This is a genomic window from Bradyrhizobium sp. LA6.8 (genome assembly GCF_040547935.1).
In the GTDB taxonomy this organism is placed as follows: Bacteria; Pseudomonadota; Alphaproteobacteria; order Rhizobiales; family Xanthobacteraceae; genus Bradyrhizobium; species Bradyrhizobium barranii.
In genome coordinates, this window is the sequence record NZ_JBEPQQ010000008.1 from 168,274 (window position 1) to 222,731 (window position 54,458).

A 54,458-nucleotide genomic window follows, 5' to 3' on the forward strand; every position below is an offset into this window, starting at 1 on the left:
ATTTCGCGTCCCGCCGGCTCTGTCAAGCGCGCGACCGCCGCATCGCCGCAGCCACGATCGCAGCCAAAGCCAGCGCCGCGGCAGCGGCGAACCAGATCGCGGCGAGGTTGATCCGGGCATAGCCGAGCGCCCCGCCCGCCGACCCCGCAACGAGCGCCGCCCACAACAGCAGGTTCGGCGCCCAATTCCAGCGCGGTCCGCCGGTGAGGCTCACCGCGAGGAACTGGCCGACCTTGACCAGCGCGCCCGTGACATAGGTGAGGCCGAGGCCCGCGCCACCATCGATCTGGAACACAGCGTTCTCCAGGCCCATCGCGAGCACGATGGCCGCGACCGCGAGGTTCGACAGCCCGTAGGCATGGCAAAGTCCGGCACCCGCAAGCAGCCCGGTTTCAATGAGAAGCAGCCAGGGCTGCCGCTCGGCCCCGCCGCCGAGCACGACGAGGCTGCCGGCCGCGGCACCGGCCACGAACAGCGCGATCAGGCCGAGGGCGCTGGCGGCCTGCCACCACTGCGCTTCCGCAAGGCTGACGCCGAGACGCGTGGAGTTGCCGCTCATGAACGAGACGAACAGGCCGCCGAGATGCAGGAAGCCGATGCCGTCGACATAGCCCGCCAGCAGGCTGAGCGCGCAGGCCAGCGCAATATTGCGACGCGAATCCAGCATTCCCTGCACCACCGCCGTGACGCGGCAGTGTCGATCAAATCGGCCGGCTTGAGAAGTGCGCTGCCGTCAGGTCGCGACCGCGTCATCGGCCACGGGCTGCGCCGCGCCGCCCTTGATGTCGGCGACGGCACGCGCGATCGTCGCGCGATAGCGCGCACGCGGCGGCGTCACGCCGTGGGTGAGCAGCGCGCGGCGAACCGCGGGCGACGCCCCCGTGATGAACAGCCGGATGCCGTGGCGGTGCGCCTTGACGGCGACGCGACCGAGCACGTTGGCGGCCGTCGAATCCAGGAACGGCACCGCGGCGAAATCGACCACAAGACCCTTGCGCTGGTCGGCGATGCCGTCGAGCACGTTTCCGATTGCCGAGGCGGCACCGAAGAAGAACGCGCCGGTGATGCGGTAGACCAGCACGTCGCGATCGATGGCGAGCGCGGGATCGTAAGGCACGCGCTCGCCATTGCCGTCATCGGGACGATCGGCGGCCACCAGCGGGGAGCGCTCCTCGATGCCCGTCATCTCCGCCATGCGGTGGATGAACAGCACCGCGCCGAGCGCGAAGCCGACCAGGATGCCTTCGGTCAGGTCGCGGAAGATGGTGAGCAGGAAGGTCGCGAGCAGCACGACGGCATCGCCCCAGGATGAGCGCAAGAGCGTCGCGAATTCGTGCTTCTCCGCCATGGTCCAGGCGACGACGACGAGCACGGCGGCCAGCGCGGCCAGCGGGATGTAGCTCGCGAGCGGCGCTGCGATCAGCATGAACAGCAGCAGGAAGACCGAATGCAGCATGCCCGCGAGCGGCCCGCGTCCGCCGGCGCGGATGTTGGTGGCGGTGCGCGCGATCAGGCCGGTGACGCAGATGCCGCCGAACAGCGCCGAGCCGATGTTGGCCGCGCCTTGCGCCACCAGCTCGCAATTGGAGCGGTGGCGGCGTCCGGTCATGCCGTCGGCCACAACCGCCGACAGCAGCGATTCGATCGCGGCCAGCAGCGCGAACGAGATCGCATCCGGCAGCACGGCCGTCGCCTTCGCAAACGAGAACGCAGGCAGCGCCGGCGACGGCAATTCGCGCGGAATGCCGCCGAACCGGCTGCCGATGGTTTCGACCGGCAGCGACAGCACGGCAGTCGCGACCGCGGCGAGCACGACCGCGATCAGGATGCCGGGCCAGGAAGGCCGCCAGCGCCGCAGGCCGGCGATGACGGCAATGCTGACGATCGCGACCGCGACGGCGGAGGGATTGATGGTGTGCAGGCCTGCGGCGAGCGCAACGAGTTTCGGCACGAATTCGCTGGGCTCTTTCCCGGCCAGCGTGATCCCGCCGAGATCGCGGAGCTGGCTGGCGAAGATGATCACGGCGATGCCCGCGGTGAAGCCGACCGTGACGGGATAGGGAATGAACTTGATGTAGGTGCCGATCCGCAACAGGCCCGCGGCGATCAGGACCATGCCAGCCATCAGGGTGGCGAGGATAACGCCGTCGACGCCGTGCCGCTCCGCCGTGACCGCGACCAGCACGATGAAGGCGCCGGCGGGCCCGCCGATCTGGAAGCGACTGCCGCCGAGCAGCGACACGATGAATCCGCCGACGACAGCGGTGTAGAGCCCGCGGTCCGGCGTCACGCCAGAGGCGATTGCGATCGCCATCGACAGCGGCAGCGCGACGATGGCAACCGTGAGGCCGGCGAACACATCGGCGCGGAGATCCGCGAGGCCGTAGCCTTCGCGCCAGACGGTGACGAGCTTGGGGAGATAGAGTTCGGCAAAGGTCGGTCGACGCAGCTGATGCAGCTTGCCTGCGTGTTCGCCTGTGATGCTCATGTCCGCAGAGTGCTCCGCTGCCCACAATGCTCTGGTGCATCGTGCAGCGCGCGTGCGACGATGCGCTAGCTCATCCAGAGCACGATCAACGCGATCATGCTCCCACGCGGCGCGGCGGCCCCGGCTCCTTCAGGCGAACGCCCCGCCCGCCGCTGTCGCTGCGGGCCTGCTCGCCGATCAGCTCGACGCCGGCCCGGTCGAACGCCTCGACCACCTTGATCAAGGTCTCGACCACGCCGCGCACATTGCCGGTGCTGGCCTCCATCCGCTGGATGGTCGGCAGCGAAACGCCGGCGAGCTCGGCCAGGGCTTTCTGGTCAATGCCAAGCAGCGCGCGGGCTGCCCGCATCTGGAACGACGTGATCACCGTGGCCTCACGTATCAGAGTTTATAAGTGATATCTGGAGCATGTACAATGATGTAAAATACATCATTGTAGGGCGGGCGCAAGGGGTGCCCGTCTGCCTCTTCCGCCATTGCGAGGAGCTCTTGCGACGAAGCAATCCAGACCGCCTCCGCAGAGCCAGTCTGGATTGCTTCGCTGCGCTCGCAATGACGGAGGTTGGGCGCGGGTTCGGCCAACCGAAACACCGTGGGCGCGGAAACAGCCCCTCACCTCAGCCTCTCCCCGTAAAGAACGGGGAGAGGGAGTGAGAGAGCCGTGCTTCCCTTACATCACGCCGCGTGCTGATGCGCGGCGATGATCTGGTCGGCGGCGCGGCCGGTCACCTCGGCCATGTGGTCGAACTGACGGGTGAAGCTGCCGGCTCCAGCCGTGGCCGAACGCAGCTCGACGATGAGTTCGCCGATCTCCGCTTCCGGCATCATGGCGCGGACGCAGTCCCATCCGCTCCAGCCGTCACGGGTGTCGAAGCCGAGGATCTGGCCGCGCCGCGCCGACAGGATCGCGTTGATCTTGGCGGTGGCGTCGGTCGGGCAGACGATCTCGACCACGTGGATCGGCTCCAGCAGCACCGACTGGCATTGCGGCAGGCCTTCGTTGAGTCCGACCCGCGCCGCCGTGCGGAAGGCGAGGTCGGACGAGTCGACGCTGTGATAGGAGCCGTCGGTCAGCGTCACTTGCAGATCGGTGACGGGGAAACCGAGCGGGCCGCGCGTCAGTCCGTCGACAACGCCCTCTTCCACCGCTCCGATATAGTTGCGCGGCACCGCGCCGCCCACGACCTTTTCGGCGAACTTGAACCCCTCGCCGCGCGGCAGCGGCTTGATGTCGAGCACGACATCGCCGAACTGCCCGTGGCCACCGGACTGCTTCTTGTGGCGGCCGCGCTGAACGATCGGCTTGCGGATGGTCTCCTGGTAGCCGATCGCGGGTGGATGCGAGGTGATCTTGACGCCGAAGCGGTCGCGCAGCCGCTCGCTCGCCACGCGCAGATGCATTTCGCCCTGGCCCCACAGCACGGTGTCGTGGGTCTGGGCGTTCATCACGACGCCGAGCGAAGGATCCTCCTCGTGCAGCCGGGCAAGGGCCTGGCCGAGCTTGACGTCGTCCTTGCGATCGGTAGCGGCGACCGAGATCGCGAGCACCGGCGGCGTCGGCTCCGGGGCGAACAGCGCAGCCGGCGGGGACTTGCCGCTCGAGACCGTGTCGCCGGTCTTGATCGGGTCGACCTTGGCGAGCGCAACCGTGTCGCCGGCTTCGGCCGCGGCACGCTTGGTATCGTAGGCGCCGTTGACGGCGAGGATGCCGGAGATGCGACCGCTCCCGCCGGAGGCGGATTGCAGCGTGGCTCCGTCGTCGAGATGGCCGGCGAGCAATCGCGTCAGCGACAGCTTTCCGCCGTGCTGCGAATGCAGCGTCTTGAAGACGTAGCCGAGCGCCTCCTTGCTGGCCGGCACACCGAGACGCTTTGCAGTCTCCTCGATGCCGGGCGCCTCGTGGCGCAGGGCCTTCATCAGGCGCAGCACGCCGTTTTCGCGCGCGGCGGCACCCAGCAGCACGGGGCAGATCTGCCCCTCGCGCAATTCGCGGGCGAGATCGTCGAACACCGCATCGCGCGGGGGCTGGATGTCCTCGAGCAGTTGCTCCATCAGCGCGTCGTCGTGATCGGCGAGCTTCTCCAGCATCGAGAAGCGGGCCTCCTTCTCACGATCGAGATCTCCGCCTTCGAGCGCGACCACCTCGGAGGCCTTGTGCTCGCGGTAGACGAACGCACGTTCCAGCGCGAGATCGACGAAGCCCTCGATCAGCTCACCCTTCCAGATCGGGATCTGGCGCAGCACCAGCGGTACGCGCGAGGCGGGCTGGAGTGTCGCCAGCGTCTCGCGGATGCGCTTGTTGGCGCGGTCGATCTTGTTGAGGAACAGGAAACGCGGGATCTTCAGCTCCTCCAGCTCGCGCAGGATGATCTGAAGCTGCGGCAGCTTCTTCTCGTCGGCCTCGCAGACCACGACCGCGGCGTCGACAGCGGGAAGCGCTGCACGCATGTCGTGGGCGAACTCAACGGAACCAGGACAATCGAGGAAGGTGTAGCTGTCGCCCATGAAACTCGTGGTGGCGGCAGTCAGGCCGACGGTCATCTTGTGATGACGGGCCTCCGGGGAGGCGTCGCCGACGGATGTTCCGGCGTCGACGCTGCCGACGCGGGGGATTGCGCCCGTTCGCGCCAGTATTGCTTCGAGAAGTGTGGTTTTACCGCTTTGGAATGGGCCCACCAGTGCGATGCACCGTGGACCTCGGGGACTTCTGACGTCTTGTCCCATTCGCCGCCTCCTTGGTGTGGAGCTCGGCCCATGATTGGGTCGGCAAACGCCGATGCTCTGCCCGTCCCCGAGATTTGGCAAGCATCAAAAATCGCTGCGGTGCGTCGTTGCCGAGATCGCGTCGGACTGACGCGATCTGCACACGCGAAATTGTCAACGACCCGGACGGAGTTCCAGGCTCTCGAGGCCAGCGGCGACGTTGAGGCCGACCTGGCCCTGCACGCTGAGCGGCTGGAGCGCGATCGAATTGTTGGAGCCGCCGATCAGCGCGTTGCCACCGATACCGACGCCGACCGAGGCGCTGCCCTGCGCGCCGGCATAATTGCCCGAGAGATCGCCGGGGCCGAGCCGGTCGACCGGCGCGAACACGCCCCAGGCCAGCGTGGTCTCCTGGGTGATGCCGATGTCGAGGCCCACTTTACGAATGGTCGCGACGTAGCGATCTTCCGGCAAACCGTCGGCACGCAGGACGCAACCGAGATTGGTCACCGAGCCCACGATGAAGCCAACGCTGGCGCCGCCGCGGCATTCGAGCACGCCAACCCGGACCATCCGCTGCTGCTGAGCGCCGCTGTTTGCGACGGAGGCAACGAGGCTGGCCGCGGCGAGCCCGGCGAGGATGAACGAACGGCGCATGAATATCTCCGGCGATGAATGTGATGCGAGCAGAGAGAGCACCCCACCCGTGTTGCGCGATGGTCTATGCCACAACAGCCGTGGTGGTGCCAGATCACGCGTGACGATAAGCGTGCAAACAATAAAAAGGCCCGCCGGAGGCGGGCCTTTTCGATAGGTATTTGCGACGGGCTCAGCGGAGATTACCGCAGAAGCGCTGGATGCGCTTGCAGGCGTCTTCGAGGTCCGAGGTCTTGGTCGCGTAGGAGATGCGGAACGCCGGGCCGAGGCCGAAGGCCGAACCCTGCACCACGGCGACGCCTTCGGTCTCGAGCAACTCGGTCACGAAGGTCTCGTCATTGTCGATCACCTTGCCCGACGGCGCGGTCTTGCCAATGGTGCCGGCGCAGGAGGGATAGACGTAGAACGCACCTTCGGGACGCGGGCACTCGATGCCCTTGGCCTGGTTGAGCATGGAGACCACGAGGTCGCGGCGCTCCTTGAACACCTTGTTGTTGGCGGGGATGAAGTCCTGCGGACCGTTCAGCGCTTCGACCGCGGCCCATTGTGCGATTGACGACGGATTCGAGGTCGACTGCGACTGGATCGTCGACATCGCCTTGATGAGCTGCGCCGGACCGCCGGCGTAACCGATGCGCCAGCCGGTCATGCAATAGGCCTTCGACACGCCGTTCACGGTGAGCGTGCGGTCGTAGAGCTTCGGCTCGACCTGCGCGACCGTGGTGAACTGGAAGTCGTCATAGACGAGGTGCTCGTACATGTCGTCGGTCATCACCCACACATGCGGATGCCTGACCAGCACGTCGGTGAGCGCCTTCAGCTCGGTCCTGGTGTAGGCCGCGCCGGTCGGGTTCGACGGCGAGCACAGGATCACCCATTTGGTCTTCGGCGTGATCGCGCGCTCGAGCGCCTCGGCCTGGAGCTTGAAGCCGGTCGCGGCGGTGCAGACCACCGGCACCGGCTCGCCGCCGGCGAGCGCCACCATCTCGGGATAGCTGACCCAGTACGGCGCGGGAATGATCACCTCGTCGCCGGGATTGATGGTCGCCATCAGCGCGTTGTACAGCACCTGCTTGCCGCCGGTGCCGACGATGATCTGGTTCGGCTTGTAGGCCACGCCGTTCTCGCGCTGAAACTTGCCGATGATGGCTTCCTTCAGCTCGGGAATGCCGTCGACGGCGGTGTACTTGGTCTTGCCGGCTTCGATGGCATGGATCGCAGCCAGCTTGATGTTGGCGGGCGTGTCGAAGTCGGGCTCGCCGGCACCGAGGCCGATGACGTTGCGGCCCGCCGCTTTCAGCGCACGTGCTTTATCCGTGACCGCGATGGTCGCGGACGGCTTCACACGGTCGAGCGCAGCGGCAAGGAAGGACATCGTCATCTCCTGACAAGCGTCGTGAACCCTTTGGCCTCACGACTCCGATTGTGGGAATGAGCCACCCTAAAACGTGTGCCGCTGCGCTGCAAGAAACTTCGGTCCGATCTCGAAAAAGTTTACGGATCTGGAGCGTTTCAAGGGGCGATTTCCCGCAATTTTCCGTAACTTTGCCGCCGGAATCCCTCATATCCGGCAAGGCCTGTCCTCGGAGCAATTTTGCGCGTTGCGCGCCGCCATGAAGCTGACGGCAGTCTGACGCTCGACAGGACGCTCGAGACAACCTTTGAGCGATTTGCTTTGAAAGACTTTGGCCGTCAGCGGCCGAGGCGATCACGATCGTTCAACCGTCCCGCACGAACGTGCGGCCGCGCGCTAACGCAAGCGTGATCCGATTTGCAGCGTCGCACGAAAATGATCTTTCGCGGCATTGCGGTGCGGTAGGGTTTTCGAGTTTTTCTATGGCGCGGGTCTTGCGGCGGATTCGCAACGGCATCATTGTTTAGCCGCGGTGCGGGGCAACGAACACCGCGCCTTCCCGACCTCGGAACGAACTCCAGAATGTACAAGCTCTATTCGATGCAACGCTCCGGCAACAGCTACAAGGTCCGCCTTGCGCTGGCCCTGTTGAGCGTGCCTTACGAAGCGGTCGAGGTGGACATTCTGCGCGGCGAGAGTCGCACGCCGGACTTTCTGACCAAGAACCCGTCGGGACAGGTGCCGCTGCTCGAGGTCGGCGACGACCGCTATCTCGCCGAGTCCAACGCCATCCTCTGGTACGTCGCGGTCGGCACGCCGCTTGCGCCCGAGAACCGCATCGACCGCGCCGAGGCGCTGCAATGGATGTTCTTCGAGCAGCACGCGCTCGAGCCGAACATCGGCGCCGCCTATTTCTGGCTGTCGCTGGTCAAGGGCGGCCGCGATCTCCAGACCCACTCCCTGGAAGACTGGATGGAGCGCGGCTATGGCGCGCTCCAGGTGATGGAGAACCACCTCAAGACCAACGCCTATTTCGCCGCCCGCCAGCTCACGGTCGCCGACATCGCGCTCTACGGCTACACTCACCTCGCCGAACGCTGCGACTACGACCTCTCGACCTTCCCGGCGATCCGGGACTGGCTGAAGCGCGTGGAAGCTGCACCCGGCTTCGTGGCGATGGACTGGCGGCCGGCCGACGTCGACGACCCCGCCAGCATCGCGGCGGGCGCCTGACGGCGCGCCGGCTCCGGGAATAGCGGGCATAAGGGCAGCCCATGCCGCATTCTCGCCATTTTCGACGCTATGGCCGCCCCAATATTGCCGGTTGAAACGGGGAAATTGTTCGAGTCGCGGGTGATTCGCTCGCACGTTGAAGGATTTAGACCATGATTCGGGCGTCCGGCACGGCAGGCTTTCGCGGCCCAACCGTTACCGTTTCGTCTTCCCGGCTGACCAACGCGGTCGTGGCCTCGCTCGCCGTCGCCGCGCTCTCGCTGTGCCTGATCGTCACCCTGACTCTGCTGTCGACCAAGGCGACCATGGCGATGGGCCTGCCGGTCTGATCCCCGTTTCATCCCGGACCCGCCTTCAAGGTGCCACGCGGCCCGCGCCGACCGGCATCGCGACAGGACACCGATGAAATCGCCTGTGGTAGTCGTTGCAATCACCCTGACTGCGGCCATCCTGGTCGCGGCATCGCTGTTGATTTTCACCGGCGTGCGCAAGAGCTCGGGGACGTCGACGCTGAATGCGCCGGCGCAGCAGCAGCGCCTCAGGCACGCGCATTTGGCCTAAAATCATCCGAAAGCTTTGCCCTTGCCGGCAACTGCCCCTTAAGCGCACCGCATGAAATCGCATCGCATGGGCGCAACGATCAGCCAGTGTTGCGGCCTTACCTCGTTCGGGAGGAGCGAGACTGGCCCATGCGGTTCGGATGGCGTGCGATCTCCGGTCCGGCGCTGACAGCGGCAATTGCGCTGCTGGCGATCCTGCTCGATCGCTATATCCACGTTCCCTCGCCTGCCCCCCTGTTCGTCTGCATCGTGGCGCTCGCCGGCTCGCTGTCGGGTCTCGCTTCCGCCATGACCAGCGCTGCCGTCGCGGTGATCGGCGCGGCGTTATTCTTTCTGGCCCATCGAGCCCTGCCGGGCTATGCGACGGCGGATCTGGTCCGGCTCGGCCTCCTCGCCGTGACGACTGCCGGCACCGCCGCAATCACCGGCCTGATGCGCGAGCGGCTGCTCGGCACATTCGCCGCCGAGCGCCAGAGCCACGCCACCGCCGCGCGGCTGTCGGCCGCGCTCGACCAGGTCGATATCGGCATCGTGCTGCTCGACGCCGAAACGCGTGCCGAATTCATCAACCGCGCATTTCGCGACTATTTTGCGCTGCCGGACGAAGTGGCCGACGGCAAGCCGCCCTTCATTGCGCTGATGTATCACGGCCGCGACACCGGCGCGTTCGAGCTGCCCGAGGACGAGCTCGGCACCTTCATCGCGCAGCGGATGGAAATGGTGCGGATCGGCGACGCCACGCCGATCAACATCGCCCTGCGCAATGGCGAGGTGCTGCGCTTCGTCTGCGCCGTCCTGCCCGATGGCGGGCGCATGCTGGGCTACACGCCCGTGACCGAACTCGTGCGCCACACCGACCCGCCCGCGCGCGCCGAGTACTACCGCTCGCTGCGCGACCCCGCGGGCCGCAGGCTGATGCGGTACTTGCGCGTCGCGGAGTGATGCGACGGCGCGATTGATCGGCAGTGCGATCATCACGTATGAAGGACGCTTCATCGCCTTGCGTCCTCCGAGATCGCGGAAACTCACATGTCGCTCACCATTCGCTCCGTCACGAGACAGGACTACGATCAATGGCTGCCGTTGTGGGATGGCTATAACGCTTTCTACGGCCGCTCCGGCCCGACCGCGCTGGCGCCCGAAATCACGCGCATGACGTGGCAGCGCTTCTTCGATGCCTATGAGCCGGTGCATGGGCTGGTCGCCGAGAGCGACGGCAAGCTGCTCGGCATGACGAACTATCTGTTTCACCGCAGCACCACGGCGATCGAACCGTCCTGCTATCTGCAGGACCTGTTCACGCTGGAGGCCTCGCGCGGCAAGGGCGTCGCCTCGGCGCTGATCTACGGCGTCTACGAGCGCGCAAAGCTCGCGGGGTCCCCGCGGGTCTACTGGCAGACGCACGAGACCAACGTCACGGCGCAGAGCCTGTACGACAAGGTCGCCGAGCGCTCCGGCTTCATCGTCTATCGCAAGATCTTCTGATCGCGGCAGCCGCGGAGTCCCTGTGGATAACTCTGCCTGTCACCCGCGCGTAACATAGCGGGACTACGTTGCACCTGCGTCTGATCAGGCCCCCCGTCACCGATCAAGCGCCCCAAAGCGGTCCCCGTCAGTCGCCGCGTCTGACAGGGGCCGCATTTTTTTGGCTTCAGTTCCCGGCAGCATGGCAGCAACGCAAGGCGACGCCTTGCCGCTAGCGGGCAGCGCAGCCACAATGGCCCGCTTTCTCCTGACAGGACCTCCCATGGAAATTCGTAATCTCGGCGCCTCCGGCCTGCGCGTGTCCGCGGTCGGGCTCGGCTGCAACAATTTCGGCCAGCGCATCGACCTCGAGGCCTCGCGCAAGGTGATCCACCGCGCGCTCGATCTCGGCATCACGCTGTTCGACACCGCCGACATCTATTCGGCCATGGGCGGCTCGGAAAACGTGCTCGGCGCCGTGCTGGGCGATCGCCGCAAGGACATCGTGCTGGCGACGAAATACTCGAAGCCGATGGCGGAGGACGGAACCAAGCAGGGCGCCTCGCGCCGCTACATCATGGCGGCTGTGGAAGCGAGCCTGAAGCGGCTGAAGACCGATTACATCGACCTCTACCAGCAGCACGATTACGACCCGCTGACACCGATCGAGGAGAGTCTTCGCGCGCTCGACGATCTCGTCCGCCAGGGCAAGGTCCGCTACATCGGCAATTCGAACTTTCCGGCGTGGCGGATTGCGGAAACGGAGTATGTCGCGCGCGCGATGAATGTCAGCCGCTTCGTCTCATGCCAGGACGAATATTCCCTGGTCGTGCGCGACATCGAGAAGGACCTGCTGCCGGCAGCAACGGAATACAAGCTCGGCCTGTTGCCGTTCTTCCCGCTCGCGAGCGGACTTCTGACCGGCAAATACAAAAAGGGTGAGTCCGCACCCGGCGACACCCGCTTTGGCCAAACTCCGCGGCTGCGCGACCGCTACGTCACCCCGCGCAACGAGGCGATCGTCGAGAAGCTGCAGGCCTTTGCGCAAGCGCGCGGTCACTCGATGCTCGAGCTCGCCTTCTCCTGGCTCGCCGGCCGCCCGCAGGTCTCGAGCGTCATCGCAGGCGCCACCCGCGTCGAGCAGATCGAGCAGAACGTCAAGGCGATCGCCTGGAAGCTCAGCGCCGATGAGATGGCGGAGATCGACAAGATCACCCAGGGCTGATGTTTAAAGCGCGGCGCGTTACTTCGCGCCGCGTCCCACCGTCTGCATTACCTCAAAGCCTTCGAACTGGGGATGGCCGAGATAAAGCGGCTTGTTGTCGCCAGCGCGCTGATGCGCCGCGCGAAACGCCTCCGACTTGGTCCACGCCTCGAACGCGGCATGGTTCGCCCAGATCGTGTGCGAGGCATAGAGCGTGTGGTCCTCGAGCTCGGGGCCGCGCAGCAGATGGAATTCGACGAAGCCCGGCACCCCGTCGAGAAACGTGTCGCGCGTCAGCCAGACCTGTTCGAAAGCGGTTTCAGAGCCCTTGGTGACGCGGAAGCGGTTCATGGCGATGTACATGCGAGTGATCTCCTGATGCTCGGCTCATCATGTCGTCATTCCGGGACGCACCGCAAGGCGCGGGCCCGGAATGACGGCTAAGCAACCAATCCCTTCATCGGCCGCGCTCCCGCGCTGTCCGGGAACACCGTCTCCGCCAGCACGCGATCCGAAAGACCAAATTGTCCTTGCAGCACGCCCTTGATCACGGAGCGCAAATCCGTGGTCGGCTTGAGGTCGCGGCCTTCGTAGAGATTCGCGAGCTTGAGGCCGGGCCAGTCGGAGATGACGCGGCCGCCTTTCACCGCGCCGCCAGCGAGCAGCGCGATCGTTCCCGTGCCGTGATCGGTGCCGTCGGTGCCGTTGATGCGCGCCGTGCGGCCGAACTCGGTGGCGACGACGATTGCGGTGTCGCGCCAGCGCTCGCCGAGGCCGCTTTCGAACTCGGCAAGCGCGCCATCGAGGCCGCCGAGCAGGAAGGCCAGACGCCCGACCGGACCGCCTTCATTGGCGTGCGTATCCCAGCCGTCGAAGGCGAGCGCGGCGATGCGCGGGCCGTCATCGGCCGCCATCAGTTTTGCGGCGCCGCGCGCGACCTGGCGCATCTGCGCGACCTGGTTGCCACCCTTTGGCTTCATGTCGTCGCCGCTCGCGACCTTGTCGAGTTGAAGACCTTGCGACAGCACTGATGCCAGCGCGGGATCGCGGTGGCGATAGAGATCGACCAGCCGCATCGCGGTGTCGTCGTCGGCCTGCGGCAGCGCCACCGGCGCCCAGCCGACGGTTGGCGCATTGCCGCGCAATACCAGCGGCGTGGTCGGACCGACCGCGAGCCCGCTCGACACACGCTCGCCGCGCGGCAGCGCTTCGAGCGCGCGATTGAGCCAGCCGGATTGCACGCGGCCGGGGCCGGCATAGCCGCTTTCGAGCACGTCCTGGCCATCGAAATGCGAGCGGTCGCGATAGGGCGTCGCAACGGCATGGATCACCGCGGCATGCATGTCGCGATACATGCGCGCGAATTCCGGCATCGCCGGATGAAGCGCGAAGAAAGTATCGAGCATGATCGCGGGATGCGCGCCGTCGGCGGCAAGCGCGATCGAGCCGTGCAGGCCGGAATAATCGGGATCACCGAGCGGCGCGACGGTCGAGAGCCCGTCGAGCGCGCCGCGCAGGATCACCACGATCAGGCGCGGATCGCGCCCGCCGGCCGCGCGCGCGAATTTCGGCAAATAAGCCCATGCCGCGAAGGACGTGCCGCCGAGCAGGAGGCCGCGGCGCGAGGTGAGGAGCCGGTTCTCGACGCAGTCGATCATCATCATCTCCTCTGCATTTCCGGCGACATCAGCAGCAGTGCCAGCGCCTGCTGCCGCGACTCCGCGCGCTCGATGGTTTTGCGCGTCTCGACGGAGGCCGCATCCGCAGCCGCGAACTCCAGCAGGTCGAGCGGATCGATGTTGTTGCCGAGCCGCGCGCCCATTTGCGCCGCGATGTCGAGCCGGAGCTTGATGCCTTCGGGCGCGGCCCAGGCCGCGCTGGTATCCGGAAAACCGTTCGGCCCGGCGGGCGACCACAGCGGCTGACCGAGCAGATTGAGATTGTTGAGATAGCCGCCGGGATCTTCCGGCACGCGCGCGAGCAGCCGGCCGCTCGCGACCACGAAGTCGTAGGGCGAGCGCATCTTGGTCAACGGCGCCTTCCACGCTTCGTCGGAATCGACGAGCGCCGCGGCAAGCGCCTTGAGATCACCGTCGGTCTTGACGAAGATGTCGCGCAATCGCGCCACGAGCGCCGGCGGCGGATCGTCGGCAACGAAATGACGGACGAATTTGGTGGCGATGAAATTGGCGGTCGAGGGATGCCGCGCGATGTCGGCGAGCGCGGCCTCGCCCTGCGCAAGGCCGGTCGGCTCGTAGGTCTTACCGAGCAGCGTCTGCGGACCGGGCTGGTGCGCGTTGACGTTGAACACGAAGGAGCCGGGCGTTCCCAGCTGCCCCTGCCGTCCCGCAAAGGTCCAGCCGGTGATGATGCGCGCGAGCGAGGTGACGTCGTCCTGCGTGTAGCCGCCACCGACGCCGAGCGTATGCAGCTCCATGATCTCGCGAGCGAGATTTTCGTTCAGCCCGCGCTTGCGGTTTTGCCCAGCGCGCGAGTCCGGCCCGAGCGATTGCTGGTTGTCGAGGAAGAACAGCATCGCCGGATGCTGCTCGACCGCCCTGAGCATGTCGGCGAAGCGCCCCAGCACATGCGGCCGGATCGCCTCGCGCTCGAACGCGCCGGCCCAGATCCGCGCCAGCTCGCCCTTGCTCGCGGAGATGCAGAAATGGTTGGACCAGAACACCACCAGCCGCTCGGTGAAGCCGCACTCGACCAGCGTCGCGCGCTGCAGGCGCGCCAGCGCCTCGGCGCGAAAGGTTTTCTGGATCACGTTGAGCGGCTGCGGCGCGGGCTTGACGGCAGGGGGCGCGGCAGCGTTGGGCTGCATCGTATCCGGCTTCGCCGAACTATCTGGCGGTTTCGCGTCAGTCATCTGCCCGGCGATCTCGGTCGCGGCCGCATTGAGCGAGAGATTGCGGCGCAGCCCCAGCTTCTGATCGCCCGGTGCCTGCTGCGACCCTTCAGCGGGCGCAGCGGCCTTCGCGGCCTCGCGCGCCTGCTTGACCTGGTCCTGATAGGCGAACACGGCCTGCCCGAGTTGCGGCGTCGATTGCAGCCCCGGCGCTTCCAGCAGCACGCCGTTGGGGCGCGCGAGTTCCGCCTTCACGAAGCCACGCGGATCGGACGCCGCGTTGATGAGATCGCCGGACGCCCCGCCGCGCGCTCCGAAACCGAAACGGTTGAGCGCGACGAGGGCAGCTTGCGAATCGCGGGCCATCGATGTGTCCTTCGCGCGTTGCCAACCGCTTTCCGAGTCTGAGCGCAGCGCCTATTATACCGTAGCGGGAGATGAACCCGGCATGAAAATGACGGCGAAGCCTTTGGGCAAATCATGACAAATGCGAAAGAATTTCCCTCCGATTTTCCCTTGCCGGAACCGCGCCGCCTCGCCTGCTCCCGTTGCGGCACCGAGTTCGGCTGCGATCTCTCGGGAAGCTGCTGGTGCGCGGAGGAAACGGCGCGGCTGCCGATGCCAGTCAAAGGCGAGGATTGTTTGTGCCGGGAATGTCTGAGGAAGGCGGCGGCGGTGCGTAGCCCGGATGGAGCGCAAGCGTAATCCGGGAATCCTTCCGCAGGCGCAAATCCCGGATTTCGCTTCCGCTCCATCCGGGCTACGAAGCTTAGACGGGATGTCCCGGCGATTTTCGCGCCATGCCGTCGAACGCGTCGAGCAGTTTTTCGCGCCACGCATAGACGGGATCATCCACTTCCAGCAGCCTGAACGGGCTCACCACACGCGCCCATTGAAAACCGCCGAACACGATATAGTCGGCATAGTTCGGCGCGCTGCCGCCGAGATAGGCCTGCGTCTTGAACGTCTGCCGCATCACTTCGAGCGACTTGCGGAACGCGACGACGCCGGTCTCGCGGCTCGCCTGGACCTCTTCCAGGGGCTTGCCGAACCGCGCCTCACGCGACTGGCGGAAATAGGCGGCGTCGACCTCGCCGAGGTTTTTCGGGATGTCGGCGACGATCAGCAGAGAGAGGCCGCCGACGATCGCGATATCGCCCCAGGCGTTGAGCAAGCGCGCCATGGCGCGGCCGCCGTCGCCGCCGAACAGGGACGGCTGGTCTGGAAAATTGTCTTCGAGATAATTCGCGATCGCCCAGGAATCGATCACGGGCTTGTCATGATGCAGCAGCACCGGGACCCTCTCCGAGCCGTGCGGCGATATCGCGCTCTTCTCGGTGAAGCGCCAGGGCAGCGATTCCGCCGACAGGCCCTTGTGCGCCAGCGCCATCCGCGTGCGCCAGCAATACGGGCTGAACGGGCGCGAAGCGTCGGTGCCGACGAGTTCGAAGAGTTTGAGCGACATGGCTGGTGTTCCGTCATTGCGAGCGCAGCGAAGCAATCCAGACTGCCGCCGCGGAGACATTCTGGATTGCTTCGCTTGCGCTCGCAATGACGATGTGGAGGCGGAGGTGTGTGTCACCGCCCGTTCGTGCGCAGCAACCTCTCGCCGTCCGTCGTCACCGCGATGATCAGCCCCACGCCTGCAATCGTTTCGCGGGTGACGTAGCCGCGCTCGGCGGCGTCTTCCCAGATGGTGAGGCGCGGGCACGAGGTCTTCCAGGTCGCGATCACCTCGGCATAGGCGCGCGGCTCGCGCGCGATCCATTCGACGAAGTCCAGCACCAGCGGGTCGGCCGTCTCGCTCATTGCAAACCTCCCTTGTCGAAGGCCGCCAGCACCGGGGTACGAAGCAGGAGCCAGCCGCCATAGGCGATGTAGTAGCAGGCGATGGTGGTGATCAGCTTGTTCGACCAGGTCACGAATTGCTGGTCGGTCATGGCTTCGAGGATGCGCCGCGCCAGCGTGGTGCCGAGCATCGAGGCGATAATCGCGACGCCCGCGAGCACGGGATCGAGGCTCGCGGCCTGGTCGATGATGCCGCCGAAATAGACGAGCTTGGTGAAATGGCTGACGAGCTGGCACATCGCCTTGGTCGCCACCTTCTCGCGCCGGCCGAAATCGCCGCCGAGGAAGAAGGTGTCGAGCAACGGTCCCGACACGCCGGTCATCAGCATCAAGCCCATGCAGATCGTACCATAGACGGTGCCCTGCCAGAGACGGTCGGGATCCGGCTTGATGTTCGACGGCAGCAGCCGCGCCATGAACGGGGTGATGCCGAGCAGCAGCAGCGCCATCGGCTTGTCCGGCACATAGCGGGTGAGCGACCAGGCCGCGAGCGCGACGGCAGCGCCGACCATGTAGTTCGCGACCGGCCGCCAGCGGATATGCGCCCGCCACAGAAATGCGCGCCAGCCGTTCGAGGCCATCTGCGTGATCGCATGCAGCACCATCGCGGTCGGCAGCGGCATCAGCGCCAGCAGCACACCGATCAGGATCAACCCGCCCGCCATGCCGAACAGCCCCGACAGGAACGCGGTGGCGACCATCAGCAATCCAAGGGCAGCGATCATGATGGGCGTCACGAGAGATTCTCCTGCACGTGCGTAAGAGACGAAGGCTGCATCACTCCCTCGCCCCGCTTGCGGGGAGAGGGTGGGGTGAGGGGGAGTCTCCGCAAGGAAGGTGGCAGAGGGACTCGCGGAGAGACCCCTCACCCGGAATTTGCTCTCGCAAATTCCGGCCTCTCCCCGCAGGCGGGGGAGGTGAAGAAGCAGCGGCGGCGGCCCCAAACACAACTTGGAATTACTCTCATTCTTGTGCCTCGCTTGCCCCGGCTTCGCAAACTGAGTTATCTTGGCCTTGCATCAGTTTTCCTGAGGGTGGGTCATTTGCGGCGGCTGCTGTTTCTCAACGGCATCAAGGCATTCGAGGCGGCGGCGCGGACCGGCAGCTTTGCTGCGGCCGGGCTCGAGCTCAGCGTGTCGGCGGCCGCCGTCAGCCGCATGGTGCATCTGCTGGAGGAACGTCTCGGCGTCGCGCTGTTCGAACGCAAGGCCAACAAGCTCGTGCTGACGCAGGCAGGCCGCGCCTATCAAAGCGGGCTGACGCCGATCTTCGACGCGCTGGCAAGTCTCACCGCGCAGGTGACGGCGCCCTCCAGCGTCCGCGTGCTCACCATCGGCGTCGGCCACACCTTTGCGATGCGCTGGCTGATTCCGCGGCTGTCGGAGTTTCGCAGCGAGGAGCCCGACATCGAGGTGCGTTTCACCACCGGTGGTGCCGAGGTCCCATTCGGCGAGGACTGGAGCTGCGGCATCAAGCTCGGCACCGGCGACTGGCCCGGCCTGGTCGCCGAGCCCTTGTTCGCCGGCGACCTCACGCCGGTCTGCGTGCCCCGCCTCGCCACCGGCCTGAAGCGGTCCGCCGACCTCAAAGGGCCAGGCCTGATCCGCGTCACGCATTCGCCGGAGGATTGGCCGATCTGGCTCAAGGCGGCGAACCTCACCCGCATCAACGCGCGCGGACCGGAATTCCAGTTCTACGGCCAGGCGCTCCAGGCCGCCGCCGACGGCCTCGGCATCGCCATGGGCATCCGGCCCTATATCGACGACGATCTCGCCGCCGGCCGGCTGGTCGCGCCGTTCGATCTCTCGGTTCCCAAGGGCATGCGCTGGTACCTGCTGTATCGCAGTTTTCAGACCGAGCAGCGCGACTTCGCCGCGTTCCGGCGCTGGATCATGCGGGCGGCCTCGGAGCCCGCCGCACGCCCCGCCAGGCGGATCGGCCGCGCCGCGCCGCGGAACTGACGCCCGTTCCACGAGGCCCTGGGCAAAAAAGCCGGCCGCTTGTGAATGGCTTCACATACTGAACCCGCCAAACGTGGTCCCCTGACCCTTCAACAAGACACTTACGGAACATTTGGGGACTACAATGACGACCATCTACGACGGCTTTGACATCGAATCCTTCGAGGCCGGCAAAGGCCTCTGGCATGCCCGCATCCGCCGCGCCGATCTCAGCCCCCTCGCCATCGACGGCGTGCTGTTTCCGGCCATGGAAGTCGGTTTCGCCTGGCCCGATCAGAGCGCGGCGATCGCCGATGCCAAGCACCACATCGACCGCTTCCGCCGGCGGGCCGACGACCACGACGACGAATAAGCGCGGGCCTCCAAGCGAACCAAGGGACAGCGCAGCATAAAGGGGGAACCGGTCATGTCAGTCATCGAATTCGAAGACACGCCGCGGCCGAGAATCTACGCCCGTAATGTGCTGTCGAAATGTCCCGAATGCGACGGCGATCTCGCGGTGCTCCGTGTGATCGGCGGCCGCGCCGGATGCGAGTACTGGACCATGCGCTGCACCGATTGCGGCGGGATCCGTCTCGACATCCTCGAGCCGCACCGGGCGAGCAACGACGACGAGGCCCCGCCGCCGGCGGCGTAAGGCGCGACCGGCGATCCGGTCGCACGCTCGCAATCGCAATTCCATCCGGCCCCTGCAACTGCTATGCTGCCGCAGCAACCGCGCGCGCAGGCGAGGCATGACGGATGATCAAGGCTCTGCTGCTCGATCTCGGCGATACACTGATCGACTCCTCCAGTGAAAAACCGTTTCCCGGCGTCGAGGACGCGCTCGGCGTGATCGAGACCTTCGAGACGGCGGACCACGCGCCGCTGGTCGTGTGCCTGGTCTCGGACTACACGATGCCTGAACCGCGGACATCACAGGCGATCGCTGCGACCTTTGCCGAATACCTTGAGTTGCTCGACAGGACCGGCCTGCGGCGCTTCTTCGAACCGGTCGAGGAACGCGTGACGCTGTCGACCCATGCCGGCGCGAGAAAGCCCGATGCCTTGGTGTTCGAGACAGCCTTTAAGCGCGCCGGTGTCGATGGCGGCTTGAATCAGGCGCTGTTCATCACGGAAAATGCCGAGCATATAGCGGCCTGCCGCAAACTTGGGATGAAGACCCTGCGATATGGCACCGATTTCACATCCTGGTCGCAGGCCCCCTTGCTGATCTCGCAGGACATTGGCGCCGCCGGTTTCAAGAACAGCGAAGCGGTGTTCAGACCCGCTTTGGCCGACCGTGGCCTGAGGCTTCAATCCATCGAGGACCTCAGCCCGAACAAGCTCCGCGGCACTGCACGCAATCTGGTGCAGCTGCATTCGCCCGACCTCGGCAGCTTCAACGACGTGCATGTTGAGTTGCCGGTGGAGGTCGCGGCGAGCCTCGATTCGGCCGGTCGCATCACCGCGGTGCACTCGACGCCCCGTCCTGACGACGTGGCCGAGGCCATTCTGAATGTGCAGTCGCTCGCGGCCAACAAGCAGATTGCCGACGGTCCGCCCGATCCCGCATCGCCCGTGCTGCCGACCTATCGGGTGGAAACGGATTCTGAGGGGCGGCGCATTCTGCGCCGCCGCCGCTTGACGGCCTTTTGACCGCAGACCGCCGCCTCAAATGCAGCAGCCGCACAGGAAGCGGATGCGGGTCAGCACCCTTTTGCCGCCGACCGTGCGGATGACGTGGGTGCGAACATTGTTCGACGACGTATCGTCGGCCGCGGCGGCGGCCACCAGCCCTTTCTTCTTCTTCGCCGTCTTTGCGGCCGCCTTCGGCTTGCCGTCGAGCTCGATGCGACCGTTCCTGAGCAGCGTCTCGACGAAGGCGCCGACCTCGTCCTCCGTGCGGTTGTGCTCTGGCAACGCGCCGAGCACCGCCGCACGGGCGCCGGAGCGGCCGATCAGAACCGGCTCCGCCGCGAAGGCGACCACGCCGCGAAGTCTGGTGTCGATATCGTCGAGCGGGACTTCGCGCCGATGCACCGCTTCCGCCACGCCCTCCCCGAGCATGGCGAGCGGGCGGATCGCGAATCTGGCGCCCTTCGCGCCGATCCGCTCGCGCAGATCCGAGAGCGTGCTCGGCGCGATCGTGGCGCTCGCCTTCAGGATCTTGGGTGGCGGCCCCGCCAACGCCGCCGTCGGCGCGGTCATGGCGGCGCTGCCGAGCATGATGTCGTGATCGGAGAACGCCTTGCCGATGATCTCGCGATTGGCGCCGTTGTTGATCTGGCCGTCGGCCTTGACCATGGCCCGGCCCACGGACTGAAAATATCGCGCCGTCTCCGGCGTCTGCCGCACCGCTTCGACCAACAGCCTGCCGCAGGTCTGCGCGGCGGTCAGCAGCGCCGCCTCGCTGCCGGCGCCGCTCGCCGCGAACACGCCGCGGAGCGTGTCATAGAATGCGCCGGTGAAGACGCGGCTGAAATTGTGGCTCTCGCGCGTGAGCAATTCTGGCGGATCTTCGAACTTGCCGGCCGGCAAGGTGCTGGGCAGCTGCCATTTGAACGTATTCAGCGCCCGCCGCGGCTTCGAGGGATTGACGTTGCCGAACTGCTTGAGAATGGCGGCCGACAGATATTCGGAACTCGCCTCGACGAAATTCGGCTGGGACAGGTCGGGCGTGATCTCAAGCAGCTTGATCCGCGTCGCCTGGTCCGACAGCGCGGTCAGCAGGGCAACCACGTCGCCGAACGCTTCGTGAAACGCTCCGACCTCGGGTAGCGGGCTGTTGAACAGCTCCGGCCGCTGGGAATCGAGCAGGGCGTGGCCGACCTCATGGCTGACCGTGTCGGTGCTGGCCGCGGAGAAGGTGGTTGTGGTGCCGTCGTTGAAGTCGAAGAACCGAACACCTTGGGTGTCGTAATAGGCATTCAACCGCCGGGGGCCGACCGTTTCACCGTCATTGTAGGTCAGGCTGATGTCGATGCGAGGCCCTTGCGACCATCTGGCGAGGTTGCCGGCATAGGTCTCCCAGGCCTCCACAGCGGCGAGCGCCGCTTCCCGGCTCTGCCAGAACAGAAAGTCCCGCTGATTGACACCGAACGGGGCCTCGGCCGCGTGAGCCTCATAGTTGAAATTTGCACGCCCGGCCGGACGGTCGGGCCGCGCGTCCTGCTGCCGTTGCTGCATGTCGGTCACGGCATTGGGGTCGTTCGGGATGAAATTGATTGTCATGGAATCTACCCGCTGTTGAGGCGACTGGCCGCGCCTGCGGCCGAAAGCGCCGCCGAGATGCATGAAAATGGTCAGATCATCGCGCAATAAACACCACCTAAAGTAGCGCCATCGCCGTCCGACGCAACGACAAATTTGTCGCGTCGGGGCGATCATGGTTCCTGCTGCCAACCTGCTGTCAGCAGCCTGAGCACGGACGGGCATTCGCTCTTTTCTGAAGGGCTGACTCGTCCCATATTCGGGGCATGGCGAAGAAACCTGCTCCCCCGAAATCCCCCAAATCCAAGGCCCCGAACTCGAAGGCACATCGGCCTGACGTCCAGCCGATCGGGCCGGCGTTGGCCGAGTTGCTCAATCCCGCGATTAATCGCGGCGATGCCGGGCTGGGATCGGGCACCGGGCTGCAGCCGCCGCCGGACAATTCGCGCGACCGCCGCGCCGGGGGCGAGGCTGCCGCCCATCGCGCACGCGCCTCGACGCCAAAGGAGTTTCCGCAGGATAATGCCAAGCCGATGCCGCTGCGGCCGAATCCGCAGCCGCCGGGCGCGCGCGCGACCACCGAAGGCTTTGAAGAAGCGCCGCAGGCCAATTACGGCACTGCCGCCACGATCCCGACCCTCGATCCGGAACTGGCGCGGCAGCTCGGGCTTCCCACCGAGGAGGACGACGCCGAGGCGCTGGCGCGTCCGCCGCGCACCAAGATGGAGGCGCTCGGCGTCAAGGCCACCGCCGACGCGCTGGAATCGCTGATCCGCGAGGGCCGGCCGGAGTTCCGCAGGGACGACGGCTCCACCAAGGTGTGGACGCCGCACCGGCCGCCGCGCCCGGAGAAGTCCGAAGGCGGCGTGCGCTTCGAGATCAAATCGCCGTACCAGCCGCGCGGCGACCAGCCGACCGCGATCGCCGAGCTGGTCGAAGGCATAGAGCGTAACGACCGCTCGCAGGTGCTGCTCGGCGTCACCGGCTCCGGCAAGACCTACACCATGGCCAAGGTGATCGAGGCGACGCAGCGGCCCGCCATCATCCTGGCGCCGAACAAGACGCTCGCCGCCCAGCTCTATGGCGAGTTCAGGAGCTTCTTCCCCGACAACGCGGTCGAATATTTCGTCAGCTATTACGACTACTACCAGCCGGAAGCCTACGTCCCTCGCACGGACACCTACATCGAAAAGGATTCTTCGATCAACGAGCAGATCGACCGCATGCGCCACTCGGCGACGCGCGCGCTGCTCGAACGCGACGACGTCATCATCGTGGCGTCGGTGTCCTGCATCTACGGTATCGGCTCGGTCGAGACCTACACCGCGATGACCTTCGCGCTGAAGAAGGGCGAGCGCATCGACCAGCGCCAGCTGATCGCCGACCTCGTCGCCCTCCAGTACAAGCGCACCCAGGCCGATTTTACCCGCGGCACGTTTCGCGTGCGCGGCGACGTCATCGACATCTTCCCGGCGCACTATGAAGACCGTGCCTGGCGCGTGAACCTGTTCGGCGACACCATCGAGACCATCGAGGAGTTCGATCCGCTCACCGGCCACAAGCAGGACGAGCTCGAATTCATCAAGATGTACGCCAACTCGCACTACGTGACGCCGCGCCCGACGCTGGTGCAGGCGATCAAGTCGATCAAATCGGAGCTGAAGCAGCGGCTCGACCAGCTACACGACCAGGGCCGTCTGCTGGAAGCGCAGCGGCTCGAGCAGCGCACCACCTTCGATCTCGAGATGATGGAGGCGACGGGAAGCTGCGCCGGCATCGAGAACTATTCGCGCTATCTCACCGGGCGCCTGCCCGGCGAGCCGCCGCCGACGCTGTTCGAATACGTCCCCGACAACGCGCTGGTGTTCGCCGACGAGAGCCACGTCACCGTGCCGCAGATCGGCGGCATGTTCCGCGGCGACTTCCGCCGCAAGGCGACGCTGGCCGAATACGGCTTCCGCCTGCCGTCGTGCATGGACAACCGCCCGCTCCGCTTCGAGGAGTGGGATATGATGCGGCCGCAGACGGTCGCGGTCTCTGCCACGCCGAGCGGCTGGGAGCTGAACGAAAGCGGCGGCGTGTTCGTCGAACAGGTGATCCGACCGACCGGACTTATTGATCCTCCCGTTAATATCCGCCCCGCTCGCACCCAGGTCGACGATCTCGTCGGCGAGGTCCGCGCCACCGCCCAGGCAGGCTATCGCTCGCTGATCACCGTACTCACAAAGCGCATGGCGGAGGACCTCACCGAATATCTGCATGAGCAGGGTATTCGCGTTCGCTACATGCACTCCGATATCGACACCATCGAGCGCATCGAGATCATCAGGGACCTCCGTCTCGGCGCGTTCGACGCGCTGGTCGGCATCAACCTGCTCCGCGAAGGCCTCGACATTCCCGAATGCGCGCTGGTCGCGATTCTGGACGCCGACAAGGAAGGCTTTTTGCGCAGTGAAACGTCCTTGATTCAGACCATCGGCCGCGCCGCGCGCAACGTCGACGGCAAGGTGATCCTCTATGCCGACCAGATGACGGGCTCGATGGAGCGCGCCATCGCGGAAACCAACCGGCGCCGCGAAAAGCAGGTCGAGTACAACACCGCCAACGGCATCACGCCGGAGAGCGTGAAGAAGCAGATCGGCGACATCCTCAACTCCGTCTACGAGCGCGACCACGTGCTGGTCGAGGTCGGCGGCCACGACATGACCGACGACGTCATCTCGATCGGCCACAACTTTGAAGCCGTGCTCGCCGATCTCGAAACAAGGATGCGCGAGGCCGCCGCCGATCTGAACTTCGAGGAAGCCGCCCGCCTCCGCGACGAAGTCAAACGCCTGCGCGCCACCGAGCTCGCAGTGGTCGACGATCCCACCGTCAAGCAGCGCACGGTGCAGGGCAAGGCCGGCGCCTACGCCGGCACCAAGAAGTACGGCGACGCCGCCAACCTGCCCGTCAGCGCCATGAAGAAGAAAACCGTGAGCTCCGCGCTGAAAGCGAGCGGCGGCGGAGGCGGTGGCAGCGGATCGAAGGTGCACAAGCCGCATCTCGACGAGATGCACGGGCCGGAGTCGTTGCCCTATCGCGAGAACCCGAGCCTGCCGGCAAAGCCGTTCGGCAGCACGAGCCGGATCATCCAGCCGACGGACTCAAGGCAGTCGGGCCCGGAGTTCGGGCCGGCGCCGAAGTCGACGGGTGGGCAGCCGGGACGACGGGGTGGGTGGAAGAAGAGGTAAGCGACGGAGTATCCTCCGCGCTTGTCGTGGTTATGGATTCCGGGCTCGCGCTTCGCGCGCCCCGGAATGACGAGGGAGCATGTGGTGCCGTTTGCGCCTTACAGCTTCCCCTGCCCGTTCACCTGACCCTGCTGTTGCTGCTGCTTTTCCTGCTCCTTGGCGTGATGCCTGCCGTAGAGGCAGCCGGCGGCGGCGCCCAGGACGCCGTGATGGCCGGCATAGTGGCCGGCGACGCCGCCGACGACGGCGCCCTTGATGCAGCCCTTGGCGTTGGCGGCCGAGGTCGCGCCCAGCATCAGCAGTGCTGCGGCGACGGTGAGAAGCGGGGATTTCATGATCGATGTCTCCGGATCGGTTTCGGTGTCTCAACGAGCACCGACGGGCACGGGTTCCCGTGTGCCGGGCGCGGCGGGATGCGCCCGCCGGCATGCACGCGGCGTCATGCGGCGCGCGAAAACCCGCTCGAATTCTTGCGGGTGGCTACGAACGCAACCGGTAATTGCATTTCATGAACCGGGCCTTGCATCGGCGCGTCATATGATCCGGACATCTTTGTTTTTGCGGATTGATGGACCCGCAGAGCGCGCATTGGCGTTTGCAATCGACACCCCACGAGGGCGGGAGCGGCATGACGGTTGAATCGCTGAACAGGCAACGCGTGCTGCATCTGCTGGACAGCTTTGCGCGCGGCGATATCGAGGCCGCGCTGTCGTGCTGCACCGACGACGTCGACTTCCTCACCCACGCGCCGATCGACGTGCTGCCGCACATGGTGCCGCGTCACGGCAAGCAGGAGCTGCGCGAGCTGTGGCAGACGGTCTGGTCGCGCTATTCCGAAATCCGCTACAAGGCGCCGCACATCCTCGCCGAGGGCGACGAGGTCGCGACCTACATGCACACCTATTTCAAGAAGCGCAGCAACGATCGCATCGTGCAGTTCGACATGGCCGTGTTCTACAGCTTCCGGGGCGGACTGGTGGCGCAGATCCGCGAGATTATCGATTCCTACGATCTGGTGCAGCAGGTGCTGGAGCGGGAGATCGGGCCGCTGATCGTGGGCGCGCGAGTGGACGGAGGATGACCCTTCGCCCTCGCCACCGTTCTTACGGACAGATGAAGCAGAGACCGGGAGATTACGGGGTTCTGTTGTAAATCTCACAAAGCCGCATCAATTGTGCATTGCGAAAACGTGAATTGCGTTTTGGCCGAAATCGCCTATTTTATTTGTATACGAATGAGTTGAGCGGCCCCCGCACCTTTTCTGTGCATGGGGTTGCTTTCCGTTTTTTCTGCAAGCCAGCTTCAGGACGCCCCCAAATGACAGAGCACAGCCTCTGGCGTTTCTCGCGCGCGTTGCATCGCGCGGTGAACGACCGGGATTTCAGGGACATCGAGGCCCTGATCGACGAGGACGTCGAGTGGGCGATCTACGGTCCGATCGACATGTTTCCGTTCCTCGGCGCGCGCCAGGGCCGGGACGCCGTGCTCGACGTCATCCGCCAGCTTGCCGACAATTTCCACGTCCGCCGCTTCGACCGCGAGAGCATCATGCTCGGCGTGGATTCCGCCGCCTCGATGCTGCGCTATTCGCTGACCGCGCTGGATTCCGACAAGCCGATTAGCTTGCGGGTCGCGCAGTTCGCCCAGTTCAGGGCGGGCAAGCTGATCAGCATGCGCGTGCTGGTCGACACCTTCGATCTGGTTGAACAGGCACTCGGCCGCGCCATTCATCTGCCGAAGATGACCCGCGTCGGCTGAGGGGGACGCCAACGGGCCCCGCTTGCCGGGACCGATGATTGATGCTCGCCCGCCCCGCGTCCTGGCCTCCAGCCCCGCCGGATGCCGTCGTGGCGAAGCTCGTCATCGGGCGCGCGCCTTTCGCGCGGCCCGTTGGTTCGCCATTCCAGTGGTTTGCGCATGATCTCCGCGCAAACGCGTTCCGCGCTTGTCGCGAGGGAAAACCGCTGCACACTTTGCGCTGGCGCGGCCCTTCGGGTCCGGATCATGCCCTGGCCGAGGCGAGCCGCCACAATTTCGCAACGATAGATCACCATGTGTTGAGCGGACGGAATGGCGCATGGTCATCACCGAAGGCCGCATTATAGTGGCGGCAGGCATGCGCTGGGCTCGCGGGCAGGACGATGGAATTCTCGACAGGTTTTGGCTGGACCAGGCTGCCGGTGCTGGCGGCCGCATTCATTTTGGGCTCGGTTCTGACGGTCTCGGCGCAGATCATCCCGCCCTTCTCGGCGGCTGCGCCTGACGACGAGGCCGAGACCGAAGCCACAAAGACCGCCGCAGCCCCCGACGTCAACGACCCCGACATTTTAAAGGGCATCGACGTCGACAAGCTCGACTGGAGCCAGCTCGCGGTCGACGCCGGTACCGGCAACGACGTCATGGCCGCCAAGAAGCGCGCCCAGGCCGCCGCCAAGGACGGACTGAACTGGTCGTCGAACGCGAACGCCAACGGCTCCTCAGCGGTGACGGTGAAGCAGTCGGTCTTCTCGTTCTGGGACGCCCGCATCGGCGCCGACATGACGGTGACGAGCGAGCCGCGGACGATGTCCGAGCTGCTGGCGCAGAAAGCCACCAATGGCGGCAGCCTGCCGCAATCGTCCGGCAGCGCCTGGGCGGCGGCGACCGCGCCGGGCGCCGGCTCGATCTGGGACAAGACCGCGGTGGAAGCCCGCGTCGATCCCGGCGCCGAGCAGAGCAAGATCGGGGCGTCGCTGATCAAGTCGGTGCCGCTGTCGAGCGACACGTCGCTGACGCTCCAGAACGGCTACAGCGTCAACCAGCAGAGCACCACCGCGGTGCCCGGCATCGGCGGGCGCATCACCCGCAATTACGAGACCGAGCAGAGCGCCAAGGTCACCCTCACCGACACCGGCACCAGCATCACCGCGGGCCAGTCGCTGTCGACCACCGACGACAAATGGCTGCGCAAGGTCGGCGCGGAGCAAAAGCTGTTCGACAACGTCACCGTCTCCGGCTCAGTCGGCGAGACCTCGCAGGGCGCGATCAACAAGAGCCTGACGGCGGGCTTCAAGAAGAGCTGGTAGCAGTCCAGCCCCCCTCTCCCATCATCCCGGGATAGGTTCGTTTTCCCAGCAGTTCAGACTCTCGTAACCATACGCCACGGCAAAGCCCCCGAATCGTCCGCCCTTGCCGTATCTCGGCCAAGTTGCGGTCAAAATCCGACGCCCTAGTCGGATGACCGAACTCGTCGTGCGGGGGACACTCGCGCCGCGCTCAACGCGAACAGGGGAATAACGATGAACGCCATGCGTCCGGAAAAGACCGAAGCCACCGAGACCGAGACGGTCGACACCAACCTCGCCGCAGTGACGGAAGTTGAAGCCGGCATCCGCGACTTCGTCCGCAACGACATCGCCTATCTGCGCCGGCCGGCATCGGGAACCACCGACACGCCGCCGCTCGATCCGAGCGCGGAAGCCACGGTCACCAACGTCAACTCGCTGATCCAGCGCGTCGCCGGCACCTCGCTCGCCGAGATCGAGAACCTGATCTCCGAGCTCGAGAGCCTGCGCGACCTGCTCCATGCCGAAGGCCAGCGCGTCCAGCGCGAGATCTCCGGCTACGCCCAGCTCAGCCAGGCCGCGATGAAGTCGACCCGCATGATCGCCGACAACGTCGCGCAGTGGAAGCGCGCCGCCGACGGCCTGCGCAACAGCTGATCATTCACGTCAAGCACCACCAGCCGCCGCGTTCCGCAAGGGGCGCGGCGGTTTTGATTCGTGGGGGAGTTGGATGCGCACAAGCTCCCCACAATAGGTGTCATCGCCCGACTTGCCGCCTTCGCTAAGGCTTCGGCGGCCGAGTGAGTTCTTGGCCCGGCGAAGCCCTTGGCGGAGACGGGATCGGGCGATCCAGTATTCCAGAGACAATGAGGCAAGAGCCGAGACGCCGCAGCGTACTGGATGCCCCGGTCCCGGCTCCGCCAAGGCTACGCCGGGCCACAAGCTCGCCCGGCCGCCGAAGCTTCAGCGAAGGCGGCAAGCCGGGGCATGACAGCGGAGGGTGTGGCTGCGAAAGATTGGGGCAGTGGACATGCGTTCACACAGTCAATGCAGCCGACCCGGTTCACTTTGAACCCACCGCCCCTCCCCGCCGACCAATGCCAAGCGCCCGCAGCCTTGCGGCCGGGCCTGGGGACATTTCAGATGGAAAGCATTCGGCCCGACAATACGGACCCTATCCCGCTGCGGCCCGCGCCGAACCAGTTCGGCACGATCATGCTGCGCTTCGTCGGATTGCTGGCGGTCGCGATCGCGGTGCTGGCGTTCGTCTATAGCCGCTGACGGCGGAGGCCGGACGTCCGGCCCCGAAGAGTTAATGAGCCCTTAACGGCTCGCGTCGACCGTCGAGGCTTCCAGGGTGTAGCCGCCATCGGCATAGCCCTTCACCACCATGCCGGCGACCAGCATCACTGCCAGCGTCGCGGTCGCAAAGATAAATCCCACCAGCTTGAGTGCGCCGCGGTCTGCCATGGTCCTCGTCCCCTGTTCTCTGCCCAATTCGTTTCAATTAGACAGCGACAGGTTCATAATTGGTTAGCAACTCGATGGTTCCGCCAACTGCTTCGCGGGTCATCATGTTGAGCAGGCTTATGGCAGCCGCCCGGAATCGCGTCCATAGCGCGGAGGCAACACTCGCGCACACATTTGGACCGTTCATCCTGGAACAGGTCTAACCGCCCTTCCGCATCGGCACGAAGGCGCTGGCGGTGATGGAATAGACCTCCTCGCCGCGCTGGTTGGTGCCGGTGGTGCGGGCCGTCAGAATGCCCCAGCCGGGGCGCGAGGCGGAGCTGCGCTTGTCGATGACTTCGTTGACGTAGGCGACGGTGTCGCCGGCCAGCACCGGCCTGATCCAGCGCAGGTCGCGAAAGCCAGGCGACGGCCCCCACACCGCGACCTCCTCGCCGCGCGAAGCGGCCTCACGCGCCAGACGCTGGCCATCGGCGACAAGCAGGCTCATGCAGGCCGAGCCGACATGCCAGCCCGAGGCCGCGAGGCCGCCGAACAGCGAGTTCTTGCCTTCCTCCTCGTCGAGGTGGAAGCGCTGCGGATCGAACTTTGCGGCGAACGTTTTGATGGACTCCGCGGTGAACATGTAGGCGCCGATCTCGCGGCGGTGGCCGATCTCGATCTCCTCGAAGAAGGGCATCAGACTGCTCCCTCGCGGCGCTTGATCAGGATCGGCGAGGTCATCTCGCACAGCGCCTCGCCCTTGGCGTTGCGCACCGTGCATTTGAACTTGACGATGCCGAGCTCCGGCCGGCTCTTCGAGGCGCGCGCCTCCAGCACGTCGACGTCGAGCATGAGATCGTCGCCGGGCCGCAAGGGTGACAGCCAGCGCACCTCGTCGACGCCGGGCGAGCCGAGCGAAGCGGCGCGTGTGATGAAGCCATCGGCCATCATCCGCATCATCAGCGAGCAGAGGTGCCAGCCCGAGCCGGACAGGCCGCGCAGCATGCTCTTGGCCGCGGCCTCCTCATCGAGGTGCATCGGCTGCGGATCGAACTCGGCGGCGAAAGCCAAGATCTCGTCGCGGGTGACATGGCGCGGGCCGAATGTTCCGAACCGGCCGGGCGGGAAATCTTCGAAGGTCAGGGTCATCTCGGGAAAGCTTCGAGGGAATGACAGATTGTGGCCGCACTTTGCGGCAATCTCAACCCGCCGGCCCGCATGGCTCGTGCTACATATGGGGTGTCGGCGTTGGTCTTGAGTCGGATCAACCGGCAGGCCGAGGCCCGATTTGCCCTGGGGAGAGCAATGTTTTCATTCAGCGACCTGTTTCAATGGGACCGATTCATAACCCCTACGATCATCAAGACCTTCTACTGGCTGGTGATCGCACTGATCTGCCTGTTCGGCCTTTCCGGAATCTTCTCCGGTCTCGCGACGATGGCGATCAGCCCGTTCGGCGGCTTCCTGGTGCTGCTGTCATCGATCGCGAGCATCGTTGTCGGCATCGTGTTCTCGCGCATCGCCGCGGAGCTGATCCTGATCGTCTTCCGCATCAACGAGCATCTCGGCGCGATCCGCGACCAGGGCGGCGGGGCGCGGTGAGGCGGCTGCAGGTGCCGTAGGGTGGGCAAAGGCGCAAAGCGCCGTGCCCACCATCCTTTCGCGATTTGAGAGAGACGTGGTGGGCACGCTTCCGCCTTCGCTCTTCGAGCTACGGCGGACAAGTCGCTTTGCCCACCCTACAGCACCGCTCTTTCGCGTCTTACGTATTGAACCTGAAGTGCATCACGTCGCCGTCGGCGACGACGTATTCCTTGCCTTCGAGACGCAGCTTGCCGGCATCGCGGGCGCCGGCTTCGCCGTTCAGCGCGACATAGTCCTCATACGCAATCGTCTCGGCGCGGATGAAGCCTTTTTCGAAGTCGGTGTGGATCACGCCGGCCGCGCCCGGGGCCTTGGTGCCGCGATAGATGGTCCAGGCGCGCGCTTCCTTCGGGCCCACCGTGAAATAGGTGATGAGGTCGAGCAGGGTATAGCCGGCGCGGATCAGGCGATCGAGGCCGGCTTCTTCGAGACCCAGCGTCTCCAGGAAGTCGGCACGCTCCTCGCGCGAAATGGTGGCGATCTCGGATTCGATCTTGGCGGAGATGACGACGGCAACGGCGCCTTCCTTGGCCGCCTGCTCCTCCACCGCCTTGGAGAACGAATTGCCCGTGGCGGCCGAGCCTTCCTCGACGTTGCAGACGTAGAGCACGGGCTTCGACGACAGCAGGCCGAGCATCCCGAAGGCGCGCTCCTCCTCCGCCTTGCGCTCGACGAGGCGGGCGGGCTTGCCCTCGCGCAGCAACACCAGCGTGCGGTTGACGAGGTCGAGCTGCTCCTTGGCGTCCTTGTCGTTGCCCTTGGCCTTCTTCGTGAGGTTGTCGACGCGCTTCTCGAGGCTGTCGAGGTCGGCGAGCATCAGCTCGGTCTCGATGGTCTCGATGTCGGCGAGCGGGGCGATCTTGCCCTCGACATGCGTGATGTCGGAATCCTCGAAGCAGCGCACGACATGCGCGATGGCGTCGACCTCGCGGATGTTGGCGAGGAACTGGTTGCCGAGGCCTTCACCCTTGGAGGCGCCGCGCACGAGGCCGGCGATGTCGACGAAGGTCAGCCGGGTCGGGATGATCTGCGCCGATTTGGCGATGGCCGAGAGCTTGTCGAGCCGCGGATCGGGCACGGCGACTTCGCCGACATTCGGCTCGATGGTGCAGAACGGATAGTTCGCGGCCTGCGCCGCGGCCGTCTCGGTCAGCGCATTGAACAAGGTCGACTTGCCGACATTGGGCAACCCGACGATCCCGCATTTAAATCCCATGGTCGTCCTCTATCCGTATTCGTCATGGCCGGGCCTGACGGAGAAAACGGCGCCCTATTCCTTGCCGTTCTCGTCCTTGGTCAAAAAGCCCTTCGCCTGCATGGCGAGATGCACCCTGTTGGCGAAGGTCGCGTCCGTGCCTTTGGCAACCAGTGCCGCGTGCTCGGCCACCGCCTCGCACAACGTCGCCACCCAGTCGTTGTCGGCCTTGGCGAAGTCCGACAGCACGTGGCCATGCACCAGCTCCTTGACGCCGGGATGACCGATGCCGAGCCGGACCCGGCGATACTCGTTGCCGATGTGCGCCGAGATCGAGCGCAGGCCGTTGTGGCCGGCGATGCCGCCGCCGATCTTCACGCGCACCTTGCCCGGTGGTAGCTCGAGCTCGTCGTGGAACACGGTGACGTCGCCGGGCGCGATCTTGAAGAAGCTTGCCGCTTCCTGAACGCTGCGGCCCGAGTCATTCATGTAGGTCGTCGGCTTGAGCAGGATGATGCGCTCAGTGCCGAGCGCACCTTCCGAGGTCTCGCCCTGAAAGCGGCGGCGCCATGGGGCAAAGCCATGACGCCGCGCGATCTCGTCGACGGCCATGAAGCCGATATTGTGCCGGTTACGTGCGTATTTCGCGCCGGGATTGCCGAGCCCAACAAAGAGTCGCATGACGCGGCGCGCCCCTCGCTCGGCGCGCGATCAAGGACCGCGCGCCCAGCTCTTTGAGAGATTACTTCTTCTTGTCGCCGCCGGCGGGAGCCTTGGCAGCCGCAGCCGGAGCAGCAGCACCCGCAGCCGGAGCCGCAGCGCCAGCCGCCGGAGCAGCCGCAGCAGCGCCCGGAGCTGCAGCCGCAGCCGCGGCCTTCTGCTCTTCGGCGTAGCCGGACGGCGGCACGATGGTGACGAGGGTCGCGTCCTCGCGGGTCAGCGCCTTCACGCCGGCCGGCAGCTTGACGTCCGACAGATGCAGGGAGTGACCGATTTCGAGTGAGCCGACATCAGCCTCGATGAATTGCGGGATGCTCTCGACGCCGCATTCGAGCTCGATCGAATGCGCGACGATGTTGACGGCGCCGCCGCGCTTCACGCCGGGCGAACCTTCCGCTTTCACCACATGCAACGGAACGCTGATGCGGATGGTGGCACCTTCGCCGAGACGCATGAAGTCGACATGGATCGGGAAATCCTTGACCGGATCAAGGTGATAGTCGCGCGGGATCACGCGGTGCTTCTTGCCCTCGAGGTCGATGTCGACCAGCGTGGTCAGGAACCGGCCGGCGAGGATGCGCTGGCGCAGTTCACGATCGTCAACCGAGATCGGGAGCGGGGGTTGCTTGTTGCCATAGATCACTCCGGGCACTTTCCCGGCGCGACGCTCAGCCCGGGCGGCCCCCTTGCCGCTCTTCGGACGTGCGGTCGCCTTCAATTCCTTGACGGTCGTCGCCATAGTCATAAGTCCTTGTTTTTGCAAAAGTTAATGGGCCGCAAGGCGGCCCATCGCGTCGCCGCAGCAAGCCTCCAGGGGTGCGGGGGCTGCGGACGTGGCGGGCTTTTACCCGGAAGACGCGGAAATGACAAGGAGAATGGGCCGCCTGGTGGGGTTCCACCCTTCCCTGGAGGGGGAGGGTAAGAGCGGCGGCCTTACGTCGGCGTTCCGCCGAACTTGGCCTCCAGCGCCACGATGCGCGCCTTCAGGGCCTCGTTCTCCTCGCGGGCGAGGCGGGCCATGTCCTTGACCGCCTCGAACTCCTCGCGCTTGACCAGGTCCATGTCGCGCAGGAATTTCTCGGCCTGGGTGCGCATCACGGTATCGAACTCGCGCTTGACGCCCTGGGCGGCACCGGCGGCGTCGTTCATCAGGCGGCCGATCTCATCGAAAAACCGGTTGTTGGTCTGGGTCATGTCGGTCTCCTGGCGGCCTCAGATAAACTTTGCGCGAACGCGCGAAAAGACAATGGCAATCCGGGCGAAACGGTTCAAGAGCCGATCGGCGGTATCCTTGTCATGCCCCGGTTTCCTTGCAATCGTATTCAACGTCCCTGCATAACAAGAATCAGAAGGCGCACGAGATGATCGATCAGCAGATCGCGATTCCCACCAAGGACGGCCACACCGCAACCTTCATCACCCATCCCGAACGCGGCGGGCCGTTTCCGGTCATCCTGTTCTACATGGATGCGCCGGCGATCCGCGAGGAGCTGCGCGACATGGCGCGCCGGCTCGCCACCTCGGGCTATTACGTGATGCTGCCGAACCTCTATTACCGCTCCGGCGTGATGGAGCTCGGCGCGCTGCCGGCTGATCCGAATGCACCCGAGCGCAAGCGCATGTTCCAGCTCATGGCCTCGCTCAACATTCCCATGATCATGGAGGACACCAGGGCCCTGCTCACCTATGCCGAGGGCCAGGCGGCTGCCAATACGAAAATCGTCGGCACCGTCGGTTATTGCATGAGCGGCCGCTACGCCGTCAACGCGGCCACGCACTTTGCCGACCGCGTCAAGGCCGCCGCCTCGATCTACGGAACGCATCTGGCGACCGACGAAGACAACAGCCCGCATCTCGCCTCAGGCAAGACCAGGGCCGAGCTCTATTTCGCCTGCGCCGAGACCGACATCTACGCGCCCGCCGAGGTCATCGAGAAGGTCAAGCAGGGCATGAGCGGTGCGAAAGCCGAGGTCGAGATCTATCCCGGCACGCATCACGGCTTCGCCTTCCCCAAGCGCCCGGTCTACGACCGCGACGCTGCCGAACGGCATTGGGAGCGGCTGCTGGCGCTCTATCGCCGCAATCTCGTTTAAGTCTAGAAGGCCTGATGCCCTTTCTGCTCATCGACTTTCCCGCCTTCAAGCCGATCGCGATCGAGATCGGTCCGTTCGCGATCCGCTGGTATGCGCTGGCCTATATCAGCGGCATCGTGTTCGGCTGGCTCTATGCGCGCTCGCTGCTGAAGAAAGAGCGCCTGTGGAACGGCCCCGCGCCGATGTCGCTGGTGCAGATCGACGACTTCATCCTGTGGGTCACGCTCGGCATCATTCTCGGCGGCCGCACCGGCTACGTGCTGTTCTACAATCTGCCCTTCTTCATCGATCACCCCGCCGCGATCTTCAAATTGTGGGAGGGCGGCATGTCCTTCCATGGCGGCTTCCTCGGCTGCGTCGTCGCGGTGATGTGGTTTGCCTATCGCAACCGCATCTCGATCCTGTCGCTGGGCGACATCACCACCGCGGTCGCCCCGGTCGGGCTGCTGCTCGGGCGCATCGCCAATTTCATCAATGGCGAATTGTGGGGTCGCGCCGCCGACCCCGGCCTGCCCTGGGCGATGATCTTCCCGAACGATCCCTCGCAGCTGCCGCGCCATCCGAGCCAGCTCTATGAGGCCGGCATGGAGGGCATCCTGCTGTTCACCGTGCTCGCGATCATGATCCGTTTCGGCGCCCTGAAGCGGCCCGGCATGATCCTCGGCGCCTTCATCCTGATCTATGGCCTGACCCGCATCGCCGGCGAGCATTTCCGCGAGCCGGACGTCCAGCTCGGCTTCCTCTGGGGCGGATTAACCATGGGCATGCTGTTGTCGATCCCGATGCTTATTGTAGGCCTCATACTTATTGTATTGGCTATCAGGCGCGGCGCGCCGAAGCCCGCCGGGGCTATCAGTTAATTCCTTTCGAGAAGACAGACCGTGACCGAACAGCCGCTACTCAACGAGATCAGGGCGCTGATCAAATCCTCAGGGCCCATGCCGGTCTGGCGGTACATGGAACTATGCCTGATGCATCCGCGCTATGGCTATTACGTCTCGCGCGATCCGCTCGGGCGCGAAGGCGACTTCACCACAGCGCCCGAGGTCAGCCAGATGTTCGGCGAGCTCCTGGGGCTGTGGACCGCCTCGGTGTGGAAGCAGATGGGCTCGCCGCAATTCCTGCGGCTGATCGAGCTCGGCCCCGGCCGCGGCACCATGATGGCGGATGCCCTGCGCGCGCTGCGCGTGCTGCCGCCGCTCTACCAGGCGCTTCACGTCCACATGGTCGAGGTCAATCCCGTGCTGCGCGAGCGGCAGAGTGCGACGCTGGCAGGCGTGCGCAACATCGCCTGGCACGACAGCATCGACGACGTGCCGGAAGGCCCGAGCATCATCCTCGCCAACGAATATTTCGACGTGCTGCCGATCCGCCAGATGGTGAAGCGCGAGAACGGCTGGCACGAGCGCGTGATCGAGATCGATCCCAACGGCAAGCTTCAATTCGGCGCGGCCGCCGACCCGACGCCGCGCTTCGACGTGCTGCTGCCGCCTCTGGTGCGCGCCGCTCCCGTTGGCGCCGTGTTCGAATGGCGACCCGACGGCGAGATCATGAAGCTCGCCACGCGCGTGCGCGACCAGGACGGCGCGGCGCTGATCATCGACTACGGCCATCTGCGCAGCGATGCCGGCGACACCTTCCAGGCGATCGCGCGCCACACCTTCACCGATCCCCTGAAGGCGCCGGGCCAGGCCGACGTCACCGCCCATGTCGACTTCCAGGCCCTGGCGCGCGCGGCCGAGGATGTCGGCGCCCGTGTGCACGGCCCGGTGACGCAGGGCGATTTCCTCAAGCGCGTCGGCATCGATACCCGCGCGGCTGCCCTGATGCAGAAGGCGACCCCTGAAGTCGCCACCGACATTTCGGTGGCGCTCAAGCGCCTGACCGATACCGGGCGCAGCGGCATGGGCTCGATGTTCAAGGTGCTCGGCATCTCCGAGCCGCGGCTGACCGGCATCGCCGGCCTCAGCGATCTCGACCGGGCCGGAGGCGCCTCATGACGCTTGCTTCGTCGCTGCTGTCGGCCGTGCCCGGCCTGCGCCATGCCTTCTTCACCCGCGAGGGCGGTGTCTCAGGCGGGATTTATTCTGCGCTCAATGGCGGGCTCGGCTCCAACGACGATCCGGCGCATGTCGCGGAGAACCGCCGCCGCATGGCCGAGCATGTCGGCGTCGCCCCGGAGCGCTTCATCAGCCTGCACCAGATCCATTCACCCGATGTCCTCGTTGCCGAAGCGCCGTGGCCGAGCGGACCGCGGCCGAAGGGCGATGCGCTGGTCACGAAAACACCCGGCATCGCGCTCGGCGTCTCCACCGCCGATTGCGGGCCGGTGCTGTTCGTCGATCCCAACGCGCGCGTGATCGGCGGCGCCCATGCCGGCTGGAAGGGCGCGCTGACCGGCGTGCTGGATCAGACGATCTCGGCGATGGAGAAGCTCGGCGCCACGCGCAGCGGCATCATCGCCGCGATCGGCCCCTTGATCCGCCAGGACAGCTACGAGGTCGGCAACGAGTTCGTGGCGCGCTTCATCGAAGCGGACGCGGACAACGCCATGTTCTTCATCCCGTCGGTGCGCGCCGGACACGCGATGTTCGACCTCGCCGGCTTCATCCGGAGGCGGCTGGAAGTCGCCGGCATCCTGATGATCGACGATCTTGGCCTGGACACCTATGCCGACGAGCGCTTCTTCAGCTATCGCCGCTCGGTGCATCGCAAGGAGCCGGATTACGGCCGCCACATCCACGCGATCGCGCTCGAGGGGTAAGCTGGCCGTCGCTTCGTTCTTGCTTCAAAACGGCCTTGACTCTCCACCTGCTGGAAACCGCAGAAACGCGGAATGAAGCAACGCACCTACAGCATCGGCGAAGCGGCACGGCTCTGCGGCATCTCGGTCCGCAAGCTTCGCTTCTATTCGGACGAGGGATTGTTGCCGCCGGCAGACCGAACTGCGAGCGGCTACCGCGTCTTCACGGATAGCGAACTGTCCGACTGGAGCTCATCCGCTGTCTCCGTGATGCCGGCCTTGGCCTGGATGCGATCCGGGAGGTCCTCTGCCAGGAGCTGTCGCTTGCCGAGGCTCTGAAGCTACGGCTCGAAGCGCTGGAGGCGGAGATCGCCGCTCAGCGCCGCGTCGCCGCCGCGCTGCGGGCTGCGTTGCGTTCACCGCAACTCACCGAAGCCGATCTGAGGAGATTTTGGAGCATGACGCAACTGTCCCGCGTGGAACGACGCAACGTGGTTGAACGCTTTTTTGAAAGAGTGTCCGACGGCATCAACATCGATCAGGAATGGGTCCGCCAGATGGTGGAAGCGACCGTCCCGGAACTGCCCGACGCGCCAACGCCTGAGCAATGCGACGCATGGATCGAGCTTGCAGCGCTCCTGAGCGATCCCTCCTTCATCGCCAATATGCGAGCCAACGCTGGCGATGTCTGGGATCGCGAGGTCATCGATATGAAGGCCTGTCAGGAAGCAAGCGACGCTATAGTGCTCAGGGCGAAGCAAGCCATCGAACAGGGGCTTGAACCGTCATCCGCGCAAGCCAATGAGCTGGCGCGGGATTGGCTGGAGATCTCGGCTCGCCTGATGAACCAGAAGCCCGACGCCGGCTTCCGTAACTGGATGCGCACGAAATATGTCCGGCACGATGCTCGCGCGAACCGCTATTGGGAACTGGTGGCGATCATGAGAGGGCAGTCCCCCGACTCCAGCCCAAACCGGGAATGGGTGTGGATCCAGGCTGCGATGCGCCATCATCTGGCAGCCTGAGCGAGCATGCACATCGCGGCCGGGCCGCCCACCGGCCCCGGCCCCGATGCGCTCCAGAGGCCGATGTAGCATTCCCGCCCTAGACGTTAATGCGTTTTAACGATATCGCTGCCCTCCATAATGAGGGACGCGTCATTCATCCTGGGCCGCGCGGGTTCGCGTGTGCTGGCGGTCATGCTGCTGGCGGCGGCGGTCGCGCTTGGCGGCTGCGCCGGCGGCGGCGGCGCCGCCAACTCCTATGCGATGGCGCCGAGTACCGGCTCAGGGGCGACCGTGGCCTTCGAATCGATCGACGGGCCGCCCCCGCAGGTGTTCGACCGCATGGTCGGCGTGCTCGACAGCGAATCCAAGCTGCGCAGCCTGTCCGTCGTCTCCCGCGAGGGGACGGCTGCCTATCGCGTGCGCAGTTACCTCTCCGCCCAAATCGTGCGCGGCAAGACCGTGATCGCCTGGGTCTGGGACGTCTACGACGCCAACCAGCAGCGGGCATTGCGCCTGTCCGGCGAGGAACTGACAGCCGCCAAGGGCGGCCGCGATCCCTGGGGCGCCGCCGACGACCTGGTGCTGCGGAAGATCGCCCAGGCCGGATTCAGCGGACTTTCCAACATGATCAACGGAACCCCGGACGCGCCGGGCACTGTTCCCGGCTTGCGGGGACCGGCGGTGGCCAGCGTGATCCCGGAGGCTCCGGCGGCCGAGATGCCGGCCTCGGCGCTCGGCTACGCCGAGCGATAACCCCCGCTAAACCACGGCCCCAAGTTGCCGCCAAACCGTTGGCCCGACTCAGGATTTCGGAGGGAAAACGTAGCATCCCGGGTTGCCATTGCAGCCCCCGGCCTGATATTTCCTCGCCCGTCATAACCGTGCTCCCAGTGGGTATTCTCTGATGTTGAACGTCGTATCCAGCAAAGCGCGGGAGGAAGCGTCCATGTCGGCCAAGAACGGCTCCATCAAGCTTGTCGCCGGCAACTCAAACCCGGCTCTCGCGCAGGCCATCGCGCAAGGCCTCGACCTGCCGCTGACCAAGGCGGTGGTACGGCGCTTCGCCGACATGGAGATCTTCGTCGAGATCCAGGAGAACGTCCGTGGCTCGGATGCCTTCGTCATCCAGTCGACCTCGTTCCCCGCCAACGACCATCTGATGGAACTGCTGATCATCACCGATGCGCTGCGCCGCTCCTCGGCACGCCGCATCACCGCGGTGCTGCCCTATTTCGGCTACGCCCGGCAGGACCGCAAATCGGGTTCGCGCACGCCGATCTCGGCCAAGCTCGTCGCCAACCTGATCACGCAGGCCGGCGTCGACCGCGTCATGACGCTCGACCTGCATGCCGGCCAGATCCAGGGCTTCTTCGACATCCCGACCGACAATCTCTACGCGGCGCCGCTGATGGTGCGCGACATCAAGGACAAGTTCGACCTCTCCAAGACGATGGTGATCTCGCCTGACGTCGGCGGCGTGGCGCGCGCACGTGGCCTTGCCAAGCGCATCAACACCCCGCTCGCGATCGTCGACAAGCGCCGCGAGAGGGCGGGCGAATCCGAGGTCATGAACGTGATCGGCGACGTCGCCGGCTACACCTGCATCCTGATCGACGACATCGTGGATTCCGGCGGCACGCTGGTGAACGCGGCCGACGCGCTGATCGCCAAGGGCGCCAAGGACGTCTACGCCTACATCACCCACGGCGTGCTCTCCGGCGGCGCGGCCGCCCGCATCGCGGGCTCGAAGCTGAAGGAGCTCGTGATCACCGACTCGATCCTGCCGACGGAGGCGGTGACCAAGGCTCCGAACATCCGCACGCTTCCGATCGCCAGCCTGATCTCGGACGCCATCGCGCGCACCGCGGCGGAAGAGTCGGTGTCGAGCCTGTTCGACTAGTTTTTCCGATCCCGGAAGGTCTCGTAGGGTGGGCAAAGGCGCAAAGCGCCGTGCCCACCTTTTCTTTTTATATTGAAGGTGGTGGGCACGCTTCGCTTTGCCCACCCTACGATCTTGTGCCCTGACGCGCCGTAGCCCGCTTCGCGGCCCCGACGGGTTGTTGCCAACGACCGCCCATGACATCATCCGGATACCAAGTCATCTCTGCCCCCCGGGATTCCTGATGCCGCGCCGGAAATTTGCCTGGGAGAAGCTGTCGGATGACGAGTTGCTCAAGCAGCGCCTCTCCAGCCTGAGGGTTACCGTCAAAGGCACCTGGCTCGAGGACTGCGTCAGCACGCTCCATGAGGAGCTCGAAGAGCGGGGCATCCGGCTGCGACCGCACACATGGATCTCGAGCGAATGGTTCAGTCCGGGCGATGTGCCGGGCATCGCCATCCCCTTCTATCTCGCCCATCCCCGTCTGATGAAGCTCGAGAAGAAGATGATGTTCGACGTCGAGGGCGGAACCTGGCGCGAGTGCATGGGTATCCTCCGTCACGAGGCCGGCCATGCCGTGCAGCACGGCTATCAGCTGCAGCGCCGCCGGCGCTGGCAGCAGCTGTTCGGCCCGTCGTCGAAACACTATCCGCGCTACTACCGGCCCAATCCTGCCAGCAGGCGCTACGTCCAGCATCTCCGGCTGTGGTACGCGCAGAGCCATCCGGATGAAGATTTTGCCGAGACCTTTGCGGTGTGGCTGCGGCCGCGCTCGAACTGGCGAACGCGATACGCCGGCTGGCCCGCACTGAAGAAGCTCGAATATGTCGACGAGCTGATGAGCGAGATCGCGGGAAAGCGGCCGCTGATCACGACGCGGGAGCGTGTCGATACGCTGGGCCGGCTCAGCCAGACGCTCGAAGACCACTACAAGAAGAAGCAGGCGTTCTACGCCTTCACAGCGCCGAAGACCTACGACCGCGACCTCTCCCGGCTGTTTTCAGCCGATCCACGGCATCACCGGTCAAAGCCGGCTTCGGCCCTGATCAGGCGGCACCGCGCGCAGATCAGGCAGCTGGTCGCGCGGTGGACGGGCGAGAACCAGCTCACGCTCGATGCCGTGCTCGATGATATGATCTCCCGCTGCCGTGAGCTCGATCTGCGCGCCGTCGGCCCCGAACAGAAGCTCGTTCTCGATTTCACCGTCCTCGTGACCGCCAAGACGATGCACGCGCTGTTTGGCCCGTCTCGGCGCAAATGGATCGCGCTATGAGACGCTCACGCATTCTGGTGCTGATGCATCCGGACTTCATGCCTCCGGACTCCTCCGACGGATACACGCCGCAGGAAATCAACAACTGGAAGACGGAATACGACGTGGTGAGCACCTTGCGTGCGGCCGGCCACGAGGTTCGCGCCCTCGGTGCGCAGGACGAGATCAAGCCGATCCGCGAGGCGATCGAAGAATTCAAGCCGCACGTGGTCTTCACGCTGCTGGAGGAATTCCACAACAACGTCGCCTACGACCAGCACATCGCCAGCTATCTCGAGCTGATGAAGGTCCCTTATACCGGGTGCAATCCGCGCGGCCTGATCCTGGCGCGCGGCAAGGATTTGTCCAAGACGCTGGTGCATCACCGCCGGATCGCAGCGCCGGCCTTCGCCGTCTTCCCGATGCGCCGCAAGGTGAATCGCCCGACGCGCCTTGCGCTGCCGCTGATCGTCAAGAGCCTGAACATGGACGGGTCCTTCGGCATCTCGCAGGCCTCGATCGTCGATACCGACGAGAAGCTCGCGGAGCGCGTCGCCTTCATCCACGAGCGGGTCGAATCCGCCGCCATCGCCGAGCAGTTCATCGAGGGGCGCGAGCTTTATGTCGGCGTGCTCGGCAACAACCGGCTGCGCGTCCTGCCGGTTTGGGAACTGAAATTCGGCAGCATGGGCGGGCGCAGATCACGGCACATCGCCACGGAGAAAGCCAAGCACGACACCGACTATCAGGAGAAGCTCGGCATCGTCGACGGGCCGGCCAAGGACCTCGCGCCCGAAGTCACCGCGCGCATCCAGCGCGCCGCGAAGCGCATCTACCGGGCGCTTGGCCTCGACGGCTACGCGCGCATCGATTTTCGTCTCGCCGCCGACGGCACGCCGTATTTCATCGAAGCCAATCCCAACCCCGAGATCGCCAAGAGCCAGGAGTTCGCCACGGCGGCCCAACATGCCGGACTCAAATATCCGGATCTCCTGCAGCGCATCCTGACGCTGGGGATCAGCCGGGCCAAGGCGGGGGTGTCGCTGGGGTGATGGCGGCTTGCGCAACTATCGTAGGGTGGGCAAAGGCGCAAAGCGCCGTGCCCACCTTCTTTGTTTGCGATAGAGAATGGTGGGCACGCTTACGCTTTGCCCACCCTACGAGACCTATTGCGCCTCGGCCTTCGCGCTCACCACGTCCGCAAATGACTTGAAGAACTCCCCCGCCAGCTTCGTCGCGGTCGAATTGATCAGCCGCGCTCCCAATTGCGCGAGCTTGCCGCCGATCTGCGCATCGACTTCGTAATGCAACACCGTCACGTCGGCACTCTCGGATTCCAGCCGCACCACCGCGCCGCCCTTGGCGAAGCCGGCGACGCCGCCGGAGCCTTCGCCCGAGATGCGATAGGAGTTGGGCGGATCGAAATCGGACAGCGTCACCTTGCCGCTGAACGTCGCCTTCACCGGGCCGACCTTGAAGACCACCGTCGCAGTCATCTCGTTCGGGGCGGTCACCTCGAGCGACTGGCAGCCCGGGATGCATTGCTTCAGCACAGCGGGATCGTTCAGCGCCGCCCACACCTGCTCGCGTGAGGCGGGAATTCGCTGGCTGTCGTTCATCTGCATGATCGGTGTCTCACTCTCTGCTTGCTGTTTGATTGGCCGCGCGCTGGCCACGCCGGCGTTCTCTGGTGATCTCGGCGAGGATCGACATTGCGATCTCCTCCGGCGTGATCGCGCCGAGATCGAGCCCGGCCGGCGCCTTGAAATCGTCGATCGCGGCGGCATTCGCGCCTTCCGCGAGAAGCTTGGCGCGCAACGAAGCCATCTTGCGGCGGCTGCCGACGAAGGCGTGGTAGTCGGCTCTGGTCGCGACCGCGGCACGCAAGGCGGCTTCATCACCCTTGCCTTGCGTCGAAACGACGACGAAGCGCTTTGCGTCGTTGAGCTCGCCGAGGTGATAACCATCGATGATCGCATCTGCATCCGGCTGCGCCGTGCGATCGGCCGCGGGCGCGGCGAGCGTGACGTGATAACCGAGCACGCGCGCCTGCGCCGCAAGCGACAGCGCCACCGGGCTCGCACCGAAAATAACCAGCGAGGGATGCGGCAGCACCGGCTCGACGAAGATGTCCATCGTGCCCTTGCTCGGGCACATGTTGCTGGCGAAGCGAATGCCGTCGCGGCTCTCGCCTGCGCTGACGCCCAGCTCGGCCAGCAGGTTCTCCGGCTGCACCGAGACCATGCGCGGCTCGCCATCGGCGAGCGCCTCGCGCGCCGCCTTCAGCACCGCGCCCTTGGCGCAGCCCCCGCCGATCCAACCCGCGACGATGGTGCCGTCGGCGGCGATGATCGCCTTGGCGCCAGCCTTCGCCGCGGTCACCGACACCGTGCGCACCACCGTCGCGAGCACGAAGGCGCGCTCGGCGGCCTTCATCTGAGCGACTACATCAAGCACTTCGACATGAGCGGTCATCGGAAGCCTCCTCAAAGCTTCGCCAGATAGGGTTCGAGCGCACGCAGGCTTTGCAGCGAATTCGCGGGCGCATAGAGATCGACATGCGGCAACGCAGCTCTTATGCCCCGCGCCTCGGGCGTGTAGCCTTCCCACGCCATCATCGGGTTGAGCCAGACGATGCGGCGACAGCGCCGGTGCAACGCCGCCATCTCGCGGCCAAGCAATGCGGCATCCCCGGTCTCGTAGCCGTCGGACACGATCATCACGCAGCTGCGGGAATGGATCACGCGCGCGGCGTGCCAGCGATTGAAGGTTTGCAGGCTCTCGCCGATCTTGGTGCCGCCGCCCGCGCCTTGCGCCATGATCGAGAGCCGGTCGAGCGCGCGGCCGGCGTCTTTCTCCTTCATCGCGTCGGAGACGTAGGCGAGGCGCGTGTGAAACAGGAACGCCTCGGCCTCGCGGAACTGGTCGAGCACACCGTGGATGAAGCGCAGGAACACGGCGGTGTACATGCTCATCGATCCCGAGGCATCGAGCAGCACGACGAGCCGCAACGGCTTGTTCTTGCGCTGGCGTTTCACCAGGCTGATAGGAACGCCGCCATGGCTGATGTTGCGATGAATGGTGCGGCGGAGATCAAGCCGGTAGCCGCGCCGGCGCGCGAGATCGCGACGGGTCAGCCGCGTGCGCATTGCCTTGGCGAGCGCTGCTGCGGCCTCATGGGCCTGCGCGACCTGGTCTGGGTCGCTCAGCTTCCTGAAATCGACCTCGGCAAGATTGTCGGCGCGTGAAGCACCTTCCATGCGGCCCTCGCCGGAGCGGCCTTCCGGCGCGTCGTCGGAGGACGGAAGCTGGTCGACGGCGGACTGGTTACTGCCCTGCTCTGCCGCGGCATCCTGCAAGCTCTTCAGCGAGGGATTGCTGGCGCCCGGTGTTGATCCAATCGTGCGGGAGCGCGAGCGCACGCGCTTGCCCAACCAGAACGCGTCGAACAGTCCGTCGAACTTATCCCAGTCGGATTTGCGTGCCGAGAACAGGTGCTTGAACGCCGCGCGCAGCAGGTTCGGCCGGGCCGCATAGCCCGCGGTCATCAGCGTCGCCGCATCCTGTCCCTCGGCGAGCCCGACGCGAAAGTCGGCATCGCGCAGCGTGCGCAGGAAGGCGGCAAGCCTCGCGGACACGAGCCGGGAGACCTCATTGAGGTCGTCATATCCCGGGCTGGAGCCACAGCAGCTCATGCGACCTTCCCCAGCAGGCGCTGCGTCACCTCTGGCGTGACACGGGCGCGGTCTTCGTGAGTCTTCAACAGGCAGACGAGCGTCTCATGCACAATCTCGGGTGCGTCGTGAAGATTGGTTACGTCGAGGCCGACGAGAGCTGCCGCCCAATCCAGCGTCTCCGCGACACCGGGGACTTTTCGCAGCTCCTCCTTGCGCACACCCTCGACCATGCGCGCGATCTGGAGCGACAGCGACGGGCTGGCGCCCATGACGCGCGCCAGGATGATGCGGGTCTCGCGGTCGACGTCGGGATAGTCGACATAATGATAGAGGCAGCGCCGGCGCAACGCGTCGGACAGCTCGCGTGTGCCGTTCGAGGTCAGCACGACATGCGGGATCGCGACGGCCGCGATCGTGCCGAGCTCGGGGATCGAGACCTGGAAGTCCGACAGCAGCTCCAGCAGGAAGGCCTCGAACTCGTCGTCGGCGCGGTCGATCTCATCGATCAGCAGCACCGGCGCCTGTGCGCGGCGGATCGCGGCAAGCAGCGGACGCTCCAGCAGGTACTTTTCCGAGAAGACCTGATCCTCGATGCTGTCGGTGCCGCGATGCGCCTGGATCGCAAGCAGCTGGCGCTGGTAGTTCCACTCGTAGAGTGCGGAGGACTGATCGAGCCCTTCATAGCATTGCAGCCGGATCAGCTCGGTCGCGTGCACTTTGGCGAGCGCCTTCGCCACTTCCGTCTTGCCGACGCCCGCCTCGCCTTCGAGCAGCAGCGGACGCCGCAACAATTGCATCAGCGAGATCGCAGTCGCGAGGTCCGCATCGGCGATGTAGCCCGATGCGGCCAAGGCATGCGCGATTTCGTCTCGATTCTTCATTGGTCCTCGAACTGAATGCCGCACGTTCCGTGGCCCTCATGGTTCGAGACGCGCGAAGACGCGCTCCTCACCATGAGGGTCTATGACCTCATCCTGAGGAGCGGCGCGTACGCCGCGTCTCGAAGGATGCGGGCCCGGCTCTCGCCAATCACCCTACGCCACCGCGCCGAGATCCTTCGCCGCCTTCCAGTTGCGCCAGAAGTCGTGCGGCATCTGGATGTGCGTGCTGCCCAGGAACGAGAACGCGTCGTTGACGGCGTTGGAGAAGGCCGGCACGCCGCCGACATTCGGGCTTTCGCCGACGCCCTTGGCGCCTATAGGGTGATGCGGCGACGGGGTGACGGTGAAGTCGGTTTCCCAATGCGGCGTCTCCACCGCGGTCGGCATGAAGAAGTCCATGAACGAGCCGGTGACGACGTTGCCAACCTCGTCGTAGCGGATCTCCTGGCCCATCGCGATGGCGAAAGCCTCGGTGAGGCCGCCATGCACCTGGCCCTCGATGATCATCGGGTTGATGCGGGTGCCGCAATCGTCGAGCGCGTAGAAGCGCCGGACCTTGTACACGCCGGTATCGACATCGATGTCCATCACGCAGAGATAGGCGCCGAACGGATAGGTCATGTTGGGCGGATCGTAATAGCTGACCGCCTCCAGCCCCGGCTCCATGCCTGGCGGCACCGAGTTGTACGCCGCCCAGCAGATGTCCTTCATCGACATGAACTTCTCCGGCAGGCCCTTCACCCGGAAACCGTCGATGTCGAATTCGAGATCGTCCTCGTGGACCTCGAGCTTGTAGGCCGCGATCATCTGCGCCTTGGCCTTGATTTTTCGCGCAGCCATCGCGATCGCCGCGCCCGCCACCGGCGTCGAGCGCGAACCGTAGGTGCCGAGCCCGTAGGGCGCGGTGTCGGTGTTGCCCTCTTCCACCATGATGTTGTCGGCGGGAATGCCGATCTCGGTGGCGATGATCTGGGCCCAGGTGGTCTCGTGGCCCTGGCCCTGGCTCTTGGTACCCATGCGCGCGATGCCCGCACCGGTCGGGTGCATGCGGATCTCGCAGGAATCGAACATGGCGATGCCGAGGATGTCGCAGTTCTTCGACGGGCCAGCACCGACGATCTCGGTGAAGAAGGAGATGCCGAGCCCCATGATCTCGCGGGTCTCGCCCCGCGCGAACGCGGCACGCTTCTCCGCCTGCTCTTTCCGGAGCGCAGCGTAGCCGGTCGTCTCCATCATCTTGCGCATGGCGGTGTGGTAATCGCCGGAATCGTATTCCCAGCCGAGCGCCGAGTGATAGGGGAACTGCTCCGGCTTGATGAAATTCTTCAGCCGGAGTTCAGCAGGGTCCATGTTGAGCTTCTGCGCCAGAATATCCATGGCGCGCTCGATGCAGTAGGCGGCCTCCGTGACGCGGAACGAGCAACGGTAGGCGACGCCGCCCGGCGCCTTGTTGGTGTAGACGCCGTCGACAGCCAGATGTGCGGTCGGGAAGTCGTAGGAGCCGGTGACAATGTTGAAGAAGCCGGCCGGCCATTTCGACGGGTCGGCGCAGGCGTCGAACGCGCCGTGATCGGCGAGCACGTGCACACGCAGCCCCGTCACCTTGCCGTCCTTGGTCGCGGCGACCTCGGTTGTCATGTGATAGTCGCGCGCGAACGAGGTCGCGGTCAGGTTCTCGATGCGGTCCTCGACCCATTTTACCGGCTTGCCAGTGACGATGGAGGCAACGGCCGCACAGATATAGCCGGGATAAGCACCGACCTTGTTGCCAAAGCCGCCGCCGATGTCGGGCGCGATGACGTGGATCTTGTGTTCCGGCAATTTTGCGATCAACGCCACCACGGTGCGGATCACGTGCGGGGCTTGGAACGTGCCGTAGATCGTCAGCTCCCCCTTGATCTTGTCGAAGGAGCAGACGCACTGGCAGGTTTCGAGCGGCGACGGATGGGTGCGGTGATAGGAGATCATCTCCTTGATCTTGACCTCGGCCTTGTTGAAGGCCGCGTCGGTCAATTCCTTGTCGCCGACGGTCCACTCGAAGATGTGGTTGTCGTGCTTGCGCGGACCATGCGCGCCGGACATCTTGCCGACGAGATCCTCGCGCAGCACCGGCGCGTTCGCGTCCATCGCCTTGAAGGGATCGACCAGCGGCGGCAGCGGCTCGTATTCGACGATGACCGCGTTGATGCCGTCATCGGCCGCATAGCGGTCGGTGGCGACAACGAAGGCGACCTCCTGATTCTGAAACAGCACCTTGCCGTCGGCCAGAACCATCTGCACGTCGCCGGCCAAGGTCGGCATCCAGGCGAGGTTCACGGTCTTCAGCGTCTCAGCGGTGATGACCGCGAGCACGCCGGGCACCTTTAGCGCCGCGCTGTCGTCGATCTTCTTGACGCGCGCATGCGGATGCGGCGAGCGGACGAAGTCGCCGTGCAGCATGCCGGGCAGCTTGACGTCGTCCACGTAATTGCCCTTGCCCTGGGTGAAGCGGATATCCTCGACGCGCTTGCGCTTGCAGCCCATGCCTTCGAGTGCGGCGGTGCGTTGTTCCCGCGTGGGAGTGAGGTCGTTCATTCTGCGGCCTCCTGGAATTCCACGCCGTTGATTTTGGCGGCGGCGTATTGAATGGCTTTGACGATGTTCTGGTAGCCGGTACAGCGGCAGATGTTGCCGGAGATGCCCATGCGGATTTCCGGCTCGCTCGGCGAGGGATTTTCCTTCAGCAGCCGATGCGCGCGGACAATCATGCCGGGCGTGCAGAAGCCGCATTGCAGACCGTGCATCATGCGGAAACCTTCCTGGAGCGCCGAGAGCGTGCCGTCGGCATTGGCCATGCCTTCGATCGTGGTGATGTCACTGCCATCGGCCTGCACCGCAAACATGGTGCAGGACTTCACCGACATGCCGTCGATATCGACGGTGCAGGCGCCGCAATGCGTCGTCTCGCAGCCGATATGGGTGCCGGTCATCTGCAGATTCTCGCGGATGAAATGCACCAGCAGCGTGCGCGGCTCGACGAGGCCTTCGACCTCGGCGCCGTTCACCTTCATGGTGACGTGTGTTTTAGCCATCGATCCCCCTCCCTTACTTCGCGACAGCGGCGGCGCGCTGAAGCGCGCGCGTCACCATGATGCCGCCGACATGTTTTCGGTATTCGACCGGGCCGCGGGCATCCGCAGCTGGCGCCATGATCGCTGCGGCCGCAGCGGCGGCCTTCTTCAACGTCGCCGCATCGAGGCTGGTGCCAATCACGGCCTTGGCGGCATCGGCGGCCAGCAGCGGCGTCTCATGGACGTTGGTGAGCCCGATCGCGCAGGTCGCGACCTTGCCGCCGGACATGGTGAGAACCACGGCGGCGGCGGCGGTGGCGTAGTCTCCGACCTTGCGCTTGAGTTTTTCGTAGGCGTAGCCGTGGCCGGCCGCGGGCACGGGAACCGAGACGGAGGTCAGGATCTCGCCGGGCTCGAGCGCGGTGAAATAGGCGCCCTGATAGAAGTCGGCCGACGCGACGTCGCGGGAGCCACCCGGGCCTTCGAGGCGATAGGTTGCCCCCAAGGTCATCATCAGCGCGGGCATGTCATTGCCGGGATCGCCATTGGCGACATTGCCGCCGATCGTGCCGCGGTAGCGCACCTGCGGGTCGGCGATCAGCAGTGCCGCTTCATGCAGGATCGGCATCGACTGGGCGATTTCGTCGGAGGCCAGCAGCTCGTGCTGGGTGGTCATCGCACCGATGACAAGATTGTTGCCGTCGCGGCTGATGCCCTTGAGGGCGGCAATGCCGTGCAGGTCGATCAGATGGGCGGGGGTGGCGAGCCGAAGCTTCATCATCGGCACCAGGCTGTGCCCGCCGGCCAGGGGCCGGGCATCCTCGCCGAGGTCTGCCAAGAGCTTGACGGCATCGGCGACACTCGCCGGCCGGTGATAGCTGAATGAGCCTGGGATCATCATCTCCTCCTCGTCGTCCTTTGCGCGTGACGGCGCGGACGTTGGGGGGAGGCTCACTCCGAGAGAGGCGCCCCGCAATCATTCGGGCACGGAACAGCGGATTTCGCACGAGTTGCGGCGGGGAACGCACGAATTGCGTCAGGTGAGGCGACGTATGGCGCGGCGGCCACCTACCCTCCCCTGGAGGGGGAGGGGCGACCGCGCGAAGCGCGGGCGGGGTGGGGTGATCTCTCCACTCGGGGAGTATTCATCGCGGAGGGACCGTCACCCCACCCCGCTCCGCTCCATGCGAAGCGACCCTCCCCCTCCAGGGGAGGGTAAGAAAGAACGCGCCTCCCGTGCGGCCCGACTCTACGCGTGCCGCCGGTTCGCCAGCCCCAGCCGCGCCTTTACCTCGGCGATCTTCGCCCGGCTCACGGGCACCCGGTGCGGCGACGGGCCGTCGAGCTCGAGCACGGCGCCATCCCCCTCTTTCCGGACCAGCGCGACATGGGGGATCGCGACGATATGGCTGCGGTGCACCCGCAGGAACAGCGAGGGATCGAGCTGGGCCTCGGCCTCCGAGATCGACCAGGGGCACATTCGCTCGCGGGTGCCGTCGTGAACACGGGTGTAGTGCGCATCGGCCCGGACGCTGCGGACATTGGCCGTCTCGATGAAGTGCGTGCCGTCGGCGCTCTCGACCGGCAACCGGGGAACCGGCGCGCGGGGCGGCTGGCCGAGACCGCCGAGCGGGGCCACCGGGCGCGGAGCTGCGGCCGGCGCAGCGATCAGTTCGATGGCGGCCGCCGCGACCGGCGAAGCAGCAGGTTCGGCAGCAACAGAGGTCGACGTCTGACGCCGCTGGTCGGGAACCAGCGACAGCAGGAAGCCGGCTGCGATGACGAAGCACAGCACCGCAACGATGATCGACAGGATTTGCTGCGACGCGGCAAGACCGCCGCCGGCATGGTGATGCGCCGCGCCGGTCAGCGGCTCGAAATGCATGCCGAGCATCGCCGTGTAATGCATGCCGGAGACGGCGATGCCGAACGCAACCGAACTGACGATTAGCCGGACGCCCTCCTGCTGCGCCAGGAAGGCGCGCAACCCGCCATAGGCGGTGACGATCGCGACCACGACCGAGAGCAGCACCATGGTCCGGTCGTGGACGATACCGAAGGGACCGGCGAGCCCGTGAATGCCGACATAATGCATGCTGGCGATGCCGACGCCGAGCAAAACGGCCGACGAGGCCACTCGCTTCAGGGATGGCTCGCCGATCGAGACAAAGAACAAGGAGATGCCGACCACCAGCGCGCAGATCAGGAACGAGATGATGGTGGGAAGAACGAGATAGACCGTGTCCGGTGGCAGCGGCGCGGCCAGCATGCCGACGAAATGCATGGTCCAGATGCCGACGGCCAGAAACGCAGCCGCACCCGCGAGCAGAACGCGGTTGCTGACGCCGGGCGTGTTGCGGATGCGAGCAGCAAGCGCAAAGCCGGTATAGCCACCCAGACTCGCGACCGCCACAGAGAGCGCGACGAGATAGGGATCGTGTCCTTCGAACATGATCTTGTCGGCCGCCCGTCTCCACGGCACGGCCTCCTCCCGCCGCCGACTTTATAGGGACGGCGACGGGATTGACAATCAGCGGCGTGTGAGCGGACGGCTACACGATGCCCGCCGCGACCTGACCGCGCAGGCGCTCCAGACCGAGCAACGTCTCGGCACAGGCTGCGGCGACCTCGACGCCCTTGATCGCGAAATGCCTGCGGAAGAAATCGTAGTGCACCTCGGTCTCGTGGAATTGCTGCGGCGTCAGCACCGCGGAGAACACCGGCACCTCGGTGCGCAGCTGCACGTCCATCAGCGCCTTGATCACAGTGTCGGCGACGAACTCGTGGCGGTAGATGCCGCCGTCGACGACGAGGCCCGCCGCGACGATCGCGGTGTAGCGCCGTGTCTTGGCGAGGATCTGCGCATGCAGCGGGATCTCGAACGAGCCCGGCACCTCGAACACGTCGACATGATTGAGGTGACGCGCGGCTGCCTCCCTCACGAAGGCGATGCGGGCCTCCTCGACCACGTCGCGGTGCCAGCAGGCCTGCACGAAGGCCACCCGCTGCGGTTTCGCGAAGCGCGGATGCTCGGGTGCCGGATCCTGCGGAACCGGCGGTTGGGTGACTTCGGAAGTTTCGGTTTGGGGGTCTTGCAACATCTGATTCATGGCTTTCCTTCAAAGGACCAGAATCAGGGCACACGGAACGACAAGCAGCCGCACCTTGCGATGCGTCTGCCACCGACCGTTCTCTTTCATCCGGACTTTAACCGTCGGCTTCGGAGTTGCACCGAATCTGCTGACCCTTCCCTTCGGCAAAATTCCTTTCCAGGAAGATCCTTGGGGGAAGGCGCTCGCGGGCTTGGGCCTTGCGACCCTTACCGCCGGTGGGGACTTTCACCCCGCCCTGAGAACATCGGCCGCCCGGGATGAACGGCCTGACCGGAAATATGACGCCGCCCGGCGGCCGCAGCAAGCTCGTTCCGCATGAAAAACCGCATGGTCCCATGCCGCCATGACGGGTGTGACCTCGCCCGGCGGAATTAACGATTGGCGCGCCATCGGCGAATCCGATTCCGATTTGTTCTCATTCGTTAAGAATTGTGGCGGAGATGAGCTGTGGACGAACGAGTCCTGGCTTGTGGACGGACTCGGCAGCCAGTTGCGCAGATTCCGCAAATCACATCACTTGATCCGCGACAGGCTCGCGCTGATCCGAGGGGATCGCGACAGCGACGTTGAGGGAGCGCGCCGGGCCGACCGCGTGCGTATCAAAGACAACAAAAAGGCAAGAGGTCGAGACGGAATGTCCCTGCTCGAAGGCACTATCGATTCCAGAAATCACCCGCTCGCGGTGGTCGAGGACATCGCTGCCAGCAACAACTGGCCGTTCGAACGCTCCGGCGAAGACGAGCTCACGATTGTCTCCAAGGGACAATGGACCGACTATCAGATCTCCTTCACCTGGATGGGCGAGATCGAGGCGCTGCATCTGGCCTGCGCCTTCGACATGAAGATTCCGGTTGCGCGGCGGAGCGAAGTGCAACGGCTCGTCGCTGCGGCCAATGAGCAATTGTGGGTCGGCCATTTCGACCTGTGGATCAACACCGGCATGGTCATGCATCGTCAGGCCCTGGTGCTACCCGGCGGCCTGACCGCCTCGACCGCGCAATGCGAAGCCATGCTCGCCGGCGCCATCCACGCTTGCGAGCGCTACTTTCCGGCGTTCCAGTTCGTGGTGTGGGCCGGCAAGACCACCGCGCAGGCGATGGACGCGGCGATGTTCGACACGGTCGGAGAGGCGTAAGGCCTCTCTCCAAGATGGTGAGGGGCGCGCGCCCCCTCCTCAGCATCGTCCCGGACAAGCGGAGCGCAGATCCGGACCCATACCGCGTGATGTCTCCGTATCGCGCGATGCTTGTTGCTCCGCCCTCCATCCACTAGAACCGCCTGTGGTTATGGGTCCCGGCCTTCGCCGGGACGACACCTTTGTTTGTGGTGACCACAGTGGCAGACAGCAGCACTCTCAAGAACATCACCGGCACTATCCTCCTCGCCGGCGCCGGCAAGATGGGCGGCGCGATGCTGACCGGATGGCTTTCAGGCGGACTCGACCCGCGTCGCGTCGCGGTGATCGATCCGCACATCTCACCTGAGATCACCGCGCTTGCCGCCAACGGCGTTGCGCTCAATCCCGATGTCAGCGCCGTCGGCATGGTCGAGACGCTGGTCGTCGCGGTGAAGCCGCAGATGTTCCGCGAGGCCGGCGCCAGGCTGAAGCAATTCGTCTCGGACAAGACCTCGGTGGTCTCGATCATGGCGGGAACCACAATCGCATCGCTCGAAGAGGTCTGCGGTGGCGCCGTGGTGCGCGCGATGCCGAACACGCCGGCCGCGATCGGCCGCGGCATCACGGTCGCCGTCGCGGCGAAGAACGTCAGCACCACGCAGCGCGCGGTGGCTGACGCGCTGCTACGTGCGACCGGCTCGGTCGAATGGGTCGAGGATGAAGGCCTGATGGATGCGGTCACAGCGGTGTCCGGCTCAGGCCCGGCCTATGTGTTCCTGCTCGCCGAAGAGCTCGCGCGCGCCGGCGTCGAGGCCGGACTGCCCGAGGCGCTGGCGACGAAGC

At 65.4% G+C, this 54,458-nt stretch carries 60 protein-coding genes and 1 riboswitch (1 of these 61 running past the window's edge); of the genes, 30 read left to right on the forward strand and 30 right to left on the reverse strand.

The window, feature by feature from the left end:
- Nucleotides 1-22 precede the first annotated feature (22 nt).
- The 6 genes from ABIA90_RS32475 to ABIA90_RS32500 all read right to left on the reverse strand — a co-directional run bounded on the left by ABIA90_RS32475 (nt 23) and on the right by ABIA90_RS32500 (nt 7,223).
- Nucleotides 23-667, reverse strand: coding sequence for a YoaK family protein (locus ABIA90_RS32475; RefSeq protein WP_354120920.1), 645 nt, complete (start codon nt 665-667; stop codon nt 23-25).
- A 66-nt stretch (nt 668-733) separates the two neighbouring features.
- Nucleotides 734-2,488: a SulP family inorganic anion transporter gene (locus ABIA90_RS32480; RefSeq protein ID WP_354120919.1), complete on the reverse strand. Its 1,755-nt coding sequence runs from the start codon at nt 2,486-2,488 to the stop codon at nt 734-736.
- Between the two features lie 94 nt (nt 2,489-2,582).
- On the reverse strand, nt 2,583-2,855 hold the full coding sequence (locus ABIA90_RS32485; RefSeq protein ID WP_014492044.1) for a helix-turn-helix domain-containing protein: 273 nt from the start codon (nt 2,853-2,855) through the stop codon (nt 2,583-2,585).
- A 308-nt stretch (nt 2,856-3,163) separates the two neighbouring features.
- Nucleotides 3,164-5,212 (reverse strand): elongation factor G, encoded by a 2,049-nt coding sequence (locus ABIA90_RS32490; RefSeq protein WP_354120918.1) that lies wholly within the window; start codon nt 5,210-5,212, stop codon nt 3,164-3,166.
- 153 nt (nt 5,213-5,365) lie between these two features.
- On the reverse strand, nt 5,366-5,848 hold the full coding sequence (locus ABIA90_RS32495) for a DUF992 domain-containing protein (RefSeq protein ID WP_063985534.1): 483 nt from the start codon (nt 5,846-5,848) through the stop codon (nt 5,366-5,368).
- Nucleotides 5,849-6,020: 172 nt separating this feature from the next.
- Nucleotides 6,021-7,223 (reverse strand): pyridoxal phosphate-dependent aminotransferase, encoded by a 1,203-nt coding sequence (locus tag ABIA90_RS32500; RefSeq protein ID WP_039157959.1) that lies wholly within the window; start codon nt 7,221-7,223, stop codon nt 6,021-6,023.
- Between the two features lie 561 nt (nt 7,224-7,784).
- Between ABIA90_RS32500 and ABIA90_RS32505 the strand changes: the two genes are divergently transcribed.
- From ABIA90_RS32505 to ABIA90_RS32530, 6 genes are all read left to right on the forward strand, one after another.
- On the forward strand, nt 7,785-8,435 hold the full coding sequence (locus ABIA90_RS32505) for a glutathione S-transferase family protein (RefSeq protein ID WP_071909583.1): 651 nt from the start codon (nt 7,785-7,787) through the stop codon (nt 8,433-8,435).
- Nucleotides 8,436-8,587: 152 nt separating this feature from the next.
- Nucleotides 8,588-8,764: a hypothetical protein gene (locus tag ABIA90_RS32510; protein WP_354120917.1), complete on the forward strand. Its 177-nt coding sequence runs from the start codon at nt 8,588-8,590 to the stop codon at nt 8,762-8,764.
- An 85-nt stretch (nt 8,765-8,849) separates the two neighbouring features.
- A complete protein-coding gene (locus tag ABIA90_RS32515) occupies nt 8,850-8,996 on the forward strand; it encodes a hypothetical protein (protein ID WP_162137015.1) in 147 nt (48 codons plus the stop codon).
- A gap of 128 nt (nt 8,997-9,124) precedes the next feature.
- Nucleotides 9,125-9,937 carry a PAS-domain containing protein gene (locus tag ABIA90_RS32520; protein ID WP_354120916.1) on the forward strand — a complete coding sequence of 271 codons (813 nt, stop codon included), beginning with the start codon at nt 9,125-9,127 and terminating at the stop codon, nt 9,935-9,937.
- Between the two features lie 87 nt (nt 9,938-10,024).
- Complete coding sequence (locus ABIA90_RS32525; RefSeq protein ID WP_211414960.1) at nt 10,025-10,480, forward strand: GNAT family N-acetyltransferase; 456 nt, start codon at nt 10,025-10,027, stop codon at nt 10,478-10,480.
- Nucleotides 10,481-10,742: 262 nt separating this feature from the next.
- The gene (locus ABIA90_RS32530) at nt 10,743-11,684 is read left to right on the forward strand and encodes an aldo/keto reductase (RefSeq protein ID WP_354120915.1); all 942 of its coding nucleotides are present in this window, start codon (nt 10,743-10,745) and stop codon (nt 11,682-11,684) included.
- An 18-nt stretch (nt 11,685-11,702) separates the two neighbouring features.
- Here ABIA90_RS32530 and hmuQ read toward each other — a convergent pair whose 3' ends face one another.
- From hmuQ to ABIA90_RS32545, 3 genes are all read right to left on the reverse strand, one after another.
- Nucleotides 11,703-12,026, reverse strand: coding sequence for a heme-degrading protein HmuQ (gene hmuQ, locus ABIA90_RS32535; protein WP_354120914.1), 324 nt, complete (start codon nt 12,024-12,026; stop codon nt 11,703-11,705).
- Between the two features lie 77 nt (nt 12,027-12,103).
- Nucleotides 12,104-13,321 carry a DUF1501 domain-containing protein gene (locus ABIA90_RS32540; protein WP_354120913.1) on the reverse strand — a complete coding sequence of 406 codons (1,218 nt, stop codon included), beginning with the start codon at nt 13,319-13,321 and terminating at the stop codon, nt 12,104-12,106.
- Nucleotides 13,322-13,323: 2 nt separating this feature from the next.
- A complete protein-coding gene (locus ABIA90_RS32545) occupies nt 13,324-14,880 on the reverse strand; it encodes a DUF1800 domain-containing protein (protein ID WP_354120912.1) in 1,557 nt (518 codons plus the stop codon).
- Nucleotides 14,881-14,994: 114 nt separating this feature from the next.
- On the opposite strand from ABIA90_RS32545, the gene ABIA90_RS32550 reads away from it, so the two are divergent.
- A complete protein-coding gene (locus ABIA90_RS32550; RefSeq protein WP_354120911.1) occupies nt 14,995-15,219 on the forward strand; it encodes a cysteine-rich CWC family protein in 225 nt (74 codons plus the stop codon).
- Between the two features lie 64 nt (nt 15,220-15,283).
- Here ABIA90_RS32550 and ABIA90_RS32555 read toward each other — a convergent pair whose 3' ends face one another.
- The 3 genes from ABIA90_RS32555 to ABIA90_RS32565 all read right to left on the reverse strand — a co-directional run bounded on the left by ABIA90_RS32555 (nt 15,284) and on the right by ABIA90_RS32565 (nt 17,099).
- The gene (locus ABIA90_RS32555; protein ID WP_354120910.1) at nt 15,284-15,979 is read right to left on the reverse strand and encodes a glutathione S-transferase family protein; all 696 of its coding nucleotides are present in this window, start codon (nt 15,977-15,979) and stop codon (nt 15,284-15,286) included.
- Nucleotides 15,980-16,092: 113 nt separating this feature from the next.
- On the reverse strand, nt 16,093-16,323 hold the full coding sequence (locus ABIA90_RS32560; RefSeq protein WP_208084552.1) for a hypothetical protein: 231 nt from the start codon (nt 16,321-16,323) through the stop codon (nt 16,093-16,095).
- Nucleotides 16,320-17,099 carry a TSUP family transporter gene (locus ABIA90_RS32565; protein ID WP_354120909.1) on the reverse strand — a complete coding sequence of 260 codons (780 nt, stop codon included), beginning with the start codon at nt 17,097-17,099 and terminating at the stop codon, nt 16,320-16,322. The genes ABIA90_RS32560 and ABIA90_RS32565 overlap by 4 nt, the downstream gene beginning before the upstream one ends.
- A 306-nt stretch (nt 17,100-17,405) precedes the next feature.
- Here ABIA90_RS32565 and ABIA90_RS32570 point away from each other — a divergent pair, with 306 nt between their 5' ends.
- The 4 genes from ABIA90_RS32570 to ABIA90_RS32585 all read left to right on the forward strand — a co-directional run bounded on the left by ABIA90_RS32570 (nt 17,406) and on the right by ABIA90_RS32585 (nt 19,961).
- The gene (locus tag ABIA90_RS32570; RefSeq protein WP_354120908.1) at nt 17,406-18,323 is read left to right on the forward strand and encodes a LysR substrate-binding domain-containing protein; all 918 of its coding nucleotides are present in this window, start codon (nt 17,406-17,408) and stop codon (nt 18,321-18,323) included.
- 124 nt (nt 18,324-18,447) lie between these two features.
- A complete protein-coding gene (locus ABIA90_RS32575) occupies nt 18,448-18,675 on the forward strand; it encodes a hypothetical protein (protein ID WP_354120907.1) in 228 nt (75 codons plus the stop codon).
- A 54-nt stretch (nt 18,676-18,729) separates the two neighbouring features.
- A complete protein-coding gene (locus tag ABIA90_RS32580) occupies nt 18,730-18,960 on the forward strand; it encodes a hypothetical protein (protein WP_354120906.1) in 231 nt (76 codons plus the stop codon).
- Between the two features lie 104 nt (nt 18,961-19,064).
- Complete coding sequence (locus ABIA90_RS32585; RefSeq protein ID WP_354120905.1) at nt 19,065-19,961, forward strand: HAD family hydrolase; 897 nt, start codon at nt 19,065-19,067, stop codon at nt 19,959-19,961.
- Between the two features lie 15 nt (nt 19,962-19,976).
- Here ABIA90_RS32585 and ABIA90_RS32590 read toward each other — a convergent pair whose 3' ends face one another.
- Nucleotides 19,977-21,536, reverse strand: coding sequence for a gluzincin family metallopeptidase (locus ABIA90_RS32590; protein WP_354120904.1), 1,560 nt, complete (start codon nt 21,534-21,536; stop codon nt 19,977-19,979).
- A gap of 245 nt (nt 21,537-21,781) precedes the next feature.
- On the opposite strand from ABIA90_RS32590, the gene uvrB reads away from it, so the two are divergent.
- Nucleotides 21,782-24,748, forward strand: a complete 2,967-nt coding sequence (gene uvrB / locus ABIA90_RS32595; protein ID WP_354120903.1) for an excinuclease ABC subunit UvrB — start codon at nt 21,782-21,784, stop codon at nt 24,746-24,748.
- Between the two features lie 98 nt (nt 24,749-24,846).
- On the opposite strand, the gene ABIA90_RS32600 is transcribed toward uvrB, so the two are convergent.
- Entirely contained in the window at nt 24,847-25,083 is a 237-nt protein-coding gene (locus tag ABIA90_RS32600; protein ID WP_028151579.1) for a hypothetical protein, read from the reverse strand.
- Nucleotides 25,084-25,376: 293 nt separating this feature from the next.
- Between ABIA90_RS32600 and ABIA90_RS32605 the strand changes: the two genes are divergently transcribed.
- From ABIA90_RS32605 to ABIA90_RS32625, 5 genes are all read left to right on the forward strand, one after another.
- Nucleotides 25,377-25,829 carry a nuclear transport factor 2 family protein gene (locus ABIA90_RS32605; protein WP_354120902.1) on the forward strand — a complete coding sequence of 151 codons (453 nt, stop codon included), beginning with the start codon at nt 25,377-25,379 and terminating at the stop codon, nt 25,827-25,829.
- Nucleotides 25,830-26,065: 236 nt separating this feature from the next.
- Nucleotides 26,066-26,506: a nuclear transport factor 2 family protein gene (locus ABIA90_RS32610; protein ID WP_063985546.1), complete on the forward strand. Its 441-nt coding sequence runs from the start codon at nt 26,066-26,068 to the stop codon at nt 26,504-26,506.
- A 383-nt stretch (nt 26,507-26,889) separates the two neighbouring features.
- Complete coding sequence (locus ABIA90_RS32615) at nt 26,890-27,813, forward strand: hypothetical protein (RefSeq protein ID WP_354120901.1); 924 nt, start codon at nt 26,890-26,892, stop codon at nt 27,811-27,813.
- Between the two features lie 213 nt (nt 27,814-28,026).
- Complete coding sequence (locus tag ABIA90_RS32620) at nt 28,027-28,449, forward strand: hypothetical protein (RefSeq protein ID WP_063985548.1); 423 nt, start codon at nt 28,027-28,029, stop codon at nt 28,447-28,449.
- 486 nt (nt 28,450-28,935) lie between these two features.
- On the forward strand, nt 28,936-29,073 hold the full coding sequence (locus tag ABIA90_RS32625; RefSeq protein WP_014492018.1) for a hypothetical protein: 138 nt from the start codon (nt 28,936-28,938) through the stop codon (nt 29,071-29,073).
- Between the two features lie 42 nt (nt 29,074-29,115).
- Here ABIA90_RS32625 and ABIA90_RS32630 read toward each other — a convergent pair whose 3' ends face one another.
- From ABIA90_RS32630 to ABIA90_RS32640, 3 genes are all read right to left on the reverse strand, one after another.
- Nucleotides 29,116-29,262, reverse strand: coding sequence for a hypothetical protein (locus ABIA90_RS32630; RefSeq protein WP_166103493.1), 147 nt, complete (start codon nt 29,260-29,262; stop codon nt 29,116-29,118).
- A gap of 199 nt (nt 29,263-29,461) precedes the next feature.
- Nucleotides 29,462-29,941, reverse strand: coding sequence for a MaoC family dehydratase (locus ABIA90_RS32635; RefSeq protein ID WP_166103496.1), 480 nt, complete (start codon nt 29,939-29,941; stop codon nt 29,462-29,464).
- Nucleotides 29,941-30,393: a MaoC family dehydratase gene (locus ABIA90_RS32640; protein ID WP_166103499.1), complete on the reverse strand. Its 453-nt coding sequence runs from the start codon at nt 30,391-30,393 to the stop codon at nt 29,941-29,943. The genes ABIA90_RS32635 and ABIA90_RS32640 overlap by 1 nt, the downstream gene beginning before the upstream one ends.
- Before the next feature lie 156 nt (nt 30,394-30,549).
- Between ABIA90_RS32640 and ABIA90_RS32645 the strand changes: the two genes are divergently transcribed.
- Nucleotides 30,550-30,846: a DUF4282 domain-containing protein gene (locus ABIA90_RS32645; protein ID WP_063985551.1), complete on the forward strand. Its 297-nt coding sequence runs from the start codon at nt 30,550-30,552 to the stop codon at nt 30,844-30,846.
- A 160-nt stretch (nt 30,847-31,006) separates the two neighbouring features.
- On the opposite strand, the gene ychF is transcribed toward ABIA90_RS32645, so the two are convergent.
- From ychF to ABIA90_RS32665, 4 genes are all read right to left on the reverse strand, one after another.
- A complete protein-coding gene (gene ychF / locus ABIA90_RS32650; protein ID WP_028151572.1) occupies nt 31,007-32,104 on the reverse strand; it encodes a redox-regulated ATPase YchF in 1,098 nt (365 codons plus the stop codon).
- Nucleotides 32,105-32,158: 54 nt separating this feature from the next.
- Nucleotides 32,159-32,764: an aminoacyl-tRNA hydrolase gene (gene pth / locus ABIA90_RS32655; RefSeq protein ID WP_085399290.1), complete on the reverse strand. Its 606-nt coding sequence runs from the start codon at nt 32,762-32,764 to the stop codon at nt 32,159-32,161.
- A 61-nt stretch (nt 32,765-32,825) separates the two neighbouring features.
- The gene (locus tag ABIA90_RS32660) at nt 32,826-33,542 is read right to left on the reverse strand and encodes a 50S ribosomal protein L25/general stress protein Ctc (RefSeq protein ID WP_063985553.1); all 717 of its coding nucleotides are present in this window, start codon (nt 33,540-33,542) and stop codon (nt 32,826-32,828) included.
- Between the two features lie 194 nt (nt 33,543-33,736).
- Complete coding sequence (locus ABIA90_RS32665; RefSeq protein WP_071909564.1) at nt 33,737-33,997, reverse strand: accessory factor UbiK family protein; 261 nt, start codon at nt 33,995-33,997, stop codon at nt 33,737-33,739.
- A gap of 167 nt (nt 33,998-34,164) precedes the next feature.
- On the opposite strand from ABIA90_RS32665, the gene ABIA90_RS32670 reads away from it, so the two are divergent.
- From ABIA90_RS32670 to ABIA90_RS32715, 10 genes are all read left to right on the forward strand, one after another.
- The gene (locus ABIA90_RS32670; RefSeq protein WP_354120900.1) at nt 34,165-34,896 is read left to right on the forward strand and encodes a dienelactone hydrolase family protein; all 732 of its coding nucleotides are present in this window, start codon (nt 34,165-34,167) and stop codon (nt 34,894-34,896) included.
- A gap of 14 nt (nt 34,897-34,910) precedes the next feature.
- Complete coding sequence (lgt, locus tag ABIA90_RS32675; RefSeq protein ID WP_354120899.1) at nt 34,911-35,756, forward strand: prolipoprotein diacylglyceryl transferase; 846 nt, start codon at nt 34,911-34,913, stop codon at nt 35,754-35,756.
- A gap of 21 nt (nt 35,757-35,777) precedes the next feature.
- Nucleotides 35,778-36,896 carry a class I SAM-dependent methyltransferase gene (locus ABIA90_RS32680; protein WP_354120898.1) on the forward strand — a complete coding sequence of 373 codons (1,119 nt, stop codon included), beginning with the start codon at nt 35,778-35,780 and terminating at the stop codon, nt 36,894-36,896.
- Nucleotides 36,893-37,660, forward strand: coding sequence for a peptidoglycan editing factor PgeF (gene pgeF / locus ABIA90_RS32685; RefSeq protein ID WP_354120897.1), 768 nt, complete (start codon nt 36,893-36,895; stop codon nt 37,658-37,660). The genes ABIA90_RS32680 and pgeF overlap by 4 nt, the downstream gene beginning before the upstream one ends.
- Nucleotides 37,661-37,732: 72 nt before the next feature.
- Nucleotides 37,733-37,978, forward strand: a complete 246-nt coding sequence (locus ABIA90_RS32690; RefSeq protein ID WP_354120896.1) for a MerR family DNA-binding transcriptional regulator — start codon at nt 37,733-37,735, stop codon at nt 37,976-37,978.
- Between the two features lie 119 nt (nt 37,979-38,097).
- Entirely contained in the window at nt 38,098-38,664 is a 567-nt protein-coding gene (locus ABIA90_RS32695; protein WP_354120895.1) for a hypothetical protein, read from the forward strand.
- Between the two features lie 120 nt (nt 38,665-38,784).
- Nucleotides 38,785-39,399 carry a hypothetical protein gene (locus tag ABIA90_RS32700; protein WP_208084535.1) on the forward strand — a complete coding sequence of 205 codons (615 nt, stop codon included), beginning with the start codon at nt 38,785-38,787 and terminating at the stop codon, nt 39,397-39,399.
- A gap of 193 nt (nt 39,400-39,592) precedes the next feature.
- Entirely contained in the window at nt 39,593-40,546 is a 954-nt protein-coding gene (locus ABIA90_RS32705; protein WP_028151562.1) for a ribose-phosphate pyrophosphokinase, read from the forward strand.
- 223 nt (nt 40,547-40,769) lie between these two features.
- Complete coding sequence (locus ABIA90_RS32710) at nt 40,770-41,798, forward strand: putative zinc-binding metallopeptidase (RefSeq protein ID WP_166344657.1); 1,029 nt, start codon at nt 40,770-40,772, stop codon at nt 41,796-41,798.
- Nucleotides 41,795-42,829, forward strand: a complete 1,035-nt coding sequence (locus ABIA90_RS32715; protein ID WP_354120894.1) for a D-alanine--D-alanine ligase family protein — start codon at nt 41,795-41,797, stop codon at nt 42,827-42,829. Before ABIA90_RS32710 ends, ABIA90_RS32715 begins: the two co-directional genes overlap by 4 nt.
- Nucleotides 42,830-42,943: 114 nt before the next feature.
- Here ABIA90_RS32715 and ABIA90_RS32720 read toward each other — a convergent pair whose 3' ends face one another.
- The 9 genes from ABIA90_RS32720 to ABIA90_RS32760 all read right to left on the reverse strand — a co-directional run bounded on the left by ABIA90_RS32720 (nt 42,944) and on the right by ABIA90_RS32760 (nt 52,495).
- On the reverse strand, nt 42,944-43,402 hold the full coding sequence (locus tag ABIA90_RS32720; RefSeq protein ID WP_166106123.1) for an SRPBCC family protein: 459 nt from the start codon (nt 43,400-43,402) through the stop codon (nt 42,944-42,946).
- A 10-nt stretch (nt 43,403-43,412) separates the two neighbouring features.
- The gene (locus ABIA90_RS32725) at nt 43,413-44,252 is read right to left on the reverse strand and encodes an XdhC family protein (protein WP_354120893.1); all 840 of its coding nucleotides are present in this window, start codon (nt 44,250-44,252) and stop codon (nt 43,413-43,415) included.
- Between the two features lie 11 nt (nt 44,253-44,263).
- Nucleotides 44,264-45,472, reverse strand: a complete 1,209-nt coding sequence (locus ABIA90_RS32730) for a vWA domain-containing protein (RefSeq protein WP_354120892.1) — start codon at nt 45,470-45,472, stop codon at nt 44,264-44,266.
- Nucleotides 45,469-46,335: an AAA family ATPase gene (locus ABIA90_RS32735; protein ID WP_354120891.1), complete on the reverse strand. Its 867-nt coding sequence runs from the start codon at nt 46,333-46,335 to the stop codon at nt 45,469-45,471. Before ABIA90_RS32735 ends, ABIA90_RS32730 begins: the two co-directional genes overlap by 4 nt.
- 153 nt (nt 46,336-46,488) lie before the next feature.
- Nucleotides 46,489-48,909 (reverse strand): aerobic carbon-monoxide dehydrogenase large subunit, encoded by a 2,421-nt coding sequence (locus ABIA90_RS32740; RefSeq protein ID WP_354120890.1) that lies wholly within the window; start codon nt 48,907-48,909, stop codon nt 46,489-46,491.
- The gene (locus ABIA90_RS32745) at nt 48,906-49,406 is read right to left on the reverse strand and encodes a (2Fe-2S)-binding protein (protein ID WP_063985567.1); all 501 of its coding nucleotides are present in this window, start codon (nt 49,404-49,406) and stop codon (nt 48,906-48,908) included. The genes ABIA90_RS32740 and ABIA90_RS32745 overlap by 4 nt, the downstream gene beginning before the upstream one ends.
- 13 nt (nt 49,407-49,419) lie before the next feature.
- Nucleotides 49,420-50,283: an FAD binding domain-containing protein gene (locus ABIA90_RS32750; protein ID WP_354120889.1), complete on the reverse strand. Its 864-nt coding sequence runs from the start codon at nt 50,281-50,283 to the stop codon at nt 49,420-49,422.
- Nucleotides 50,284-50,634: 351 nt separating this feature from the next.
- Entirely contained in the window at nt 50,635-51,837 is a 1,203-nt protein-coding gene (locus tag ABIA90_RS32755) for an MHYT domain-containing protein (RefSeq protein ID WP_354120949.1), read from the reverse strand.
- A 100-nt stretch (nt 51,838-51,937) separates the two neighbouring features.
- A complete protein-coding gene (locus tag ABIA90_RS32760) occupies nt 51,938-52,495 on the reverse strand; it encodes a 6,7-dimethyl-8-ribityllumazine synthase (protein ID WP_354120888.1) in 558 nt (185 codons plus the stop codon).
- Between the two features lie 74 nt (nt 52,496-52,569).
- Nucleotides 52,570-52,745, reverse strand: a riboswitch (FMN riboswitch).
- A gap of 387 nt (nt 52,746-53,132) precedes the next feature.
- Between ABIA90_RS32760 and ABIA90_RS32765 the strand changes: the two genes are divergently transcribed.
- Complete coding sequence (locus ABIA90_RS32765) at nt 53,133-53,633, forward strand: type III secretion system chaperone family protein (protein WP_354120887.1); 501 nt, start codon at nt 53,133-53,135, stop codon at nt 53,631-53,633.
- 191 nt (nt 53,634-53,824) lie between these two features.
- Nucleotides 53,825-54,458, forward strand: partial view of a pyrroline-5-carboxylate reductase gene (gene proC / locus ABIA90_RS32770; RefSeq protein WP_354120886.1) — the 5' portion only. 203 nt of this gene lie beyond the right edge of the window; only the first 634 of its 837 coding nucleotides appear in the window; the start codon lies at nt 53,825-53,827; its stop codon lies beyond the right edge, outside the window.

Bases quoted from the DNA above. Each gene is read 5' to 3' on its own strand.
- ABIA90_RS32475 (WP_354120920.1), bottom strand. From the start codon at position 667: ATGCTGGATTCGCGTCGCAATATTGCGCTGGCCTGCGCGCTCAGCCTG.
- ABIA90_RS32480 (WP_354120919.1), bottom strand. From the start codon at position 2,488: ATGAGCATCACAGGCGAACACGCAGGCAAGCTGCATCAGCTGCGTCGA.
- ABIA90_RS32490 (WP_354120918.1), bottom strand. From the start codon at position 5,212: ATGGGACAAGACGTCAGAAGTCCCCGAGGTCCACGGTGCATCGCACTG.
- ABIA90_RS32495 (WP_063985534.1), bottom strand. From the start codon at position 5,848: ATGCGCCGTTCGTTCATCCTCGCCGGGCTCGCCGCGGCCAGCCTCGTT.
- ABIA90_RS32500 (WP_039157959.1), bottom strand. From the start codon at position 7,223: ATGTCCTTCCTTGCCGCTGCGCTCGACCGTGTGAAGCCGTCCGCGACC.
- ABIA90_RS32505 (WP_071909583.1), top strand. From the start codon at position 7,785: ATGTACAAGCTCTATTCGATGCAACGCTCCGGCAACAGCTACAAGGTC.
- ABIA90_RS32510 (WP_354120917.1), top strand. From the start codon at position 8,588: ATGATTCGGGCGTCCGGCACGGCAGGCTTTCGCGGCCCAACCGTTACC.
- ABIA90_RS32520 (WP_354120916.1), top strand. From the start codon at position 9,125: ATGCGGTTCGGATGGCGTGCGATCTCCGGTCCGGCGCTGACAGCGGCA.
- ABIA90_RS32525 (WP_211414960.1), top strand. From the start codon at position 10,025: ATGTCGCTCACCATTCGCTCCGTCACGAGACAGGACTACGATCAATGG.
- ABIA90_RS32530 (WP_354120915.1), top strand. From the start codon at position 10,743: ATGGAAATTCGTAATCTCGGCGCCTCCGGCCTGCGCGTGTCCGCGGTC.
- hmuQ (WP_354120914.1), bottom strand. From the start codon at position 12,026: ATGTACATCGCCATGAACCGCTTCCGCGTCACCAAGGGCTCTGAAACC.
- ABIA90_RS32540 (WP_354120913.1), bottom strand. From the start codon at position 13,321: ATGATCGACTGCGTCGAGAACCGGCTCCTCACCTCGCGCCGCGGCCTC.
- ABIA90_RS32545 (WP_354120912.1), bottom strand. From the start codon at position 14,880: ATGGCCCGCGATTCGCAAGCTGCCCTCGTCGCGCTCAACCGTTTCGGT.
- ABIA90_RS32550 (WP_354120911.1), top strand. From the start codon at position 14,995: ATGACAAATGCGAAAGAATTTCCCTCCGATTTTCCCTTGCCGGAACCG.
- ABIA90_RS32555 (WP_354120910.1), bottom strand. From the start codon at position 15,979: ATGTCGCTCAAACTCTTCGAACTCGTCGGCACCGACGCTTCGCGCCCG.
- ABIA90_RS32560 (WP_208084552.1), bottom strand. From the start codon at position 16,323: ATGAGCGAGACGGCCGACCCGCTGGTGCTGGACTTCGTCGAATGGATC.
- ABIA90_RS32575 (WP_354120907.1), top strand. From the start codon at position 18,448: ATGACGACCATCTACGACGGCTTTGACATCGAATCCTTCGAGGCCGGC.
- ABIA90_RS32580 (WP_354120906.1), top strand. From the start codon at position 18,730: ATGTCAGTCATCGAATTCGAAGACACGCCGCGGCCGAGAATCTACGCC.
- ABIA90_RS32585 (WP_354120905.1), top strand. From the start codon at position 19,065: ATGATCAAGGCTCTGCTGCTCGATCTCGGCGATACACTGATCGACTCC.
- ABIA90_RS32590 (WP_354120904.1), bottom strand. From the start codon at position 21,536: ATGACAATCAATTTCATCCCGAACGACCCCAATGCCGTGACCGACATG.
- uvrB (WP_354120903.1), top strand. From the start codon at position 21,782: ATGGCGAAGAAACCTGCTCCCCCGAAATCCCCCAAATCCAAGGCCCCG.
- ABIA90_RS32600 (WP_028151579.1), bottom strand. From the start codon at position 25,083: ATGAAATCCCCGCTTCTCACCGTCGCCGCAGCACTGCTGATGCTGGGC.
- ABIA90_RS32605 (WP_354120902.1), top strand. From the start codon at position 25,377: ATGACGGTTGAATCGCTGAACAGGCAACGCGTGCTGCATCTGCTGGAC.
- ABIA90_RS32610 (WP_063985546.1), top strand. From the start codon at position 26,066: ATGACAGAGCACAGCCTCTGGCGTTTCTCGCGCGCGTTGCATCGCGCG.
- ABIA90_RS32615 (WP_354120901.1), top strand. From the start codon at position 26,890: ATGGAATTCTCGACAGGTTTTGGCTGGACCAGGCTGCCGGTGCTGGCG.
- ABIA90_RS32620 (WP_063985548.1), top strand. From the start codon at position 28,027: ATGAACGCCATGCGTCCGGAAAAGACCGAAGCCACCGAGACCGAGACG.
- ABIA90_RS32625 (WP_014492018.1), top strand. From the start codon at position 28,936: ATGGAAAGCATTCGGCCCGACAATACGGACCCTATCCCGCTGCGGCCC.
- ABIA90_RS32630 (WP_166103493.1), bottom strand. From the start codon at position 29,262: ATGGCAGACCGCGGCGCACTCAAGCTGGTGGGATTTATCTTTGCGACC.
- ABIA90_RS32635 (WP_166103496.1), bottom strand. From the start codon at position 29,941: ATGCCCTTCTTCGAGGAGATCGAGATCGGCCACCGCCGCGAGATCGGC.
- ABIA90_RS32640 (WP_166103499.1), bottom strand. From the start codon at position 30,393: ATGACCCTGACCTTCGAAGATTTCCCGCCCGGCCGGTTCGGAACATTC.
- ABIA90_RS32645 (WP_063985551.1), top strand. From the start codon at position 30,550: ATGTTTTCATTCAGCGACCTGTTTCAATGGGACCGATTCATAACCCCT.
- ychF (WP_028151572.1), bottom strand. From the start codon at position 32,104: ATGGGATTTAAATGCGGGATCGTCGGGTTGCCCAATGTCGGCAAGTCG.
- pth (WP_085399290.1), bottom strand. From the start codon at position 32,764: ATGCGACTCTTTGTTGGGCTCGGCAATCCCGGCGCGAAATACGCACGT.
- ABIA90_RS32660 (WP_063985553.1), bottom strand. From the start codon at position 33,542: ATGGCGACGACCGTCAAGGAATTGAAGGCGACCGCACGTCCGAAGAGC.
- ABIA90_RS32665 (WP_071909564.1), bottom strand. From the start codon at position 33,997: ATGACCCAGACCAACAACCGGTTTTTCGATGAGATCGGCCGCCTGATG.
- ABIA90_RS32670 (WP_354120900.1), top strand. From the start codon at position 34,165: ATGATCGATCAGCAGATCGCGATTCCCACCAAGGACGGCCACACCGCA.
- lgt (WP_354120899.1), top strand. From the start codon at position 34,911: ATGCCCTTTCTGCTCATCGACTTTCCCGCCTTCAAGCCGATCGCGATC.
- pgeF (WP_354120897.1), top strand. From the start codon at position 36,893: ATGACGCTTGCTTCGTCGCTGCTGTCGGCCGTGCCCGGCCTGCGCCAT.
- ABIA90_RS32690 (WP_354120896.1), top strand. From the start codon at position 37,733: ATGAAGCAACGCACCTACAGCATCGGCGAAGCGGCACGGCTCTGCGGC.
- ABIA90_RS32695 (WP_354120895.1), top strand. From the start codon at position 38,098: ATGACGCAACTGTCCCGCGTGGAACGACGCAACGTGGTTGAACGCTTT.
- ABIA90_RS32700 (WP_208084535.1), top strand. From the start codon at position 38,785: ATGAGGGACGCGTCATTCATCCTGGGCCGCGCGGGTTCGCGTGTGCTG.
- ABIA90_RS32705 (WP_028151562.1), top strand. From the start codon at position 39,593: ATGTCGGCCAAGAACGGCTCCATCAAGCTTGTCGCCGGCAACTCAAAC.
- ABIA90_RS32710 (WP_166344657.1), top strand. From the start codon at position 40,770: ATGCCGCGCCGGAAATTTGCCTGGGAGAAGCTGTCGGATGACGAGTTG.
- ABIA90_RS32715 (WP_354120894.1), top strand. From the start codon at position 41,795: ATGAGACGCTCACGCATTCTGGTGCTGATGCATCCGGACTTCATGCCT.
- ABIA90_RS32720 (WP_166106123.1), bottom strand. From the start codon at position 43,402: ATGCAGATGAACGACAGCCAGCGAATTCCCGCCTCACGCGAGCAGGTG.
- ABIA90_RS32725 (WP_354120893.1), bottom strand. From the start codon at position 44,252: ATGACCGCTCATGTCGAAGTGCTTGATGTAGTCGCTCAGATGAAGGCC.
- ABIA90_RS32730 (WP_354120892.1), bottom strand. From the start codon at position 45,472: ATGAGCTGCTGTGGCTCCAGCCCGGGATATGACGACCTCAATGAGGTC.
- ABIA90_RS32735 (WP_354120891.1), bottom strand. From the start codon at position 46,335: ATGAAGAATCGAGACGAAATCGCGCATGCCTTGGCCGCATCGGGCTAC.
- ABIA90_RS32740 (WP_354120890.1), bottom strand. From the start codon at position 48,909: ATGAACGACCTCACTCCCACGCGGGAACAACGCACCGCCGCACTCGAA.
- ABIA90_RS32745 (WP_063985567.1), bottom strand. From the start codon at position 49,406: ATGGCTAAAACACACGTCACCATGAAGGTGAACGGCGCCGAGGTCGAA.
- ABIA90_RS32750 (WP_354120889.1), bottom strand. From the start codon at position 50,283: ATGATCCCAGGCTCATTCAGCTATCACCGGCCGGCGAGTGTCGCCGAT.
- ABIA90_RS32755 (WP_354120949.1), bottom strand. From the start codon at position 51,837: ATGTTCGAAGGACACGATCCCTATCTCGTCGCGCTCTCTGTGGCGGTC.
- ABIA90_RS32760 (WP_354120888.1), bottom strand. From the start codon at position 52,495: ATGAATCAGATGTTGCAAGACCCCCAAACCGAAACTTCCGAAGTCACC.
- ABIA90_RS32765 (WP_354120887.1), top strand. From the start codon at position 53,133: ATGTCCCTGCTCGAAGGCACTATCGATTCCAGAAATCACCCGCTCGCG.